General features: G+C 59.0%; 49 protein-coding genes and 1 pseudogene (2 of these 50 running past the window's edge). 19 read left to right on the top strand and 31 right to left on the bottom strand.

The features are described from left to right. From tssK to tssA, 19 genes and pseudogenes are all read right to left on the bottom strand, one after another. Positions 1–1201: the 5' portion of a type VI secretion system baseplate subunit TssK gene (gene tssK, locus AC2FD8_RS11975; protein ID WP_170378397.1), read on the bottom strand. It extends 140 nt beyond the left edge of the window; the window shows 1201 of its 1341 coding nt (coding positions 1–1201); the start codon lies at positions 1199–1201; its stop codon lies off the left edge, out of view. Positions 1202–1240: 39 nt separating this feature from the next. Beyond that, a complete protein-coding gene (tagH, locus tag AC2FD8_RS11970) occupies positions 1241–2668 on the bottom strand; it encodes a type VI secretion system-associated FHA domain protein TagH (protein ID WP_496856383.1) in 1428 nt (475 codons plus the stop codon). Between the two features lie 10 nt (positions 2669–2678). Beyond that, complete coding sequence (locus AC2FD8_RS11965) at positions 2679–2984, bottom strand: PAAR domain-containing protein (protein ID WP_496856381.1); 306 nt, start codon at positions 2982–2984, stop codon at positions 2679–2681. Between the two features lie 2 nt (positions 2985–2986). Then, entirely contained in the window at positions 2987–3598 is a 612-nt protein-coding gene (locus AC2FD8_RS11960) for a DUF6931 family protein (protein ID WP_496856379.1), read from the bottom strand. A 12-nt stretch (positions 3599–3610) separates the two neighbouring features. Further along, positions 3611–5740 (bottom strand): type VI secretion system Vgr family protein, encoded by a 2130-nt coding sequence (locus AC2FD8_RS11955; RefSeq protein WP_496856378.1) that lies wholly within the window; start codon positions 5738–5740, stop codon positions 3611–3613. A 34-nt stretch (positions 5741–5774) separates the two neighbouring features. Next, positions 5775–9533 (bottom strand): type VI secretion system contractile sheath domain-containing protein, encoded by a 3759-nt coding sequence (locus tag AC2FD8_RS11950; RefSeq protein WP_496856538.1) that lies wholly within the window; start codon positions 9531–9533, stop codon positions 5775–5777. 33 nt (positions 9534–9566) lie between these two features. Beyond that, positions 9567–10064, bottom strand: a pseudogene (gene tssB / locus AC2FD8_RS11945) (type VI secretion system contractile sheath small subunit); the annotation flags it as partial. After that, positions 10057–10914, bottom strand: a complete 858-nt coding sequence (locus AC2FD8_RS11940; protein WP_496856537.1) for an ion transporter — start codon at positions 10912–10914, stop codon at positions 10057–10059. The gene AC2FD8_RS11940 and the pseudogene tssB (AC2FD8_RS11945), both read right to left, overlap by 8 nt. Before the next feature lie 56 nt (positions 10915–10970). Next, positions 10971–12188, bottom strand: coding sequence for a hypothetical protein (locus tag AC2FD8_RS11935; RefSeq protein ID WP_496856376.1), 1218 nt, complete (start codon positions 12186–12188; stop codon positions 10971–10973). An 84-nt stretch (positions 12189–12272) separates the two neighbouring features. Then, entirely contained in the window at positions 12273–13817 is a 1545-nt protein-coding gene (locus tag AC2FD8_RS11930) for a hypothetical protein (protein ID WP_496856374.1), read from the bottom strand. Positions 13818–13870: 53 nt separating this feature from the next. Further along, positions 13871–16588 (bottom strand): type VI secretion system ATPase TssH, encoded by a 2718-nt coding sequence (gene tssH / locus AC2FD8_RS11925; protein ID WP_496856373.1) that lies wholly within the window; start codon positions 16586–16588, stop codon positions 13871–13873. Positions 16589–16590: 2 nt separating this feature from the next. Then, on the bottom strand, positions 16591–17661 hold the full coding sequence (gene tssG / locus AC2FD8_RS11920) for a type VI secretion system baseplate subunit TssG (RefSeq protein ID WP_496856371.1): 1071 nt from the start codon (positions 17659–17661) through the stop codon (positions 16591–16593). Then, positions 17625–19502, bottom strand: a complete 1878-nt coding sequence (gene tssF / locus AC2FD8_RS11915) for a type VI secretion system baseplate subunit TssF (protein WP_496856369.1) — start codon at positions 19500–19502, stop codon at positions 17625–17627. The genes tssG and tssF overlap by 37 nt, the downstream gene beginning before the upstream one ends. 5 nt (positions 19503–19507) lie before the next feature. Beyond that, positions 19508–20002, bottom strand: coding sequence for a type VI secretion system baseplate subunit TssE (gene tssE, locus AC2FD8_RS11910; RefSeq protein ID WP_496856367.1), 495 nt, complete (start codon positions 20000–20002; stop codon positions 19508–19510). Next, positions 19995–20816 (bottom strand): type VI secretion system accessory protein TagJ, encoded by an 822-nt coding sequence (locus AC2FD8_RS11905; protein ID WP_496856365.1) that lies wholly within the window; start codon positions 20814–20816, stop codon positions 19995–19997. Before AC2FD8_RS11905 ends, tssE begins: the two co-directional genes overlap by 8 nt. A gap of 81 nt (positions 20817–20897) precedes the next feature. Next, a complete protein-coding gene (locus tag AC2FD8_RS11900) occupies positions 20898–21392 on the bottom strand; it encodes an Hcp family type VI secretion system effector (protein ID WP_496856363.1) in 495 nt (164 codons plus the stop codon). Positions 21393–21488: 96 nt separating this feature from the next. Continuing rightward, the gene (gene tssC, locus AC2FD8_RS11895) at positions 21489–22985 is read right to left on the bottom strand and encodes a type VI secretion system contractile sheath large subunit (RefSeq protein WP_496856361.1); all 1497 of its coding nucleotides are present in this window, start codon (positions 22983–22985) and stop codon (positions 21489–21491) included. Between the two features lie 3 nt (positions 22986–22988). Continuing rightward, positions 22989–23504 carry a type VI secretion system contractile sheath small subunit gene (gene tssB, locus AC2FD8_RS11890; protein ID WP_496856359.1) on the bottom strand — a complete coding sequence of 172 codons (516 nt, stop codon included), beginning with the start codon at positions 23502–23504 and terminating at the stop codon, positions 22989–22991. A 67-nt stretch (positions 23505–23571) separates the two neighbouring features. Then, positions 23572–24618: a type VI secretion system protein TssA gene (gene tssA / locus AC2FD8_RS11885; RefSeq protein WP_496856357.1), complete on the bottom strand. Its 1047-nt coding sequence runs from the start codon at positions 24616–24618 to the stop codon at positions 23572–23574. A 367-nt stretch (positions 24619–24985) separates the two neighbouring features. Between tssA and AC2FD8_RS11880 the strand changes: the two genes are divergently transcribed. From AC2FD8_RS11880 to AC2FD8_RS11860, 5 genes are all read left to right on the top strand, one after another. Further along, entirely contained in the window at positions 24986–25402 is a 417-nt protein-coding gene (locus tag AC2FD8_RS11880) for a hypothetical protein (RefSeq protein WP_496856355.1), read from the top strand. A gap of 3 nt (positions 25403–25405) precedes the next feature. Then, positions 25406–26026, top strand: a complete 621-nt coding sequence (locus AC2FD8_RS11875) for a MotA/TolQ/ExbB proton channel family protein (protein WP_496856354.1) — start codon at positions 25406–25408, stop codon at positions 26024–26026. A 10-nt stretch (positions 26027–26036) separates the two neighbouring features. Further along, positions 26037–26465 (top strand): ExbD/TolR family protein, encoded by a 429-nt coding sequence (locus AC2FD8_RS11870; RefSeq protein WP_496856352.1) that lies wholly within the window; start codon positions 26037–26039, stop codon positions 26463–26465. Next, positions 26462–26872, top strand: coding sequence for an ExbD/TolR family protein (locus tag AC2FD8_RS11865; RefSeq protein ID WP_496856350.1), 411 nt, complete (start codon positions 26462–26464; stop codon positions 26870–26872). The genes AC2FD8_RS11870 and AC2FD8_RS11865 overlap by 4 nt, the downstream gene beginning before the upstream one ends. Before the next feature lie 128 nt (positions 26873–27000). Continuing rightward, positions 27001–28221, top strand: coding sequence for a DUF4384 domain-containing protein (locus AC2FD8_RS11860; protein ID WP_496856348.1), 1221 nt, complete (start codon positions 27001–27003; stop codon positions 28219–28221). Positions 28222–28233: 12 nt separating this feature from the next. Here AC2FD8_RS11860 and AC2FD8_RS11855 read toward each other — a convergent pair whose 3' ends face one another. Then, positions 28234–31785, bottom strand: coding sequence for a PA14 domain-containing protein (locus tag AC2FD8_RS11855; protein ID WP_496856346.1), 3552 nt, complete (start codon positions 31783–31785; stop codon positions 28234–28236). A 222-nt stretch (positions 31786–32007) separates the two neighbouring features. On the opposite strand from AC2FD8_RS11855, the gene AC2FD8_RS11850 reads away from it, so the two are divergent. The 3 genes from AC2FD8_RS11850 to AC2FD8_RS11840 are packed head-to-tail and all read left to right on the top strand — an operon-like array spanning position 32008 to position 37090. Continuing rightward, complete coding sequence (locus AC2FD8_RS11850; protein ID WP_496856344.1) at positions 32008–33672, top strand: ABC transporter transmembrane domain-containing protein; 1665 nt, start codon at positions 32008–32010, stop codon at positions 33670–33672. Continuing rightward, positions 33669–35759: an ABC transporter transmembrane domain-containing protein gene (locus tag AC2FD8_RS11845; RefSeq protein WP_496856343.1), complete on the top strand. Its 2091-nt coding sequence runs from the start codon at positions 33669–33671 to the stop codon at positions 35757–35759. Before AC2FD8_RS11850 ends, AC2FD8_RS11845 begins: the two co-directional genes overlap by 4 nt. A 2-nt stretch (positions 35760–35761) precedes the next feature. Then, positions 35762–37090: an HlyD family type I secretion periplasmic adaptor subunit gene (locus AC2FD8_RS11840; protein WP_496856341.1), complete on the top strand. Its 1329-nt coding sequence runs from the start codon at positions 35762–35764 to the stop codon at positions 37088–37090. A gap of 6 nt (positions 37091–37096) precedes the next feature. Here the strand turns inward: AC2FD8_RS11840 and AC2FD8_RS11835 are convergent, their stop codons facing one another. From AC2FD8_RS11835 to AC2FD8_RS11825, 3 genes are read right to left on the bottom strand one after another with little or no spacing between them, the layout of a single operon-like run. Continuing rightward, positions 37097–37891, bottom strand: coding sequence for an iron chelate uptake ABC transporter family permease subunit (locus AC2FD8_RS11835; protein WP_496856339.1), 795 nt, complete (start codon positions 37889–37891; stop codon positions 37097–37099). Beyond that, positions 37891–38631, bottom strand: coding sequence for a metal ABC transporter ATP-binding protein (locus tag AC2FD8_RS11830; protein WP_496856337.1), 741 nt, complete (start codon positions 38629–38631; stop codon positions 37891–37893). The genes AC2FD8_RS11835 and AC2FD8_RS11830 overlap by 1 nt, the downstream gene beginning before the upstream one ends. A gap of 2 nt (positions 38632–38633) precedes the next feature. Further along, complete coding sequence (locus AC2FD8_RS11825) at positions 38634–39146, bottom strand: transcriptional repressor (RefSeq protein WP_496856335.1); 513 nt, start codon at positions 39144–39146, stop codon at positions 38634–38636. Positions 39147–39203: 57 nt separating this feature from the next. On the opposite strand from AC2FD8_RS11825, the gene AC2FD8_RS11820 reads away from it, so the two are divergent. Both AC2FD8_RS11820 and AC2FD8_RS11815 read left to right on the top strand, forming a co-directional pair. After that, positions 39204–40298, top strand: coding sequence for a zinc ABC transporter substrate-binding protein (locus AC2FD8_RS11820; protein ID WP_496856334.1), 1095 nt, complete (start codon positions 39204–39206; stop codon positions 40296–40298). A 155-nt stretch (positions 40299–40453) separates the two neighbouring features. Further along, the gene (locus AC2FD8_RS11815; RefSeq protein ID WP_496856333.1) at positions 40454–42637 is read left to right on the top strand and encodes a Tex family protein; all 2184 of its coding nucleotides are present in this window, start codon (positions 40454–40456) and stop codon (positions 42635–42637) included. Between the two features lie 2 nt (positions 42638–42639). On the opposite strand, the gene AC2FD8_RS11810 is transcribed toward AC2FD8_RS11815, so the two are convergent. The 5 genes from AC2FD8_RS11810 to AC2FD8_RS11790 are packed head-to-tail and all read right to left on the bottom strand — an operon-like array spanning position 42640 to position 45576. After that, positions 42640–43743, bottom strand: coding sequence for an energy transducer TonB family protein (locus tag AC2FD8_RS11810; protein WP_496856332.1), 1104 nt, complete (start codon positions 43741–43743; stop codon positions 42640–42642). Then, positions 43740–44117: an ExbD/TolR family protein gene (locus tag AC2FD8_RS11805; RefSeq protein ID WP_496856331.1), complete on the bottom strand. Its 378-nt coding sequence runs from the start codon at positions 44115–44117 to the stop codon at positions 43740–43742. The genes AC2FD8_RS11810 and AC2FD8_RS11805 overlap by 4 nt, the downstream gene beginning before the upstream one ends. Before the next feature lie 4 nt (positions 44118–44121). Continuing rightward, positions 44122–44448: an ExbD/TolR family protein gene (locus AC2FD8_RS11800; RefSeq protein ID WP_496856330.1), complete on the bottom strand. Its 327-nt coding sequence runs from the start codon at positions 44446–44448 to the stop codon at positions 44122–44124. Positions 44449–44479: 31 nt separating this feature from the next. Next, positions 44480–45145, bottom strand: coding sequence for a MotA/TolQ/ExbB proton channel family protein (locus tag AC2FD8_RS11795; RefSeq protein WP_496856328.1), 666 nt, complete (start codon positions 45143–45145; stop codon positions 44480–44482). After that, the gene (locus AC2FD8_RS11790) at positions 45142–45576 is read right to left on the bottom strand and encodes a hypothetical protein (RefSeq protein WP_496856326.1); all 435 of its coding nucleotides are present in this window, start codon (positions 45574–45576) and stop codon (positions 45142–45144) included. Before AC2FD8_RS11790 ends, AC2FD8_RS11795 begins: the two co-directional genes overlap by 4 nt. A gap of 231 nt (positions 45577–45807) precedes the next feature. On the opposite strand from AC2FD8_RS11790, the gene AC2FD8_RS11785 reads away from it, so the two are divergent. The 9 genes from AC2FD8_RS11785 to AC2FD8_RS11745 all read left to right on the top strand — a co-directional run bounded on the left by AC2FD8_RS11785 (position 45808) and on the right by AC2FD8_RS11745 (position 55113). Next, entirely contained in the window at positions 45808–46158 is a 351-nt protein-coding gene (locus tag AC2FD8_RS11785) for an MbcA/ParS/Xre antitoxin family protein (protein ID WP_480566690.1), read from the top strand. Then, a complete protein-coding gene (locus tag AC2FD8_RS11780) occupies positions 46158–46670 on the top strand; it encodes an RES family NAD+ phosphorylase (RefSeq protein ID WP_496856324.1) in 513 nt (170 codons plus the stop codon). The genes AC2FD8_RS11785 and AC2FD8_RS11780 overlap by 1 nt, the downstream gene beginning before the upstream one ends. A gap of 49 nt (positions 46671–46719) precedes the next feature. Further along, a complete protein-coding gene (locus AC2FD8_RS11775) occupies positions 46720–48273 on the top strand; it encodes a caspase family protein (protein ID WP_496856322.1) in 1554 nt (517 codons plus the stop codon). Continuing rightward, positions 48243–48944: a hypothetical protein gene (locus AC2FD8_RS11770; protein ID WP_496856320.1), complete on the top strand. Its 702-nt coding sequence runs from the start codon at positions 48243–48245 to the stop codon at positions 48942–48944. Before AC2FD8_RS11775 ends, AC2FD8_RS11770 begins: the two co-directional genes overlap by 31 nt. An 11-nt stretch (positions 48945–48955) precedes the next feature. Continuing rightward, positions 48956–49360 (top strand): hypothetical protein, encoded by a 405-nt coding sequence (locus AC2FD8_RS11765; RefSeq protein ID WP_170378488.1) that lies wholly within the window; start codon positions 48956–48958, stop codon positions 49358–49360. 221 nt (positions 49361–49581) lie between these two features. Continuing rightward, a complete protein-coding gene (locus tag AC2FD8_RS11760; protein ID WP_496856318.1) occupies positions 49582–51678 on the top strand; it encodes a hydantoinase/oxoprolinase family protein in 2097 nt (698 codons plus the stop codon). Next, positions 51675–53315 (top strand): hydantoinase B/oxoprolinase family protein, encoded by a 1641-nt coding sequence (locus AC2FD8_RS11755; protein ID WP_496856316.1) that lies wholly within the window; start codon positions 51675–51677, stop codon positions 53313–53315. The genes AC2FD8_RS11760 and AC2FD8_RS11755 overlap by 4 nt, the downstream gene beginning before the upstream one ends. Next, a complete protein-coding gene (locus AC2FD8_RS11750; protein WP_496856314.1) occupies positions 53312–54379 on the top strand; it encodes a pyridoxal phosphate-dependent aminotransferase in 1068 nt (355 codons plus the stop codon). Before AC2FD8_RS11755 ends, AC2FD8_RS11750 begins: the two co-directional genes overlap by 4 nt. Further along, complete coding sequence (locus AC2FD8_RS11745; RefSeq protein ID WP_496856312.1) at positions 54376–55113, top strand: maleate cis-trans isomerase family protein; 738 nt, start codon at positions 54376–54378, stop codon at positions 55111–55113. Before AC2FD8_RS11750 ends, AC2FD8_RS11745 begins: the two co-directional genes overlap by 4 nt. Positions 55114–55117: 4 nt before the next feature. Here the strand turns inward: AC2FD8_RS11745 and AC2FD8_RS11740 are convergent, their stop codons facing one another. The 3 genes from AC2FD8_RS11740 to choW all read right to left on the bottom strand — a co-directional run. After that, entirely contained in the window at positions 55118–56473 is a 1356-nt protein-coding gene (locus tag AC2FD8_RS11740) for an MmgE/PrpD family protein (RefSeq protein ID WP_496856310.1), read from the bottom strand. Positions 56474–56600: 127 nt separating this feature from the next. Beyond that, the gene (gene choV, locus AC2FD8_RS11735; protein WP_496856308.1) at positions 56601–57626 is read right to left on the bottom strand and encodes a choline ABC transporter ATP-binding protein; all 1026 of its coding nucleotides are present in this window, start codon (positions 57624–57626) and stop codon (positions 56601–56603) included. Between the two features lie 3 nt (positions 57627–57629). Further along, on the bottom strand, positions 57630–57671 hold the final stretch of the coding sequence (choW, locus tag AC2FD8_RS11730; protein WP_496856306.1) for a choline ABC transporter permease subunit. It continues 789 nt past the right edge of the window; the window shows 42 of its 831 coding nt (coding positions 790–831); its start codon lies beyond the right edge, outside the window; the stop codon is at positions 57630–57632.

Genomic DNA, 57671 nt, shown 5'->3' with positions numbered 1-57671 from the left:
GATACGGGATCTGCCGCGGAGCGACGGGCAACGGGCGCAGCGTGATACCAGGAAGGGCCGAGTTCACAAGTTGACGGATTTCTTCAACCGGTCCGGTTTTGGCCTGCCCTGCGAAATGACGGCGTACGTCTTCAGCCGGGATATCTGCATTCACGGCCAGCACGAATCCGGCATTTCCGATCAGCTTGCGGTCAGCAATCACGCCCACACTGATGCCATATTTCCGCGCCTCCAGCGGGATTGAGACCGCTGTCTGCTCCAGAACCGAGCTGAGATACTGCCGCAAGGTGCGGATCACAGGCGCAAAAGAAGCGGTCAGGTCGTCATGCTGGTAGGCCGGGAATTGCACGGCCTCTTTCTCGGTGCTCATGAAGGTTGCCAACTCACCGGCGAGCGCGGCGCAGACACGGTAGACATGTTCGGGATGCACGTTCTCGATATTGGCGAAATGGCGCACCAAGGGCAGGTTGCGGTTGATGGTCATCAGCAGCAGGAAATCCGAGATCTCGGCAGCCCCCTTTGCCGGTCCGCCATCCGAAAGACGCCCTGCTAAGGCCTGCATGCGGTGCGACAGCATCCCCTCAAGCTCATTCATGAACCCAGCCAGCGCGGCGGCGGCACGCACATCCAGCACCGATGGAATGAAGCCGCGATCCAGAATGATCTCTTTGTCTGGCCGCACTTCGATGATCTTTGCAATCGGGATCGCCAATTTGTCAGCCAAATCATCCACTTCCAGCGCGAACTGCAAGCGGAGCTTGCCGACACCAAGGGTGACGGGCTTTTTCTGCTGGCTCATCACATCCGTGATTTCCTGCTCGGCCGGACGCAGCCGGCTGACGGATTGTTCGGCCCCGCTCAGATCCACCTCGGATGCACCCTGCCGCCGTTGAGGAACCGTCAGGTAAACAACGCAATCCTTGATCGTCTCGGGCACTTCCAGCGCGGGTGGGTGATCTTCGGCCTGCGGCACACGAAACACCTGCCCGTCTGGCGTCAGCCCCGAGCAGGATTTCAGCGCGAACTGCCCGACCTTAAGCACTTCATCATCGATCTCTAACGCACTGACACCCCACGCATAAGGCGTAACACGCCGCGCGAGGCCCGCCACCAGCGCCTCGGTATACCGATCCGCCTGCTGGAAGTGATGGGGTTGCAGAAACAACCCTTCGGTCCAAAGCACCTTGCTGTCCCAGGACAATGGCTGCCCTCCCTTGTTCTTGTCGCCCGTGTTGGGGCGTTACTTCAGCTTTTCCAGCTGTTCTTTATACGCGCGCGCAAATTCCCGGCTGAAGAGATCGTGAAAGTCGTTCTCTGCCTGATCCGAGATATCGGCATACATCTTCTCGTACACTTCCCAGTATTGGGTTTTTTTACCTTTAAAAAGTGACCCAAGTTTGCTGGAACCTTCAATTTTTCCAGCCAGAACCTCGGGGTCCAGCCGGGCCAGAACGCCTTTGAGGGCGGCCTCCATACCGGTGACCATTGCGACCTCATGCGCCTTGATGTCGTTCAGCGCCTGTTCGGTCGCCTCTTCCGAGGCAAGGTAGCCTTTGACACGGGGTTTGACCAAGGCCTCAATCGCCTGTTCAGGGCTGATCGAAAACTTCAGCGGGTTGTTCCCGCCCGCATTGATCATGGTCTGTTCGATACGAAACTCGGACTTGATCGAGGTGCGGGTCATCAGGATTTCCCGCAAGCCGGTGATCATCACCCGCAACACACGTCCCATGCGGCCCATCGTGGCAGGGAGATCGGCGTCGTCAATCTGCAGATCATCGACCTCCAACGCCTCCAGCAAAGCGCGTGCGGCGGATTGATCGCACGCGCCGGTCGGAACGGGATTTTCCACCTCAACCGGTTCGCGCGACGGAGCCGCATCAGCCTGCCTGCCCGGCTTTGGCATAACCGGAGGCGGCGCAGTGGGTTCAGGACGGGCCGGTTCGGGCGCGGCAAACGGGTCCGAGGCTGAGCTGCCCGAGGGTGACAGCAGATCATCGTCCCAGTCATCGGGGATCAGGTTCGCGCCCCCGGAAGAGGGCGCGGTAAACGCATCATTGGCCGACGGGTTATGCATCGCATCGCTTGCGCCCATATCCGCATGCACGTCCTTGGGCTTGGCAAAGAACGGATCGTCATCATCCAGGGGCGGCAGCAATTCATCCATCGGGTCGGGCGTGGAAATCTGCCCGGGCCCTTTGGCTTCACCGCCCAAGAGGTCATCCAGAAAATCCCCGCCGGGGCCCGCATCCTCCAGCAACGCCATCGGATCCGGCGCGTTCCGGGACACACCCGGAGACACCCCGGCCTGTTGCATCGGCTGCGGGATCGATTCTTCGAAACTGGGCAGGTCTGCCCCGATTTCGACAACCATCTCATACCCGCCCGCAGCAAGCACGTCACCATTGTTCAGCGGCGTCGGCGTTCGACCCAGAGGGATTTTCGAGTAGTTCAGAAAAGTTCCATTCGTCGAAAGATCAACGATCACAACGTTTCCATTGTGATCCTCGATCACGAAGTGGCTTTTGCTCAGCGTCTTTTCAGGGTCAGGCAGGACCAAGTCATTGGCCGGCCCACGCCCCACGGTCAAAGAGCCCCCCTGCATCGAGACCGGGCGCCCGTCGCCCGGCACCACGCCGGTGGATTGGAATTTCAAAGTGACCGTCATTCGTTTGTCTTCATCCTCCAACCAGTACGGTAAACTCGCCCTTGATGATCGGACCACCACAGGCGCAGGTATCTGTCACGCGGGCGGCAGGCAGCTTGCTGATCAGAACGGTGGCCGATCCTTTGATGATCGGGTGCGGGAATGCCGGTGTCGCCAAATCTGTCAAACGTGCGGCTGGTAGCTTTCCCACCAGAACCGTCGGACAGCATGGCGGCATGATCGGCATCGGCACCGGAGCTGGCGGTGGCGGGGCTGGCGGAGGAGCAGGCAGCGTACACGCATGCAAATCCAAGATTCGTGCTTGCGGGAATCCCATGCTTACTCCTCTGTCTCAGCGCTGGCCTTCTCGCGGTCCAGCTTACCATTTCCACCCCGAGCAATATCGACCCCACGGTCAATCAGCAACTGCACGTAGGTGTCAAAATCCTCTTCATGTTTGTCCATTGCAACAACATTCATCGCAAAGGCCAAAACTTCGGCCGCGCCCGGCGGGGCCGGAACATTGGCCAGATCACCCGAACCCAGGGTTCCGTCCGAGTATAACACGCCCATGGCGCAATTTACCGTTTCATCATCTGGCTCGGCGAGTTCGATCGTCGCGCCCGCCTTATCGCGATTCTCGGGTGTAGGGCGAAACACCCAATCCTCGGACGCCGCCAGCGCGGGCGTGTTATTGTCCGGAGCCTCGCCGATATAGTCGCGCGCGGCCAGACAGGACCACCACACGCGCTCGCGGGCAGGCAAGGCCACCCCCAGAAGGCGCAGGATGTCGATCACTGCGCCTTTCTGTTCCAACTCGTTCAATACCACATCCAAAGGCGCACTGGCCGGGGCCGCAAGCTTGACGCTCAGGCGGGCATTGGCATCGGCCAGCATGCGCGCAGCGGGCATCTGGGGCGTTTTGGTCATTCCGGAAAAACGGTCTGTCATTGCGTTACCCCCCTAGTTGATCATGGTCACGCCGCCCTTGAGGGTCAGCATGCCATCGCCATTTACCGTTGTCAGCGGGCTTTTCGCATCAAGCTTAGCGTTTGCCTGAACCTTGATCATCGTGCTCTTGATCGTGATGCTTGTCGGGTCCAGTTTGATCGATGAGCCACCAACCTTCAATTCGATCGACTTCATTGCGGTCATTGTGATCTTGCCCATTTTGGCATCGACCTGAATATCACCCATCTTGACCGTGGTGGACTTATCGCCCTGACTGACCTCGGTCGTCAGATTACCTTCCTTGATCGTCTCGGCGTGATTGCCCGTGACGGTGCGGGTGGATTTACCTTCGATGGTCTCGGTCTGGTCAGTCTTGATGCTAACCGTCTGGTTACCCTTCTCGATGGTGAAGGTATGGTCGCCTTCCTTGATCGTCTCATCCACGTTCTTCTTGACCACCTGGCTGAGGCAGCCGTCGCCACCATTGCCACCCTTGTCCAGCTTGTCATAGCCGATCGTGATCGTGGACATATTCTTGACCAGCTTCTCATGATCCTTCTGCGCCTGAAAGCGCACCAGTTCGGCGTCTTTCTTGTCCTCGAACATCAGCTCGTTGAATGTCTCGGCGCTGCCTTGTTTCGAGGACCGCGTCTTGATCCCGGTTTGCGTCTGGTTTGCAGGCAAGGCATAGGGCGGCATGGTGTCGGCATTATAGAGCATACCCGTGCAGATCGGCCGATCCGGATCACCCTCTTCGAACTGGATGACAACCTCCTGACCAATCCGAGGGATGCTGACCATACCCCAGTTTTTACCCGACCAAGGGGTGACAACCCGCACCCAGCAGGTAGTCTTTTCGTCCTTCTTGCCTTCGCGGTCCCAATGGAACTGAACCTTGATGCGACCGTATTTGTCAGTCCAGATTTCCTCACCGCTCTTGCCGGTCACAATGGCTGTATGCAGACCCGAGATCTCAGGCCACGGAATCGTGCGCAGCGATTTGAATTCGGTTTTGCCGGGCTGGGCTTCAAACTCGACCATGAACATCTCATTGCTGTCCTCCGGAAACTCCAGCGCTCCGGTGTCCAGATCTTTGTCGTTCTTGGCAAATCCATAACCTTCCGTGGTCTGAAGATAATACCGTGCCTTGGTGATCAGGTATTCCGCGTTTTCGGCCTTGTCGGGATGATCCTTCAGCGTGAACTTGCGGCCGGTTTCCAGCGCCCGGACCGAGGCCCGCCCGCGCCGCCGGTCGAACAGAGCATCCTCGGCCGTCATCCGCACCTTGGCCAGCGTATTGCCCGGCCCGGTTTCCTTGTAGTGACCAGGGATATCGTAAAGCTCCAGCTTGTCCTTGAACCCGTGCTTTGCCCCGGTCGGCGTTTTGGCCCGCGCATCCAGCGACGCTTTTGGCTTTTCGAAATCAAAATCGCCCAGCGAGACAACTCCGGGCCGGATCGTCTCGGACGCGGCCCATTCGGTGACCGAGTCACCAAGACGTTGGCTGTAATCATCCCCGCCCCGGAATTCGACCTTTGCGTCCCCGGCAATCGGTGTATGCGCGGACGGTCCATCGCACATGACCAGCGTCTCATTCTTGTCTTCGGCATTCGTGTAATCGAAATAGTAGTAAATGCCCTCTTCCTGCATCAGGCGCGAGATAAAGTCGAAATCCGTTTCGCGATATTGCACACAATATTCGCGCTGCTGGTAAGTGGCGCGCAGGCTTTTTCTGAAATCCGTGAGCCCGTATTCACCGAAAATCTTTTCGATAATCTGCACGGCCGTCATCTCCTGAAAGATGCGACTGTCGGTGGTCTGCGTCAGTAGCCAGAACCAGGGGCGCAATTCAGCCAGAAACTGCACATAGCCATCGCGCAACGCCAGCCGCTCCACCCTTACGATCGTGCCGGTGAATTTACGCTCGGCCCCGTCCGCGGCCAGATGGATGGTCATTACCTTGCCCAGCAGCTTGTCCAACGCAATCGTGGTCTTTTCCGACAGGAATTCGACCTGAATTTCGGTGAGTTTCCCAAGCTCTTCCGAGACGACGGCCCGCCTGATGACAAGATCATCCTCACCATAGCTATACGACCCCGTAATCCGAAGCGGCCACTCTTTACTTTGCAGACTCTCAGCCATTTACCGTTCCTTCCAATTCTGGTTCACCGCGCCGTCACAGATCGTTCAGCAGCGCAGCAAGTTCGGGGTCCATATCTTCGTCATCACTATCGTCATCGTCATCATCGTCGCCAAATGACGCCAGCAGGTCGTCCAGATCGCCGCTGTCGTCATCCCCAAGGTCCAGATCAAGGTCGAAATCATCGTCTTCGCTTGTGTCGAGGTCCAGATCCAAATCCAGATCGTCATTTTCATCAGCCTCGGGTGCCGCAGGCACATCCGGCGACGGCGCAGGCGCGGGCATACCGGACCATGGGCCCAGAATCTCCTGCCCCGCGACCGAGTTGAACGAGCCCAGCCGGATTTCATCGCGGCCTTTGACCGACAGCACCGGCATATAACCGCGCTGAACCGAGTGTTCGTGCTTGGGCAGCGTGATATTGCGTTCCGTACAAGGCAGCGCCACCTGATCGCCGTAGCGGTCATTGACGAAATGGAAAGGTATGCCACCCAAACTCATGACCGAGCCCAAATTCATCGCCTTGCCATTCTTCTTGAAGGACCGCGCCAACAGGATCGTCACCAGAACCGCCGGATTGGCCCAAAGCATACCGCGCAGGCCCTCGGACTCGGTGAATTCCTCAAAATCGAACTCATAGATTGGCTCGGACTTGGCGCCGTAAGGCCGCCGCAGCAGGAACCGGGGAGAGGCCAGGCCAACATGTCCGGCTTCGGGCATCGCGCGCAGAGTATCCCAGGCTTCGACCACCAGCGGGTGGCGATCCTCGGGCTTCACATCCAGATAGGCCGGGGTGATTGCACTGATGAACGGCGCATCCACATGGGCGGCGACGCGGCCAATACGGCCCAATAGTTCCGCATGAGGCGGCGTTTCCTCAAAGGTATAAAGCCCGATCAGTGCTGAATACCCGCCGCGCCCGTTTTCTTCATCCAGCGGCTCTTCGGTCAGCAATCGTACCAGACCGGTTTTTGCCAGATCTTCCTCGGCGGCCAGATCTGCTGCGATCTCTTCCGCCGAGACGTCATACAAAACCACGTCGAGCGTATCGTCATCCTCAACATTGCGTGCGATCAGGTCGAGGCTGCGCCATTGTGCTTCGACGGATTGGAACTCCGGGTGATGCAGAACCATGCGCATGGCTGCGCTCAGCGCCTCATCCACAGCCTTTTGCATCGCCTGCACATCAGGGCTGGGCAGTTTGCGGATATGAGGGCCAACCACGCGTTTGAGCAGATCATCAACGGGTGAGGCCTGCGCCAGTTCACCCGATGTATCGCCGATCAGCTTCTGAAAATCGCTGAGCTTCAGGTCAGCTCGCACCGTGTTACCGCCCGAGGTCTTGCGCGGCGGCACCACCGCCTGCCCGAACTCTTCCCCCCAACCAATCAGCTGATTGGCGGCGTGATCCGCAGTCCCGCCCGCGCTCAGCTGGCTTTTCAGACCCGAGAGTCCGTCAAACAGTTCAACCTTTTCATAAAGCTCGTCGGGATGCAGATCGTCCAGTTCTTTCAGCTTCACTTCGATCCCCGCCCCGTCCTTGCCAATCGGCAGCACAAGATCGGTTGCGAAGCCCTCGATCACTTCTTCGACCGTATCGGGGTCCAGAATGATCGGCTTGCGTGCGGCCAAGGCGTCTCCGGTCTCGATCTGCCCGCGCGCCGCGCGGCCTGAAAAATCGCCAAAGATCGCGATCCGGAACCGGGTACGTTTCAGCCGCTCGGGGTCAGGTCGGTCCGCGCTCATGCGACCAAAGGCCAATTGCGGCTCGTCGTCCAAATCCGCCGTTTCGCCTGACGCGTCATCGGCATCGAGATCACTCAGCAGATCGTCCAGATCGTCAGATCCGCCCTCGTCGTCCAGTTCGAGATCGCCCAGCAATGCATCCAAGTCATCTGTCGCTTCGTCCGAGGAGGCATCGCCATCCTCATCCGCACTCAAATCGTTCAACAGATCGTCAAGATCGTCCGAGCTGGTATCATCACCGCCAAGATCCGCCAACAGATCGTCCAGATCATCCGCTGACCCCTCCTCAGGTGGGCTGTCCTCGTCCGCCCCAAGGTCGTTCAGCAAGGCGTCGAGATCGTCCCCGCCAGCATCTTCATCCTCAACATCGTCGCCGAGGTCAGCCAGTAGCGCATCCAGATCATCTGTATCCGCGTCGTCGGTCTCATCATCACCTTCAAGATCACCAAGCAAGGCGTCCAAATCGTCTGAGGCCGCGTCGCTATCCGGCTCAGATTCCAAATCATCCAGAAGCGCATCCAGATCATCCGACGCATCTTCCGACGTCTCTTCAAGATCACCCAGCAGATCGTCCAGATCATCGGCCGCTTCATCGGTCGGTGTAGATGTATCCTCATCCGCTCCGAGGTCATTCAAAAGATCATCCAGATCGCCGTCAGGCTTTTCGGCCAAATCTGCAGGAACATTTTCTACGTCGGCTTCATCTACCTCATCAGCTTCGGGTTCCACCAAATCCCCGAGGATGTCGTCCAAAACATCCTCGTCAGGCTGTGCCTCGTCAGCAGAATCCGCCAGATCGGCAAGCAAATCATCCAGGTCGGACTCGTCCGTCTCTTGATCCGGCTGATCGTCACTGGCCAGATCACCGAGGATATCCTCCAACGGATCAGTCTCATCTGTGCTGTCCAGTTCGGGTACTGTTGCGAGGATGTCATCCGCGGCAGGTTCACCAGCTTCATCCGGAGCCTTCTCCGCCAGATCATCCAGCAAACCGTTCAGATCCACGTCCTCGGCCACTTCTTCAGGGGCAGCATCGGCAAGATCGGACAATATGTCAGAGTGGTCTTCCTTGGCCTCTTCATCGGCATCCGGCAGCGATGAAAGCGCTGCATCCAACGCACCGTCCTCTTCCGTCTCCTCCAGTTCCAGATCGGCCAGTTCAGAGAGGATATCATCGCTTTGATCCAGCTCAGACGCAGCCTCGGCCTCGGGTACAGAGGCCAAAACATCGCTTAGCGTATCATCTTCGATTTCAATATCCAGCGCGGCATCTGCAAGCTCTGACAGGATATCACCAGACCCGTCCACCTCATCCGCGACATCAGTTTCGGGCAGAGACGCGAGGGCATCGGACACAGTGCTGTCTTCAACTTCCTCCGTGACCGTGTCGCTGAGGTCAGACAGAATATCCGAGGTCACATCCTGAACCTCAGCCGCCTCGGGCGCTGTTTCGGCCAGATTGGAAAGAACATCCGCCGAGGCATCCGACACGTCGGGCAGTTCCACTTCTGGAACAGACGACAGGGCATCCGTGACCGAGGTATCCTCTGGCTCGTCATCAGGTTCGGCGCTGGCCAGATCGGACAAGATATCGTCCGACACGTCCTCTTCCGCCGTCAAGTCAGCTTCTGGCAGGCTGGACAGGATGTCATCTGCGGCTGTGTCTTCAACTTCATCCGCTGGCGCGGCATCGGCCAATTCCGCCAGAATATCGCCTGACGTGTCGGCTTCTTCGACAACCTCAGTTTCAGGCAGCGAAGACAAAGCGTCCGAGAGAGAGGTGTCCTGAGCTGTTTCCTCGGGCGCGGTAGCCGCCAGATTGGACAAAACATCCGCGCTGTCATCTACAGGCGCCTCGGGTTCAACCAAGTCAGGCAGAGAGGCCAAGGCATCTGCGACGGTTGTATCTTCCGGCGTGTCACCCGGATCGTCAGCCGCCAGATCGGACAAGATGTCAGCCGATTGATCCTGTTCCTCAGCGGCCTCAACCTCGGGCAAAGACGCAAGCGCATCCTCCACCGAATTGTCAGCAGGGGCGTCTTCGGGCATCATTTCCCGCAAGGCATCCAACGTGGCTGCATTGTCCTGATCGGGGAGCGTACTGCCCGCAAGCGCGCCCAGAAGGGCCGGATCGGCCAGCACTTTTTCGATAAGCGCCTCGGCCCCGGTCTTCCCATCCATATAGGCCATCAAGGTCGACAATTGCGTGCGGGCCTCAAGCAATTTGCGCAGGGGCTCGATTTTTGACGCGATCTGAGCCGGGGTGAAATCGGCCATCTTCTCGAATGTCAGATCAATCGCCAGATTGCCCTCACCCGTCAGCGTATTGGGCACGGCAAATTCGACACGCGGGGCCATGGCCTTCATACGGTCGTCGAAATTGTCGACATCAATCTCAAGAAACTTGCGATCCGAGACCGAGGGTGTTTCGACCGTGGATTTCCCAGACAGATCGCTCATCACGCCCATGACAAAGGGCAGTTGAACCTTTTTCTCGGCCCCGTAAAGTTCGACATCATATTCGATCTGAACGCGCGGAGCCCGATTGCGGGCGATGAATTTCTGAGAGCTGTCAGCCATCGGCCTGACCTTTCAACTCGGCCACTTCGCGCCGCAGGGCGCGAACCTCGACCAACAGTTCCTTGACGTGATCGTCCACGATATCGGTCTCGCTGCGCACCAACTCGCGCAAGTGCGAGAATTCTTCGACCGACTCGTCCTCCACCGCCGACTGCATGGTGTTGACCAGCAGACCGATGAACAGGTTCAGAACCGAGAAGGCAGTGATGACGATGAAGGGCACAAAGAAGATCCAAGCGGTTGGATGAACCTCCATCACTGGACGGACGATGCCCATGGACCAGCTTTCCAGCGTCATGATCTGGAACAGGGAATAAAGCGATTTACCCAAGGATCCGAACCACTCCGGGAAATCCGGGCCGTACATCAAAGTCGCCATGACAGCGAAAACGTAGAACACGATCGAGATCATGATGATCACCGCGCCCATCCCAGGCAGCGCATCCAGCAAGGCCTGAACCACCGCCCGCATCTGCGGAATGACAGACAGCAGACGCATCGCCCGGATAACGCGCAACCCACGCAACGCGGACAACCCATCGCGGTTGGGCAGCAAACCCAGCGTAACCACAACAAGGTCAAAGATGTTCCAGGCGTTATTGAAGAAGCTCAACCGGTAGGCATAGAATTTCATCAGCAGTTCGGCCACGAAAATGCCCAGCACGATCTTGTCGATCACAACCAGGGTCGGGCCGATACTCGACTGAACCGAAGGAGAGGTTGATAGCCCCAGCGTGATCGCGTTGAAAATGATCACACCAAGAATGGTGTTGGTCACAGCCTTACGCTCGACAAACTCGCGCACGGTGTCGCGGAGCGTTTCGCTCTTCTCGATACCGGTTTCCACCAACACCTCCTGTCTCTTTGGGTGTCGGGCGCGGTGAACCGCACCCGGAATTTTGTTGTTTAACCAACGACGTCGCTGATTTCATTCACCAGAGTATAAACCCCTTTGACCGAGGTCAGCATCGTCTTGGTTTCCTTCAGAACCGTCATTTTATCCAGCTTCTTCAGCTTGTCGACAATGGCCGTGTCATCCACCTTCAGGCCATTGCCAATCATCAGCTCTTCCATCTCGGCCAGGAACTTCTGACGTTCCTCGAGCTTGGCGGCCATGGCGCTGGCCTCGCGCTTGACGGTCATGCACTCGGCCCCCAGCCTGATACCCTCTTTCAGGGTTTTCTGCGACTTCGCAGCCTTCATCAGCTTGTCGGCGGCCTTGCCCAGATCATCGACCTTGTGACGCGTCTTTGTCGTATGCTCGCGATACAGCGCGCGCTTCTTGTTCGAGTCCTTCTGGTTTGCCTGATAACCCTTGATCGCAAAATCCGCGATTTCTTTGGCGATCTTCTTGGCGTCTCGGCCCTTGGTCACTTCTTCGCCCATTGCGACCGCTTTGGCGGTCAGCTTCTGGATGGCTTCCATCGGTTTCTTGACCGAAATACCAGAGGTATCAGTAATCCCCTGCCGTTCCGCCGCCTGCATGATCGAAGTGCCACGCAGCGTGATGTATTTCTGAATTGCGCCGTACAATTCCTTGCGCAGCTTCTCTTCGCCCTTCAACTGCTGCTGCACCTCTTTGCCCAGATCATAGACCTGCTTGACGATAGTCTTGTAGGCCATGACATCCGCGCCCGAGGTCGCCACCAACCGCGTGACAGCTGTCCCGATCTTGATAACACCGGCGGTTACCTTCAGCGTGGTTTTGACCCGCGCCTCTTTCAGCAGCTTGTCCTTGTTCGCCTCAACCTTGATCTGCTTCTCGATCGCCACCTGAGCGGCGCCTTCCGCGGATCGCAGGGCGTTCTTGATCATCTGGTTGGTGGCCTGGATCATCTTCTCGGCTTCTGCCTGAGATTTCGGACCCGGCGTCTTCATCAGCTCGGCGACTTTCTTGTCGAGCTTGACGGCCTCCTGGCTGATTACTGTCTCATAGCGCTCCAGCTCTTTCATGCCGGCCGCTTCGAGACGTTTCAGCGTGGTCGATGGCACCGGACCCTTGGCCGTGACTTCGAAATTAACGTCAACGCGGTAGCTGGGGATCTCGATATACTGAAGCTTGGGCTTCGACCGGATCAGATCGACCACGTAGAATTTATGAGATGTAACTGTTTTCTTAGCCATGTTTTTCGCGCCTATATTCCGTTTCGTTCCTGCCGGATGAGGTCGGCGCCGCGTGTCATTGGGCCACGAGCGCCGACCCTTCGCTTAGCCGATCGCTTCTTCCAGTTGATCCTTGCCTTCCGAGGCAATGTCGTTGAACAAACCAAGTGCCGTGTTCACCGTATCCAACGTGTTGGCGGCCTCTTTGAACCCAACTCCGGCATTCGCGCCTGCCAACGTCAAGTTGACGACCACAGGGAAGACCTTGTCGAAAATCTGAGCATATTTCGGATTGCTCGAATTCAGCGCGTCCAGCATTTTCTTGAGGTTCGGCGCGTTTTTATCAGCGTCTGAGACACGCTTCATCATATCCGAACACCCATCCAGACCCTTCTGCAATGAGGCGCGGGCTTTCTTGAGCTTGTCCAGATACTTGCCAGCCTTCTTCGCATCAGCCTGCTTCATGGCTTTCTCAAGCTTGTCGCATTCCTGCAGACCTTTCATGATCGCCTGAGACAGTTTGCGCCCGCCAACCTCAAGCCCGGCAACCTTGTTCTGCCACAGGCCATAGTTCTTGTCGCATTTCGGCAGAGTGGCCAGAAACGGCGTATCTGTGCCCAAAATACCCTTGAGGACTGACGCACCAACCTCGGCCCCCCCCTGAACGCCTTTCTTGGCTTCGCCTTCGGCATTGCGATACCGCGCGAGCAGCGTATCGAGATCACCTTTGAGATTTTTCTCAACCTTCTCGGCCTCTTGCGCGGCGTCTTTGATCTTGTCTGCCAGTTGCGCAACGCCACGCACCAGTGAGACAATCCCCAAGGCCAGCGACGCACCGCCTGTTGCCGCGGCTCCGGCCACACCAACGGCCCCGCCAGCAACGCCCAAAACGCCAAGCGTAATGTCAAAGCCTGTTTTGACCTTGTAATCCTTGTATTGCTGCTTGCGCTTCACAAAGGCCAGCCAGCGTTTGGCCGGGATCGACTCATAGTGCTTTTTGGCGCCGTTCATGATGGTCGCCAGCTTGTCGTCGAATCCCTTGATCAACGCCGCGCGTTTCTTTGCGTCGCCCGCCTTCTTGATCGCCGCATCCGTCGCCTTCAGCTCTTTGACTATCAAATCAACCAGCTTGTCGGTCACCGCATTGGCGTCATCCACCATCTGCTGCGGCGTGACATAATCGCCTTCATCTTCCAGAACATCCAGAAGATCATCGTTCAGCTTCAACTGGAACGCATAGCCCTTCAGCTCTTTCAGCCAGTCGGGCTTGTATTTCTTGGTAATCTCGGTGCCCAGATCCTTTTTCCAGATGACAACCGACTTACCCAGTTTCTGCTTGGGCGCATCGGTCGAACCCGACTTGGCCCGAGCCGCAGCGTCCTTTTTCTTCTCTTCCAGTTCCTTTTCTTTCTTGTCGATGATCTTGGGGTACTTTTTCAGGACCGTAACAGTATCGGAATGCTTGCTGCCCGCGAGCTTCACAGCCTCGGCCACCTTGCGCTTGACGTTGGACAAGGCTTTCAGAGCTTTATCCCAATCCATCTGATCTTCGGCAACCTGGTATGCTTTCAAAGCATCGCCCAGGCCGGTTTTCTTCATCAGCTTCGGTTTGTTCTTGGACCACCATTTCTGATCCAGTTCCGGTGTCATAGTCGCCTTCATAAAGTGTCCCCTTTCTCGGTCAGACGCATCATGCGTTGGGCTCAATCAAACCTGTAAGTGAAGCCCCCGTCTGTGACGTCGATCACGACTTTGGAAACTTCTTCGCCCTCCATCATTCTTTTTAGGAATTCCGCCGAGATATCCGGCAGCATTGTATTGGTCACGATCGCGTCGATCATACGACCACCGCTGTCCAGCTCCTGACAACGATTGACGATTTCGTCCACCACGGCGTCGGTGTATTCGAATGGTACACCATGCGCAGATTCGACGCGCTTTTTGATTCGGCCAAGTTGTAGCTTTGTGATCTCGCCCAGCATCTCGGGGCTGAGCGGATAATAGGGAATCGTCACCAAACGTCCCAACAGCGCTGGCGGGAACACCTTGAGCAGCGGATCACGCAGCGCCTTGGCCATGCCTTCGGGATCGGGCATCAGGTCGGGATCGGCGCACATATCCATGATCATTTCGGTGCCGACATTCGAAGTCAGCAAGATCAGCGTGTTCTTGAAGTCGATCACGCGGCCCTCGCCGTCTTCCATGACGCCCTTGTCGAAGACCTGGAAAAAGATCTCATGCACGTCCGGGTGGGCCTTTTCGACCTCATCCAGCAGCACGACCGAATATGGCTTGCGCCGCACCGCCTCGGTCAGCACACCGCCCTCGCCATAGCCGACATAGCCCGGAGGGGCGCCTTTCAGGCTGCTGACTGTATGCGCCTCTTGGTATTCGGACATGTTGATGGTGATGACGTTCTGTTCGCCGCCATAGAGCACCTCGGCCAGCGCCAAAGCGGTTTCGGTTTTACCGACGCCGCTGGTCCCTGCCAGCATGAATACCCCGATGGGCTTGTTCGGATTGTCCAGCCCCGCCCGGCTGGTCTGCACCCGCTTGGCGATCATCTTCATCGCGTGGTCCTGACCGATCACACGTTGCGCCAGACGGTTTTCAAGGTTCAGGATGGTCTCGATCTCGTCCTTGACCATGCGACCCACGGGGATGCCGGTCCAGTCGCCAACAACGCTGGCCACGGCCTGATGATCGACGATGGGCAGGATCAGCGGGATGTCGCCCTGTACCTCTATCAGTTCGGCGTTCTTGGCCTTCAACTCGGCCAGCAGCGCGTCGCGGTCGACGGTCTGCGCGCCTGAGGCCTCTTCGGTCGCGGCTTCACCCTCGGCGGTACCGGTGCCTTCAACCTCTTGCCCGCCTGCGCGCAGCTTGGCCCGCAGGTCGAGGATTTCTTCGACCACCTTCTTTTCGGCTTCCCACCGGCCGGTGAGTTCGGCCAACCGCGCCTCTTCCGCCTCTTTCGCGGCGTTCACCGCTTCGCGGCGGTCGGCAACGTCATAGCCTGCGGTCTCATCGCGTTCGATGATCTCCAGTTCGGTTGTCAGCGCCTCAATCCGGCGTTGGCTGTCATCGACCTCGGCCGGAACCGCGTGCTGAGATACAGCGACCCGCGCGCAGGCCGTATCCAGCAAGCTGACCGATTTGTCCGGCAACTGGCGTGCAGGGATGTAGCGCGCCGACAGCGTCACCGCCGCTTCGATCCCCTCGTCCAGAACCTGAACGCGGTGGTGTTTTTCCAGCATCGAGGCGATGCCGCGCATCATCAGAACCGCTTTTGGGATATCGGGTTCTTCGACATGCACGACCTGGAAACGACGGGTCAGAGCCGGATCTTTTTCGATGTATTTCTTGTACTCGGCCCATGTGGTCGCGCCGATGGTGCGCAATGTGCCGCGCGCCAGCGCCGGTTTCAGCAGGTTGGCCGCATCACCGGTTCCGGCAGCACCGCCGGCACCGACCAGAGTGTGCGTTTCATCCACAAACATCACAATCGGCGTCGGGCTGGCCTGAACCTCATCAATGACCTGACGCAGGCGGTTCTCGAACTCGCCCTTCATCGACGCCCCCGCTTGCAGCAGGCCCACATCCAGCACCAGCAGACGTACATCTTTCAGCGCTGGCGGCACGTCGCCGCGCGCAATCCGCAAGGCAAACCCTTCGACCACGGCGGTTTTGCCAACGCCCGCCTCACCGGTCAGGATCGGGTTGTTCTGACGACGGCGCATCAGTACGTCGACGATCTGGCGGATTTCTTCGTCGCGACCAACGATTGGATCAATCTCACCGTTGCGAGCCTGTTCGGTAAGGTCGGTGCAGAACTGCTCCAGCGCTTCGCCCTTGCCCATCGCACCGGGGGCCATTGCGCCGCTGGCCTCGCCGGGTTCCGCACCGCCGCCCACGTTCGAGCCGTCCTGCGCGCCCAGCGTATCCTCGGGCGAGCCATCCGTGGCCTGCGCAAAGCTATCCGCCAGATCATCCGCGCCGATCTTGGCCATTTCCGGCGACATGCTGGCCAGAATGTTGCGCAACGCGGGTGTCTTGAGCATCCCTAAAATCAGATACCCTGTCCGCACCTTGCTGTCGGAATACAGCAGCGAACCCCAGACCCAGCCCCGCTCCATCGCGTCCATCAAATGATCGGAAAGGTCCGAGATCGAGGACGCCCCGCGTGGCAGCATATCCAAACTGCGCGTCAGTTCCGAGGCAATCTTGCCCGGATCCAGATCGTAATGCTGGATGATGCGGTGAATGTCGCTGTCCTGACCGTTCAGGATCTGATGCAGCCAATGCTGAATTTCGACATACGGATTGCCCCGCATCTTGCAGAACACGGTGGCCCCTTCGATGGCCTGATAGCCCAGCTTGTTCAACTTGCCGAACAGCGATACGCGGCTGATTTCCGTCATCTTCAATACCTCTCGTTATGGGCCAGTTCTTCGGCCTCGAATTCTTGTGATTCATATCCGGGATACAGGATCAGATCGTCCGCATCCGGGCGGTCTTTGTCGGGGTCATCGCGGGAACGAATCCAGCTGGTATGGCCCAGCTGCGTCGTTCCACCCAGCGAGGCACGCGGCACCTCGTCACCGGCCAGCACCAGATTGACCTCCCAATCCAGCGTATCACCAGCATAGGTGCGGATGATCGCTTCCATCCGTTGCTGAGACACGCCGCCAGGCAGCAGGCGTTTGTAGTCTTCAAGCGAAAGTGGCCCGATACGGATGCGGAACTTGGCCGAACGTGACCAGACGCGGTTGCCGATGCTGGTCGATTGCCCCAACCGCGCGGGCGCACCAAGCTGCCACGTGTCGTCCGGCTCCAGCTCCAACCAAGCGCCGACGAATTGCTGTACATGCGCTTCGACCCCGAAGTAATCCGACAGGATGGCGATCAAGCCTTCGACCGTTTTCGTCCCTGACCCGAGATGCCCCGCAAAGAAGCGGCGCAGCATATCCGGCATCGCGTCGCGGGCGCTATAGTCCGCGCCCTTGAACCCGGCCAGCGCCGCCACCCGTTGTTCAAATGGATCATCGCCCCGGTCAAAGCTTGGCGCGGGCTCTGCCGCTGCCCAAGCGCGATACAGCAGACTCATCATCCGATGGGTCAGCATATCGGCAAAAGCGACAAAAGTCGGGTCGCGGTGGTTGCGCTGCCGGTCGCGGGCGAACTCGGTCAGGTGCAGCGGCAACGGGCCTTGCGGTCCGAAAAAACCAAAGAACAGGTTATTGAGCTTGCCCGGCGCGCCGTCGGTCGCCGGTTCAAACCGCGTCAGCGTGTTGGGCGGGAAAGCCAGTGAGACATCCTGCCCCAAACGCACGCGATCCTCGCGCGGGCGGCGCGATTCACCCAGGCGCGGCGCATCTGCATAATGCGCTTCAATCACCCGCAACGCCTGAAAGACATGATGCCTTTCAGGGTCGGCCGCCAGAGCGGCAAGCAGGCTCAGATGATCCTGCCCAGTCCGGCCGCCGGTCGCCATCTGGCAATCTCTCCTCGTCGTTCGGTTTTCAGCACGGTTTCCGTGAAGCTGTTGATTGTGGTGTATTTGCGGAAAAACCGCTCCAGCACCGCGCCCAGTACGTACACGCTGGTGCCTTCATAGAAGCTTTCGTCAAAGCCCAGCGTGATCTCTAGCCCGCGCACCGCCGTGCTGAGAACCTCGTCGCTCATCCGGCGCACGATGGGGCGGCTCGAGACTGAGACGACGCCCTCAAGCTGTTTCTCGGTTACACGATCGCCGAGCGGGGCGTAGATACCCAGCAATTCGCGCAAAGCACCCGCCCCACCTTCTTTCCCGTCGCCCGCAATGGACAGGTAGTTGAGGCTGAGATGGCTGATCAGCTTCCACGCTGCATCACCCTGAGCCAAGGTCGCATGCGGTCGCGTGGGTGTCACCGGCGTCCGGATTGTCTTGACCGGACCCCCGTCCGGCAGGTGAAAGACGTCATCGCCGCCTGCGGCCAGCAAGAGGGGCAAATCGCGGTTAGAGCAAAGCGCTTCGACTGCCAATTGCTCCAACGATCCGGGATAGGGCGCCTGCGCCCGGTCAACCAAAGTCAAGTATACCTCGGATCCCAGATACGAGGTCCGCACACCCCGCAACCGTTCCTTTTCGTTTCGCTGCCGCATCCGGCGTTTGACCGTGTAATAGGCCGAGTGATTGTCGCCTGCCGCCGTCAAATCTGTGTCGCTATAGAAGGGGCGGAAGGGGATGTCGCCCTCTTCATCCGATTGAATTCCGGTCACGCGTTCAATCGCGAATATCTCATGGTCAAGACCCGCAGTGCGGTTCGGCACGACATGATGTTGGGTGTCCATCTGAGTGATATGCACCCGGTCGCAACGGCGGTGGAACAGGTTCACCGCAGGCACCGCATTCAGGGCAAAGGCCGCAGGGGTCACGGCGGGCGCAACATCGCGCATTCCGTCCTGCAACAGGATGTAGATATCCACATCCGTACCCGCCGATTTCTCAAGCGCGGGGCGCAAGCCGGTCAGTTCCACAAACAGGAACCGTTCCGGCATCGCAAAATATTCCTGCAGCAGGCGATAGCCGTCGAAGGACTGGCGCGGGGTTGGCAACAGGGCCTCATCCGCCTCGAACCCTTTGGGAACCGCATCTGCGTTCGTCAACTGTGTGGTCCAATCGGCGCGGCGGTCCGTCGAGCGGCCCGTCAGCCCAACACATTGGGTGGCCAGCAACTCATGCAGCGCCCAGGCCTTGCCGCTTTGGGCATCCAGATGCATCACGAGACTGTCCATACCCAGCTCGGCCATCGGCTCGCCATCAGTGCGGTTCAAACGCAGTCGAATTCCGGAGCGCGCGTCGGTGTCGCGGGCCACTCCGGCGGCCACCAGCTCTCCGCGACCATCGATATATTCGGCTTCGGTGATCTCAATAGGCCAGAGGGTGAGGTCCGAGGATGTGGTGAACTCACACGCGGTCTGCTCGCCCTCAGCCAAGCGCGCGCGCAAGGTGGTGCCGCGCGGGATCGGGTAGCCTTCTTTCAGCGCGGCATTGCCGATGTCTGGCTCCATCTGCGCCACCATCATCGACGGTGTCGGGGCCAGGTAATGCGGATAGACGATCTCGAGCAGGTTCGAGGTGAAGGTCGGGAACTGCATATCCAGTTCCAGTTGAACCCGTGCGGCCAGAAACGCGCTGCCTTCCAGCAGGCGCTCGACATAGGGGTCGACAACCTCGATCCCTTCCATCCCCAGACGCGAAGCGATCTTGGGATAGGCATTTGCAAACTCGGCCCCCATTTCGCGCAGGAAGGCCAGTTCGGTTTCGTAGTGTTTGAGCAGTCGTGTGTCCATCGCGCCTAGCTCCGCTCGATCGCAACTTCGCCGGTGGTCACATCGACCCGGCTGCGCAGATACAATTCCAAAGGCATGGGCTGCGCCCACATCACCGCGCGGATGTCATAATCTACATGCATCTCGCCCGATTGCTTTTCCGAGCGCAATTCGACCGCGACCGATCCTTTCACGATCCGAGGTTCAAACACCTCGATAGAATCGGCAATGGATTTCTGGATCCGCTGGGCCTGACGCAGGGTCGAGAACGAGCCGGACGTCTGCCGGATGCCGTAGTTCAGGACAGATTTGGAGGCATAAGGATAGACGTCCTCATCAATCAGATCGGATTGATCAGTGGTGTTCAGCAGCATGGACAGATCGCGTTGAATGATCTCGCGCAGGCGCCCAACATCAATCACGCGGGAATCCCGCCCCTCTTTCCTTTGATCCGGTGAGTCATCCGTCAACCGATCCAAAAGCGAGGGCTGAAGGCGTTCGGCAAGGGTCTTTTCAGCCATCTCCTGCCGTTTCTCCGGCCCCGGCAGCCACGTCCAGAACCAGTTCGCGAATGTCCAGCAACGCGATGTCGGATTTATCTGTTGTCAGCAAACGCTGGCCCAACCCCACAAAGGTTTCGCCACCGGCATCAACCCAAGTGGTCGCCCGCGCCAGACGGGCGGCGTCATCGCCTTGCCCGGTTGACCCGGCATAGCGTGTCGGAATCAGGGCGGCGAGTTCCCCTCCGCTGGCGACTGTCAGCGTGCAGGCTGTCCAGACCGCGTCGCGCAGGTCGCTGGGCGGTTCGATGTCGACCCGAACGATCTGGGAAAAAGGCAGCCAGAAATAGCGACCATTCACGATCACCTCAAGGACCGGTCCCAGCCGCATATCGGCATCGGCGATCCATTCGAACGCTTCACCGTTTACCGTACCGGATGTCGCAGGCGCAGCGTCGAACGCTTTTGCGCGCATCTCGGCGGCCTGATCGAAATGACCGCCAGCCGTTAGTTTCTGCGCTTCGATCAGATGGGCCAGCCACTCTTCCGGCTCACCAAAAATCATCGGGGTCTTTTCACCCGCGAAAACCTTTTCGCGGTAGACCTCACAAATGATGGCTTCGCGGTAGGTTTTGGCCATCATCGTGGCCGCTTCATCCATTTCCGCGCTCAGTTTCAACTGGGTGATCGCGCGTTTCCAGTCGCCCATCACACAGAGCAACTGAAACAGAAAAATCCGCAGCTTGGCGTCTGCGGGATTGGCACGGACTTTATCTTGCAGAGAGGCCAATGTGGCCGCCAGATCGCCTGATTTAAGATGCTCTTCCGGCGTCATGTAACCCTCGCGCAGTCAGGATGAAATAAGTGCAAAAGCCCCGGCGGCACATACCACCGGGACCAGTCGTCGTTTGAAACCTTAGCTGACGTCGCCGGTTTCCAGGTTCCACAGGAACTCATTGCAGTCGCTGAGCTTACCCGTACTGAAGTCGGCGATCTTGTATTTGACCGAGATGCCACGATACGCGACGGTCCAGGTTTCCGACGGGATCGAGTCTTCGCCACCGTCAACCGAGTAGCTGTCCACGACTGCGTCACGCAGCTTGATAATCAGATAAGGCTCCATGCCTTTCTTCTGGTCATCCCCCGACCGGCACATGTGAATGACCATCTCTTTGTTCGATGCACCCGACGCGACATAGGTCATGATCTTGGCCGACGCTTTGCTGAGCTCGGTGTTCAGGGTCACTTTGCCGAAATTCGCGTTGGCATAGCCGCGCTGTGTGGTGCCCATGTCGGACATGTCCAGCGTCCGCTCAACCTCCCACGAGATCGACTTAACCGCGATCCAGTCTTTGTGCTGCTTTTCCCGTGCTTCGCCCGGGAAGTCCATTTTTACAAATACGTTTTCCATTTTAGCCTTCCTCTTTTCTAGTTCCTAAACCCGGTTTACCGGAGGGTCCTGAAGGCGGCAGTGAAACACATCACATGCCGCCATTTTTTTTGACCTTTATCCGGCTTTTTCGGACGGAAGTTTCGATACAAGACGCAGAGAGACCGACAGGCCTTCCAGCTGATAGTGCGGGCGCAGGAAGAACTTGGAGGTATAGTAGCCCGGGTTCCCTTCAACGTCTTCCACAACCACCTCGGCCGAGGCCAAAGGCTTACGTGCTTTTTCCGCTTCGGCCGAGATATCCGCGTTGAAGTCCACGTATTGGTTGATCCAGCCTTGAAGCCAAGATTCCATGTCCTGGCGGCTTTTGAACGAGCCGACTTTGTCACGCACCATGCATTTCAGGTAATGCGCGAATCGGCAGGTCGCGAATAGGTACGGCAGACGCGCAGCCAGATTGGCATTCGCGGTTGCATCCGCATCATCATATTCCGCCGGCTTGTGCAGAGATTGCGCGCCAATGAAGGTCGCCGAGTCGCTGTTCTTGCGGTGGATCAGAGGCATCATGCCATTCTTCGCCAGTTCCGCTTCGCGACGGTCCGAAATCGCGATCTCGGTCGGGCACTTCATGTCCACGCCGCCATCGTCGGTCGGGAATGTATGTGCGGGCAGGCCTTCGACCGTGCCGCCGCTTTCCACGCCACGAATGCGCGAGCACCAACCGTATTCCTTGAAGGACCGGTTAATGTTCACAGCCATTCCATAGGCCGCGTTCACCCAGCTGTAGCTGTCGCTGTTGGCACCGGTGGTGTCTTCTTCGAACGCGAATTCCTCGACCGGTTCGGTTTTCGACCCATAGGGCAGACGACCCAGGAACCGGGGCATCGCAAGACCGACATATTTGGAATCCTCGCTTTCGCGAAGGCTGCGCCATGCGGCATATTCCGGTGTCTGGAATATCTTGGTCAGATCGCGCGGGTTGGCCAGTTCCGACCAGCTGTCCATCTGGAACAGGCTGGGCTTGGCCCCGGTAATCAGAGGCGCATGCGCGGCGGCTGCGATCTTCGACATCTCGCCCAGCAGCTCGATATCCTGCGGGCTGTGGTCAAAGTGATAGTCCGCCACCAGCGAGCCATAGGGCTCACCACCAAACTGGCCGAATTCTTCTTCATAGAGCTTCTTGAAGATCGGCGACTGATCCCATGCAGTCCCTTTGAACTTGCGCAGGGTCTTGTGCATGTCCTTCTTCGAGATGTTCATCACGCGGATTTTCAACATCTCGTCGGTTTCGGTGTTGTTCACCAGATAATGCAGACCGCGCCACGCGCCTTCCATCTGCTGGAAGTCTTCGTGATGCAGGATCAGGTTGACCTGTTCGGTCAGCTTCTTGTCGATCTCGGCAATGATCCCTTCGATCGACCGCAAAGCGTCGTCCGAAATCAGGCCGGTATTGGCCAGCGCCTGTTCGGCCAGCGTCTTGACCGCGCTTTCAACAGCGGTTTTCGCCTGGTCCGACTTGGGGCGGAATTCCTTGGTCAGCAGCGCCTCGAATTCCGAGGACCCAAACGCGGTTGCGCCCTCAGTGGCTTCTACCTTGGCTTCTTCTTCGGCCATCTTTTACTCCTCCTCGGCGGCGTCAGCGCCCGGCTTTGGCTGGGCTGCCAGTGTCTTCAGCAGCGACGGGTCCTGCATGATCTTCGAAATCAGATCCTCAGCCCCGGTTTTACCATCCATATATGTCATCAGGTTGGACAGTTGGGTGCGCGCATCCAGCAATTCTTTCAGCGGCGCAACCTTCGCGGCAATCGCAGCGGGGCTGAAATCATCCATGCTTTCGAAGGTAATATCGACGGCCAGATTACCCTCACCCGTCAGGGTGTTCGGCACGGTAAAGGCCGCGCGCGGTGCCATCGATTTCATCCGGTCGTCGAAATTGTCGACGTCGATCTCCAGGAACTTCCGGTCAGCCACGGCGGGCTGCTCGACCTCGGATTTTCCCGCAAGGTCGCTCATGACGCCCATGACAAAGGGCAGCTGTACCTTCTTTTCGGCACCATAGAGTTCAACATCATATTCGATCTGAACCCTCGGAGCCCTGTTCCGGGCTATAAATTTTTGTGAACTGTCAGCCATCTGATGCTCCTCGATTCATCCATCAGTGTTTCTTTTCAATCCGGTGTTCGGCTTACGCCAAAACGGATCAATAATCGTCATCGTCGTCTTCTTTAATGCCGCCGATCTGGCGCACCTCGTCCAGACCTTCTTTTGCCATGTCTTCGATAATCGTCAGAAAATCAGCATTCACAAGGCGCTTGGCGCGCTCAAGCAAAATTGGCAGAGGGCTTGAGGGCTCACACCGGGCATAATAATCCATGATGCGTTCCAGCATCCGCGTGACATCTTCGGGCGTGTTGATCGCCCCACCGCCACCACCGCCCGACGCCATCGGCGCAGCCGGGGCGCCCGATGGGCTGCTTGGGCCGTCATCGTCACCGGAATCGTCTTCTTCGGCCTCACCTACATCGGCATAACTGGCCAACGCCTGCTTGATGCTTTTGAGCGCATCAGAAAGAGGCGTCAGATCCGGGCCTTCGCCGGGTGTTTTATCACTGAATACAGCGTCGATTGCCTCAACATCATCCAGCGCCGCAGAGGCCGCTTCGGCATTGGCCTCCAACACCTCGTCATCAGTGTCCTTGAATGCCGCCGCGACCCCGGTTGCATCCGGCGCATCGTCCAGGTCTGCGGGCATGTTGATGCGGCCTTCGGCAACATCCAGATGGCGCAGGGTCATTTGACCGAACATGCGGCTGTCTGTCAGACCCGTCCGACGCAACGCGCGCACCATCCGATCGGACGAGGCCAGACCGCGCACCGCATTGATGCGCATGGTGGCATCGCCATCGTCTTCATCCAGCTCGGGGTGGCAGGTGTCCCAATTTTCTTCCAGCAGGGCTTTCACATAGCCCACGGCCGAGGCAAAGGCAGGCAGGCCCTTGGCATGCAAAACAGCCTCGGCCAGATAGATGGCAGCGCGAATGTCATGGCTTTTGTCCATGACGGCCAAGGCTTTTTCCTCGACATCGCGCCAGTCCTGTTCTTCGGCCGCAACGACCTCATCGCCCATCTGACGCTCTTCACCCGGCTGGGCTGCGATCTCAAGGTCCGTAAACGCCGGATCGTATTCCAGATTTTCTCCGCTGGGGGGTTCGTCGTCTCTGGGCTCCAGATAAGATGAAAGGTCCATTTTATTCCCAATACCGTCCTGTTCGATCGCAGCTTGTTGTTCTTGTTGAATCGCTTACAGCAGCGCCTGTGATCTTGTGTATGAATTAGTTCACATGAACGTGAAACTCGCAAACACTTCCCGTTTCCTCTGCCGTTTGTGTGGTTAATCGGTCGCAATGCACAGACCAATTCTCGATCAATATACACATATTCCCGAACGGTCGTACCGTTTGTTTACGCTGGGGCAGGTTCAGTATTGCAATGCAATTGCCCCCTTTTAAAGAATTATCTTTCCGCATGCCGCCTGCTGTTGCAATGTTCTTGGCAAAGACCCACGGGCTGAGACATTGCATCTGGGTTCAACGACCGGCAACAGAGGTAGGAAGATGAGAAATTCCCTTTTCGGCGCAGTTGCATTGACACTGATGGCCGCAACCGCGCAGGCCGATGGGGGCCGCCTTGGTATTGAGCTGAACAAATTCGAACCCGCCGATGGCGGAGGATGCCGCGCGTTCTTTCTGTTTCGCAATCAGACCGACAACAGTTTCGAAGAATTCGAGATGTCGCTGGCGATCCTCGACAGCAATGGCGTGATCGACCGACTGCTGTCCATCGACGCGGCCCCGCTACCCGTTCAACGCACCGTACTGAAACTGTTCGAAATCCCCCAGATCGAATGCTCAAACATCTCAGAGGTGCTGCTGCATGATCTGCCGGCCTGCAAGCCCCAGAATGCCGAACCTCTGGATTGCTTCCCGTTGCTGGCGCTGGACAGCAAGACCTCAGCCAATCTGGCGCAATAGATCATGTTCGGGCTTGAGACACTGGGCGCAGGAGGCCCAATCATCGCAATCCTTGGCGCGTTGTCGCTGCTTTCGGTCACTTTGATCGTCATCAAAGCGATGCAACTCGCCCCCGTTCGGTCGGGCGGAGCCGCGAGGGACACAGCGCTGGTGCAGTGGTCCAAGGGCGACAAGCAGGCGGCACAGGCCGCCGTCGCTGCTGGGAAATCTCCGGCCGATCGCGTCTGCGCCTACGCCATGCAGGCGCTGAACGATGGGTTCAAGGGGCCTGCCTTGATGGCTGAACTTACACGTCGCGGCAATCAGGAATTCGCGGCCATGAACACATGGATTCGCGTGCTGGAGCTGATCGCGATGATTTCGCCCCTGCTTGGCCTGTTGGGGACCGTGACCGGCATGATCCAGTCGTTTCAGGAGCTGGAGCTGGCGCAAGGCGCGGCCAATGCCTCGGTCCTTGCGGGCGGGATTTGGCAGGCCTTGCTGACAACAGCCGCCGGTCTACTGGTCGCCATCCCCGCCGCTGTCGGAGCATCGCTGCTATCGGGCCGCGCAGAAGCGGGCGCTCAGGCGATCGAGAACGCCGTCGGGCAGTTGATGGTGATCGAGGAACGCGGCACGCAGTAAGGGTTCACATATGTCCGCCGAGCTTAGCCTGAACAGACGTAAACCGACACGGCCCCTGATCTCTCTGGTGCCGATGATCGACGTGATGTTGATCCTGCTGGTGTTCTTCATGGTGACCTCGACCTACCTGAACCTCGACATGATCCCGGCCCTGGCTCAATCGGATCAACCTGCGCCGTCGGCCCCATCAGAAGAACCAGCCAGCGCCGTGGTCATCCGTATCGGAAACGACGGAGCGCCCTATTTCCGAGGGCAGGCGCTGACCGCTGAGGAGCTTGAGGGGCTGTTGTCCGCCAGAATAGCCCAAGCCCAGGCAACTCCGGTGATCGTGCTGCCAACCGGCAGCGCCCGAATGCAGGCGCTGGTCACTGTCATGGACGTCGTCACCCGCGCAGGCGTGACCAACATGCGCGTCGTCCGGCTGGAGGCGCGCCCGTGAAGATCACCCGCCCTGCCCCGCGCCATCACCCGGAAACTATCATTGCCCTGATAGATGTCGTCTTTTTCCTGCTGGTCTTCTTCATGCTCATCGGACGCATGGACGCCACCGCTCCATTCGACGTGACCCCGCCGGTGTCGCAAACCGGAGCGGACATGCCAGCGGGAGGATTGACCCTGTCGGTCAGCGCCGATGGCCAATTGGCCCTGGACGGCGCAGAGCTTTCGGCAGATCAGATCGCGCAATCGGTTGAGGCGGCACTGTCCGAACAGCCCGACCTGCTGCTCCGCATCAACGCCCATCAGGATGCCGCCCTGCGGGAAGTATTGCCCTTGATCGCCACGTTCGAGGCGATGGGCGCGCGGGAGGTGGTGCTGGTCGTTACACCTCCGGGTCCGGTCCGGTGACGCGCACTCCGCTGATATGGGGCGTCGCGCTGTTCTGTTCGCTCGCAATTCACGCTATGGCTGCGGTCGCTCTTTTTTGGTCTACGGAACCTGAACCCGTAGTCGAGCAACCCGTGCCGGAAACGCGAATGCAACTTTCGGCCCATCAGGTGAAACAAAGCACTGCAGCGCAGGCGCAACCGGATGCCGAGGCGACCTCAGCCGAAGAAACAAGCGGCGCGCGATTGGCGCAGGGCGCTATTCCTCAATCCTCGGCCCCGGCCATTGCAGCAAACGCCCTGAGCGTTGCGGCCAGAGATCAGGTTGCCACCCAAGCGCAACCTCTTGCGGCGGTTCAGAACAAGCCGCAACCTGTCGTTGCCGAACAGGCTGTTCCGGTGGCTCTGGCCTCGGCCGAATTGTCGACGACCACGCTGACATCCAACAGGGTGCAGACGGAATCAGTGGCGTTGACACAGCCTGCCTTCGATTCCACTCAGGCCGTGCAGGCACAGCCCGTCGCTTTGACCCAAACCCAACCTGACGTCCCAAAGGCCAAGGCGGCTGATGTGTTTTCGGCAAATGACGATTCCCCGATTGATCCCGTAAGCCTCGCCGCCTTTCAAAGTTTCACACGCCCCGAAGATGCGGGCCAAGCGGCTGAGGACTTGCGTGATGGCATAGACGGTTTGCTGGCCCAGGTGCCCTGCGCGCGCCTTCAGGTGCAGTTCCGTCCAGAGACAAATACCCTTGAACTGATCGGTCATATCCCGGAAAACGGTCTGCGCGCGCCCGTCCTTTCAGCACTACAGGCGCAGATGGGGGCCAATATTCAGGTCGCCGACAATCTGCTGATCCTTCCCCGACCCCAATGCGGCGCGCTTGGCGGGATCGTAGATGTTGGGCTGCCACAATCCACTGACCAGATCACCAACCCCCTGCTGGTGGGCGACGACATACACACGCGAGAGTTTCGATACACCTCGGGCCAGCAACTGGTTCTTGATCTGACTGGAGCTGACTACGACGCCTATATATATATCGACTATTTCGACGCCGACGGTCAGGTCATACACCTCAGCCCAAACGCATCGGTCCCTCTTGCCAGAACACCAGCCAAATCTGCATTCAAAATTGGCGCTGAGAAGCAGGACGACCCTGGCCTTTTCATCACCATCGGCCCTCCATACGGACAAGAAATCGCGGTGGCCTTTGCGGCGTCGACCCCCCTCTTTGATGAGGAAAGACCCCTGATCGAACCAGCGGGACCCTACCTTGAATTCCTCAAAGATCGTGTCGCCGACGCCCGCGCCAAAGACCCGGAATTCAAAGGCGAATGGGTCTATTTTTTCATATCCACATCCGAATAACCCAGCCGCAGGCTACCAATCGACCCTTTCATAGGCCTCCGTCTCGATACTCGTGATCTCAGCGTGTGAGGGCGAGATTACCTCCTCATTCAGAACATCATCTGTGTCGTCTTGCGCAGCGTCGGATGAATCAACATCCCAAGTTGCTACATCCCCGTTGCCCGAGGCATTCGCAAAAAACGCGAATTCATCTGGCGCATCGAGTTTCGTAAGCGCATCAACATCACCAACCTCCATCGAAAACGCGGTTGTCGATGTCACCGGCGCGCCGTTAAAGCCGGTATCCGAGATCACGATCTGGCCATCAATTGTACCCTCAAACCCGGGTGGCGGTGAGATTTCAAGATAGTCGATATCCCAGCCGGTCACATCAACCGGCCCCCCATCCGACATTACCGCCGCCTCGGCACCGACGATCAGGCTGTTCGCTGGCAACCCATCAATCGCTACATCCGCCTGATCACTGGCACCCGCCAGATCAATGCCAAGCGCCAAGGTCCCGTTCTCCTCAACCGCCAGTCCCGGCTCCGCCTGCACCAATGCGCGGCCTTCTGTATCGGGGCCATCCCATTCCAGCTTCAAGCCGGCATGACCGTAGTTCTCAAAATACCTGACCTCGATATCGTGGATGCCGGGGTCGAGTTCGATCTGACCGGCTCGGGTCCTATAGGCGTGCAGACCATCATTCTCGATCACCTCGACACCATTGACAAACAATACGACGCCATCATCCCCTCCTGCAAAGAAAGTGTATTTGCCGCCTTCTTCGACCGAAATGCGCCCCTCCAAGCGGGCGCCGAATGTGTCTTTTGATCCGCCTTCCCAGAACGAGTCTGCGCTGTTTTTGTAGTGAATTTCAGACACAATTTCCTGATGTGTCGGGTCGGCGCCCCAATCAATGTCGTCCAATTTCGACAACCTACTTTCCACGTCGAAGTAACTGGCCTGAAATCCTCCATTCACTTGCGCGGTTGGTGCGAAAACCTGCGCCGGATGAGCCTCGAATGAAATTGTCTGGACAGTGTCTTGGCTACCGCCGAATTCGGTTGGTGTGGAGGACCGTACCCCTACATCAATGGGGCCCGAGAAATCGAATGGAGGCTGTATGATCAGCAAATCCCCCTTCCATCCATCCATTTCCACGGTGCCGTCTGACCCGGCCAAATGGGTCTGGCCGTCCACTTCGACCTGCGTTCCTGGCGGCAATCCATCCAGGGAAAACAGGGTATCGTGGCCAATTTCCAAAGCCGTTGTGTCGATATCGAAGGCTAAAGGCGTCCCGGCTACGACCTGCGTCTCAGCGGCATCCGGGGCCGAAACAAGCTGCCGACCGTCAAGACCGGGGCCATCCCATTCCAGTTTCAAGCCCGCGTGACCAAAATTCTCAAAGTAGCGAACTTCTATTGAATGCGCTCCGGGCTCTAGGTCAATCTGACCGGAACGGGTTCGATAGCCATGCAGACCATCATTGTCGATGACTGGAACGCCATCAACTAACAGCATCGCGCCATCGTCCGCACCGAGATGGAAGGTAAACGTCCCGCCCTCCGAAACCTGCACCGTCCCAGTGACCTCGACGCCGAATGTGTCTCGCGATCCATCCTCCCAAAAGGATCCACGGCTGACTTCATAGTTAATCTCGGTCGCAACCTCCTGATGCGTGGCGGGGGCATCCCAATTCACATCTTCAAGTCGCTTGAGACGTTGATCGACGTCGAAATACTTGGCGTGAAACCCGGTGTTGATCGACATATCCGGCCTGTCAGCAACCGAGATCGAAAGTGTCTCGGTCGTGCTTAACCCGCCCTCGTCGACGACAGTGACATCAACCGCCAGGGCCTCAGCCTCGCTTCGATCAAGGGCAACGCCCGGTTTCAGGCGCAACTGCCCCCCGATCACTTCGAACCTGTCGTCCGAGACCTCGAACCGGTGCGTATCGCCAAGATCGGCATCATCAAACCGGACTTGACCGACAACGGCACCAGCCACGTGTTCGGCCACGGTCAGCTGCGCCTCGGTCAGTGTGATATTGTCGACCAAAGCGCCGTAGGAATCGTTCTGTCCTTCGACCTCACGCAGTTCCAGCTTGTCCTGACCTGTTCCGACAACCTGCAGCTGGAACGTTTCCCAATCGGACGATTTGGGGTCCAGTTCAGCAACCAGAGTGTCGTTCCAAAATACCTCAACCGTATCGGTACCATTCGCAAGGCGCTCGCGAAGGTCGAGACCCAGATCATAGAGCTGCCCGTCTTGTGTCTGCACGACCTGAGAGATGCTATCCACGCCCCAACCGTGGTCCATCTCCATCACGTGATCACCATCCGAGGCCTGCACCCCTCCTAAGCGGTCCCAGATCTCGATTCCGTTGGCATCTGTCCAGGCGCCGGTTTGATCGTTTTCAAACCCCCTCCACCGCCCCTGTTCGAGGTCGAACTCCTCAAAACTGCCATTCCGGATCAGGTTTTCCGTTCCGTTCCAAATGGTCAGATCAATCGGGGCTTCGTTGATATCCTGAACGGAGATCGAGAACGCCTTGCTTACGCTCAACCCACCGGCATCTGTTGTCTTGATGTTGATTTCAATTTGATCTTCAACCTCGTGATTCAACGAAATACCGGGCCGCAAGCGCAATTGCCCATCCGCGATTTCAAAGCGTTGGTCCGAAATCTCATAGCTGTGGGTGTCATGCTGATCGGGGTCCACGGTTGATATATCGCCAATCGCCACGCCCGTCGCGTTTTCGGCCACAATCGTGTTGTCCAACAGCACCGTTTCCGGACCTTCGTTTACATCCGTGACGTCGATCACAAAACGCTCGGTCAAACTCAGCCCGCCCTCATCCGTGACGGTGACATCCACCTCAAGGCGGCCCGCGTCTTCATGATCCAGCGCGATACCGGGTTTCAGTCGCAACTGACCGTCGAGGATTTCGAACCGAGGGTCAGACACCTCGAACTGATGAGGGCCACCCGAATCCGGATCAAACACCGCAATGGTACCAACCACCGCCCCTTCAACATTCTCAGCCAGACTTGAACCGTCGAGCATTATGTCCTTTGGGGCTTGGTTTTGCTCTTCCTGTGGCTGAGGGGACAAGGCCACAGGAGTTGCCGGTGGGGTGGGCGCGTCAGGCCCTCCCGCAGGTGCAACATCAGGCAATTCAACGGACTCGATGGCAGCGTAAATCGGGCCATCAGCAATTTCTGTGGCGGGCACCATTCCCTGATAGTCCGATTGCTCATTTTCGCTGGCAGGACTAATGGTCCAAGATGACTCGGCCCGTGCAACCACGCTTTCCGGCGCACCTGCACTGTCTGAACCGACACCTTCGTCCCCAACCGCGTTTCCAGTGAAACTGCCACCGGTTGAGGGCGACCCGTCACTGGTCTGGAAGTCATCCAGCGTCCCTTGCGCCTGTTCGCCGGTATGCAATGTACTTCTGGTCGGATCATCAGCCGAACTCGCGGGTGCCCGTGACAGATGTTCGGCAAAATCCAGCTTTTCGCTTTGTTCAGCCTTTGCGGAATTCGCATGAAAATTCAGATTGCTGTTCGGCTTTTTCATCGCAAAACCCCGATTTACCTACTGACGATTCCCAAGAACCACTAGCATGCGAGGCTTTCTCAAAAGTTACTCAAATACATGCAATTTTTGCCAAATTCAGCACGTCTCGCGATCTGGCATTTACGCGTTCTTAAGGGCCTCGACCCCAGACCTAGGTGGCAATTGAATGGGCGTGAACACATGAAAGCGAACAGGGCGGCTAGGCGCAAAACAAGGCTGCGGATGGGTATTCCGCTTCTGGCTGCGTCGTTTTCCCTGAACATCCTGTCTCTTCTGATGCCGCTCACCATTCTGCTGATCTTCGACCGCATCATCCCCTTTCAATCGACCGAGACATTGCGCATCCTGACCTGGGTGCTTGTGATCGGGGCGGGGCTTGAATTTGCGCTGCGTTGGGCGCGATCCGTGCTGTTGACGACTGCGGCCGAACAGAATGCCGTCACCCGCCAGCGCCAGTTTCTTGAACAGGTCTTGTACGCAAATCCGATCCGTTTCGGCCAAGACACCGCCAGCACCTATTTCGACCGTTACATGGCGATCAACCACCTGCGAGAGCATCAATCCGGCCAGAGCCAGACGCTCGCAATTGATCTGCCCTTTACGATCCTCTTCGCCCTCATGATCGGCTTGATCGGAGGGTGGTTGGTTCTGGTTCCCGTTGCTGCGTTCTGCATCGTTTTGGGGTTTGCAGGTGTGATGAAGCGTCTGCAATGGTCCTTGTTCGAGCATCGCAGGGCGCTGGACACCCGTCGCTATGCATTCCTCTCGGCCCTCCTGTCCAGCCTGTCGACAGTCAAAGCCAACCGAATGGAGCCTCAGATGGCCCGAAGATTCGAGATGTTGGAGGATCAGACCGTAGAAGTAAGCCGCAAGCTGATCCTGTTCTCGGGTTTTGCGCAGAATTTTGGCGCTGTTTTTGGGCAGATCATGGTTGCCGCAATGGGGTTGCTGGGGGCTTTTCTGGTCATTCAGAACATGATTGGCATAGCCGAGTTGGCGGCCTGCATGCTTTTGAACGGTCGTATCATTCAGCCGTTGACCAAGATCATGGCAATATGGGTTCAATCAGAAAGCGTCGCTTTATCCCGGCGGAAACTGCGTGAAATGGACAGCGTCATTCAGCACCCGCCGGGCGCGACTGGGCGCAAAACACTAAAAGGCGATCTGCGCGCCCAAGGCCTTTGCATGGCGCACCCGCAGAACAGCGAGACCATCAGTAAGCCTGTGCATTTTCACGTTCCTGCAGGCACGGGCATACTGGTTGAAGCGGAAGAAAGCTGGATGGTCGACACCCTCTTTGCGACCATCCTGGGGAACCAACAGCCCAATTCTGGCCTTTGCCTGATAGATGAGATTGCAACAACAGAAGGGCCCGCCCTAATCGGTCGCGGAGGCGTCGTCGCGCTAGAGCCAGATCCGGCGATCCTGTCAGCGACGTTGCTGGACAATCTAACCGCGTTTAGCGGTGCCGAAACGGTTGAGCATGCAAAACAAATAGCTGCCGCACTTGGATTGGAGCAGCGTATTCACCGGCTGCCTGAGGGCTACAACACACAACTGGGCAAGAGATCAAGTTTTGAAAGTGATCCGGTCAACCGACAGCTGATCGCTCTGATCCGGGCCCTGGCCTTGCGCCCCCGAATATTGCTGATGAATGAACCCTCGGCTGTTCTGGACACGCCTGAACGTCAGGCTTTGGCCACTTACCTGAAAACCCTTTCGCCGCGCCCCTCGCTGGTGATCGCAAGCCCCGACCCCCGGATGGGCCATCTGACCGATCAATCTGCCCAGCTACGCATTGCCCGGACCTCCGATCTGCTTCAATGGCAAGAGGATGCCCGGCAAGACAAAGAGGACGCGTGCCGCATGACGACAGGTGTCGCATGACCGCCATAACCGTTGAAAACACCGCGCAACTTTTTCAAACGCTGCTACAGGCCAGTGGCTGGAAACATGACCAAGACGGCCTGATCGAAGCATTTCCACATTTTTCCCAACGTTTGCGAACAGAGGATATCGCACAGACTCTGGTCAACCTCGGAATACCGTTTGCTCAGGTCAGGTGTCGGATGCACGAAATCGCCGCCTCGGACTGTCCGGCCCTGGTGCTACCTGATCAGGGGGCGGCCTTCCTGGTGTTGGACTGCAAAGGCGCGCATGCCCTGGTTGATGATGTGACGGCAGAGCATCCACGGTTTCAGAAGCTACCGCGCCGTCAATGCACCCTGTTTCGGATCGACCGTTTCGCCCATGATCGCACGGTAAAAACGCAGATCACTGTGACACAAGCTTTTCGCGACCTCCGCCCAATCCTGCCGGCTCTATTGTTTGTATCCATGCTCAGCAACATTCTGGGTCTGTTCGCCCCGTTACTTATCATGGCCGTATACGACCGGATCATTCCCTCGGGATCGGTTGAAATGCTGCTGTCACTGGCGGTTGGCGTCGTTGTTGTCGCGGCGACGGACATGGGTTTTCGCCACATGCGCACGCGCGCGCTAACCTATGTCGGCTGGCGCGGCGAGCAGAAGCTGATGACCAGCTTATTCCGGAAACTGATGTCTCTGCCGATAAGCCAAATGCAAAGCTCGGACGTGAACCAACACCTGTCCCGGTTCCGCCAATTCGAAGCCCTGCGAGAGATGTTTACTGGACAGATGATCACCACACTGCTGGATCTGCCTTTTGCGTTCCTCTTCGTTGCTGTTCTGCTCTATCTCGCGCCACCGGTCGGGCTTTGGACACTTGGGTTGGCGGTGACTTTGGCCGTTTTTGGACTGATCACAATTCCACGGCAGAAACACCTTGAAAAGAAAGCCGCACAGGACGCCGCAGACTGCCAACTTGCAGTACAAGACGCGGTCATCCATCAAGGCGCTTTCGCAAGCCTCGGCATGCAATCGCATTGGCTTCAGCGCTGTACGCCCATGTTCGAATCCAGTGAAGAAAGCACGAGGCGCGCGCGGCAATTCCAGGCACTTACACAGTCCTTGGGGCAAACAATTGGGGCCTTGGCGACAACCGGTACGATCGTCCTTTGCGCACATGCAGCGATGGCCGGCGCGCTGAGTCTTGGTGCTCTGATCGCCTCGATCGCGTTGGTGTCAAAGGTCTTTGGACCGCTCCAGGCGCTCTATGCAGGATTTCCGCAGCTCTTGTCCTTCCAAGCCAGCCGCAAACAGGCGGACCGCGTGCTGTCCCTACCGCAAGAGATGGAGCTTGGCCTCGGCTGGCCCCACCAAAAGGCGCTGAGCGGCGCCATCACCTTTTCGTCGGTGACGCATCGCCCCGATCCGCTGCGTTCTCCGGTCCTGTCGCAAGTCAATCTGGCAGTCAAACCGGGTGAAGTTGTGGTCATACTTAGCAATGATGCCGCCGCAAGGACCGCCGTTCTAGACCTCATCACCGGCCTGGCCTCCCCGATTGGGGGAACCATCGAACATGACGGGATCGACATCCGCCAAATCGCGCGGGACGAGCTGCGCAAATCGGTTACCTATGCCACTTATGAGAAATCACTGTTCTACGGCACAGTTGCACAGAATTTCCGTTTGGCCGCGCCATCCCTTTCTGACACGGACATTCAAACTTCGCTGGATCGGGTAGGCTTGGGACAAGGGCACAGCATTCTGCCAGACGGCGTACGAACACGCCTTTCTGATGAGGCCCTTTCGCAAATGCCCGACGAGATATTGAAATCTCTCACCCTTGCACGCAGCATGGCAAGACCAGCCTCGGTCTACCTGTTCTCGGAACCGACAAACGGACTGAACGACACCCGCCGTAGTGCGTTCAAAACATGGGTCACGGATCAGGCCGGGGGCCACACTGTGATCATCGCGACAGCAGATCGTTCGTTTCTGAACATTGCCGATCGCTTCATCTATTTCAACGCAGGTCAGGTTGCTGTGAACGATACAGGTGATGTCGGGCGCAAAAAGCTGTTGGCCGCCCTGAAAACGCTTGGAGCTTGACGATGGTATTCCGTAGACAGTCCGCAAATCGAGAAGGCCCGCTGGACCGCAGCGCTCGACGAAAGCAGGCCCGCGCGCCTCGGTTCGCCACATTCCTCGCGCTTGCAATCACCGGCTTTGTCGCCAGCCTGATCGCTTTGTCATGGCGGACCGAGGTCCCACAGATCACACGCGCGCCGGGTAACATCGTGCCCGTGGGCCACTATGTTCAAATCGAAACCATGGAAGGCGGGATTGTCCGGTCGGTCCACGTTCGGAACGGACAAACTGTAGAGGTCGGCGATGTTCTGGTCGAATTGCACCACCCGGAGCTGACACAAGAGATCGAGGTTTTGTCTGCGCAAGCCTCATCAGTCGCGCGGGATCTGGACAATGCACAGGCTGTGCTTGCTCTGCTTGAAGGCGACACACCGCAGAGCCTTGCCCAGATACAATCACTCAGAAAGGCGGGTCTGACGACGGCTGCGGCACGTATTGAGTTATTCCTGGAAAGCCAGAAGGTTCAGCGTGTTTCGATTGAGCAGCAAACCAAGACGTTGAAAATCCTTGAAGACGCCGCAGAGTTCGCACGCCAAAGGGTCACAAAGAAAGAGCAGGTACTGGATCGCTACGCGAAGCTGCAGACGCAGGGCTTGAAATCTCTCAGTGATTTTCTGGAGGAAGAAGACGAAGTTGACGCCATGCGCGCCGCAGCAGAAGACGCCCGTGTCCGCGTCGCCGAAGCGCGCAATGCATTGACACTTGCAAAAGCGGCCCTCGCGGAAGAGGCACTAACGCTGAGAGAGGACGTGCTGACCCGTATCAACGCGCTGGAACACGAACACCACCAGTTGCAGACCTCACAGAATCTCACCAGATCCAGGCTTGCCGATCTACGCCTAGTCGCTCCGGTGCGCGGCGTGATCCAGTCGGTGGCCTCGCCCAATCCCGGTGAGGTTATTGCCCCCGGCGAAACGCTTTACGAACTGCTTCCGACCCGGCAGAACCTGATGGTCGAGGCCCGTATTCCCAATTCCGAGGTGGGTCATGTGGCCTTGGAACACCCAGTGGCGATCAGCGTCGATACGTTCGATGCCCGCCGCTTTGGCAAGGTCGAGGCGCGGTTGCAGTCGGTGCATCCCTTGCCCATGACCGATGAGCAAACGGGCGAGACCTATTTCCAGGCCTCCTTCGTTCTGGCCCGATCAACAATCGGTACCGGTGCGTTCAACCGTCCGTTGCAGGCGGGTATGACCGTAGTGGCCGAAATGACAACGGGCGAGCAGACGCTTCTGAGCTATCTGTTGAAACCGGTCCAACTGACGTTGGAGCGCGCCTTTAATGAAAGGTAGGGCGTTCTATCGCTTGTGACCTTTCCATCCCAACAGGCTGAAACAGGCAAACAGGATTGCAGCGACGCACACAATGGACGGTCCGGCGGGCGTGTCAAACATATAAGCGGCCCGCAACCCGGCTACGGCGGATACCGCTCCGATGGCGGCGGCGATCAAGGCCATTGACTCAGGGGATCGAGCAAGACTGCGCGCAGCCGCAGCCGGAATAATCAGCAAGGCTGCGATCAGAAGAACGCCCACAACCTTGATAGCCACCGCAACGGTCACTGCCAGAGACAGGGTCAGAATCAGCTGCTCGCGCTTAGGATCGTAGCCGCTGGCATAGGCCAGTTCTTCGTTCAGGGTCGCGGTCAATAGCTGCGACCAGCGCCACCCGATCAGGGCCACGACCAGTGCCGCTCCGCCCCAGATCACTGCAAGGTCCGTGCGCGATACGGCCAGAATATCTCCGAAAAGATAGGCCATCAGGTCGATGCGGACACCTGACAGAAACGACACGGCAACCAGACCAAAGGCCAGAGCGGAATGAGCGAGAACGCCCAAAAGCGTGTCCATCGCGTATCCCCGGCCAGACAGAACAGTAACCGTCAACGCCATCGCGAGGGCCACAGCCAATGCGCCCGTAAAGACAGACATCTGAAATGTGAGCGACAGGGCAACGCCCAGAATGGCCGCATGCGCAGTTGCGTCACCGAAATAGGCCATTCGGCGCCAGACCACGAAACATCCCAGCGGAGCCGCCGCAAAAGCCACACCAATCCCGGCCAAAGTCGCGCGGGTCATAAAATCATCCAGCATTATTCTGCAGCGTCCTGAGAGATATGATCGTGGTCGTGATGATGATCGTGGTCATGCCGGTACAACGCCAATGCCCCTCCGGTCCCTGTCCCGAACAGGGCGCGATATTCAGGGGCCGAAGCCACAACAGCTGGCGAGCCTTCGCAACAGACATGACCATTCAGGCAGATCACCCGGTCCGAGGCGCTCATGACCACGTGAAGCTCGTGACTGATCATCAGAATGGCGCAGCCGGTCTCGCGGCGCACGGTTTCAATCTGCTGGTAAAATGCCGCTGAACCCGGTTGATCCAAACCTTGCGTCGCTTCGTCCAGCAACAGGATTTCCGGGTGATTGATCAACGCCCGCGCCAGCAGAACACGCTGAAACTGCCCGCCGGACAATTCTGTCATCTGCCGTTTCAACAGATCGGGCACGCCAGCTTCCTCAAGCGCCTCGGCGCAGCGGGCGCGGCTGACGTGACTGGTCAGGCGCATGAAGCGCTCGACCGAAATGGGCAGGGTCGGATCGATATGCAGCTTCTGCGGCACGTATCCGATCCGCAGGCCCTGTTTGCGTATGATGCGCCCTTTGGCAGGTTTGGTGGCCCCGATAATTGCGCGCAGAAGGCTTGTTTTGCCGGACCCGTTCGGGCCGACAATTGTCACGATCTCACCGGGTTCGATGGTCATATGGACATGACGCAACACGGTATTGGCCCCATAGCTAACGCTCAGGTCTTCAACGGTGACAAGGGACATTGCTAGGCCTTTTCGGTGCAGTCAGAGCAGAGACCTTCGGCTTCTACTACAGTACGTTCGATTTCAAAACCCACGGCACGTGCGGCATCGCCGAGGGCCCCACTATCGACGGCCGAGGAGGCTTCGGCTACCGCGTCGCAACCCCGGCAGATCATGAAAACAGGCGAATGGGTTGCCCCCGGATGGGCGCAGGCCACAAAAGCGTTCAGGCGTTCGATCTTGTGGACAAACCCGTTCTCGACCAGAAAATCCAAGGCGCGATAGGCCACAGGCGGCTGCGAGCCGAACCCTTCGTCCCGTAGGCGATCGAGGATGGCATAGGCACCAAGCGCCCTGTGTTCCTGCAACAGCATTTCCAGCACCTTGTGGCGCACGGGTGTCAGGCGCAGCCCCTCGGCGTTGCACTTTGCCTCGGCCATGGCAAGGCCGGTTTCCACGCAGGACACGTGGTCATGATCATGGAACCCCACCGGCGCAGCGTCGCTGGTCGAGTTCTGTTGCCTCTGACTTGTCATGTTATCTTATATCATATATGCCGCGATTGAATGTTATAAAATCACACAGAGGGTCCAATGTCCAGAAACCTCCTTTCCATTTCGATCACCGCTACATTGCTGGGCGGAACCGCCATGGCCGAAGCCCCAAATGTGGCCGTTGATATTGCCCCGGTGCATTCGCTTGTGGCCCGTGTGATGGACGGCGTGGGCGAACCCAGCCTGATCGTTCAGCCGGGCGCCTCGCCTCATGAATACAACCTGCGCCCGTCCGAGGCGGCAGCTCTGCAAGAGGCTGATCTGGTCTTCTGGATCGGCGAAGATCTGACGCCATGGATGGAAAACGCTGTCGAAACGCTCGCTGGCGGCGCGGCTGTTACTGCGTTGCTGGAGGCGGACGGAACCACTCTGCTGGACTTCCGCGAGGGCGCGCTGTTTGAAGCGCATGATCACGGCGATGACGAGGATCATGACGATCACGAAGATCATGGCGATGATCACAAAGACGAACACGCGCATGATGATCACGACGATCACAAGGATGAGCATGGTCACGATGATCACGACCATGACAAGGAAGATGAACATGCGCATGACGACCATGGCCATGAAGAGCATGCAGACCATGATGATCATGACGACCACGAAGGTCACGCGCATGGCGACCAAGATCCGCACGCCTGGTTGTCGCCTGCAAACGCCAGCACATGGCTGAACGTCATCGCCGCCCAGCTCTCGGCCGCTGACCCTGAAAACGCTGGTAAATACTTTGAAAACGCAACCGCTGCGCGCGCCGAGATGGAGGCGCTGTCAGCCGAAATCAAAGAAACGCTGGCACCTGTCAAAGATAGCAACTTCATTGTGTTCCACGACGCCTATCAGTATTTTGAAAATGACTTCGACTTCCCGGCGTCAGGCGCGATCTCCATCGGCGATGCATCCGATCCAAGCCCTGCACGCATTGCGGAAATTCAGGGACGCATCAAAGAGGAAGGGATTGATTGCGTTCTGTCCGAGCCGCAGTTCAACCCCGGCCTGATCGCAACCGTGATGGAAGGGTCCGAGGCCAACACCGCCGTGATCGATCCGCTTGGCGCCGAAATTGAACCCGGCGCGGCGCTCTATCCCCAACTTCTGCGCGATATGGCAAAAACACTGGCTGAGTGCCTCTAAGGCACGCCAACGCCCGGCCGGATCAGCGGCCGGGCATCGTATGCAGGCAAAGGGGCAGACCGTTTCAGGAAATCTTGCCCCAATGCGCCGACCCTCTTCCCCTCTGCCAAAACGCTGTCTAAGAAGTCCTTCCGACCCAGTATCAGGAGGCCCCCTTGGACCGTATCGCCCGCACAATCGCCACCGAAATCAACGCGCGCGCGGATCAGGTCTCGGCCGCCGTGCGGTTGCTGGACGAAGGCGCGACCGTGCCCTTCGTGGCCCGCTACCGTAAAGAGGCGACCGGCGGATTGGACGATACGCAACTTCGAACCCTCTCGGACCGGTTGACCTATCTGCGAGAGCTGGAGGCGCGGCGGCAGACGATCCTGAAGTCGATCAAGGATCAGGGCAAGCTGTCGGACGATTTGGCGAAATCCATCGCCGGGGCCGAGACCAAGGCGCAGCTGGAAGATATCTACCTGCCCTACAAACCCAAGCGGCGCACTAAGGCGATGATCGCCCGCGAAAACGGGTTGGAGCCGCTGGCCGACGCTATTCTGGTCGACCGCAATACCGACCCGGAAGCCCTTGCTCAGGGCTATCTTTCGGAAGCTATCCAAACGACCAAGGAAGCCTTGAACGGCGCCCGTGACATCGTGACCGAGCGTCTGACGGAAAACGCCCTTCTGCTGGGTGAGCTGCGCAAATTCATGCAGCAAGAAGCGCTTTTGTCGTCAAAACTCGTTGAGGGCAAAGAAAAAGAGGGCGCGAAGTTCAGCGACTATTTTGACCACTCCGAGCTTTGGGCAACCACCCCCTCGCACCGGGCGCTGGCCATGTTGCGGGCCTCGAAAGAGGGGATCGTCACGCTGGACATCGCCCCTGAGCCCGAGGCGGGCGCGGCGCGCGCCGAAGCGATCGTAGCCGCGCATCTACAGACCCGCAGCGATGGGCCCGGAGACAAATGGTTGCGCAAGGTTGCGGGCTGGACCTGGCGGGTCAAGCTGTCCCTGTCGATGATGGTTGAGTTGATGGCCGACCTGCGCAGCCGCGCGCAGGATGAGGCGATTCAGGTGTTTTCGCGCAACCTCAAGGATGTTCTGTTTGCGGCCCCGGCGGGTGCGCGGCCCACGCTGGGTCTGGATCCGGGCATTCGCACCGGCGTCAAGGCCGCCGTGGTGGATGCCACCGGCAAGGTGGTGGCGACGGATACGCTCTATCCCTTTCAGCCGAAAAACGATCTGCGCGGGGCGCAGGCGGCGATTTTAAATCTGATCTCGGCCCATCAGATTGAACTGATCGCCATCGGCAATGGCACCGCCAGCCGTGAAACCGAACGAATGGTCGCCGACGCCCTCAGCCTGCTGCCCAAATCGGTCAAAGCCCCCACCAAAACCGTCGTGTCCGAGGCCGGGGCCTCGGTCTATTCCGCGTCGGAACTGGCCGCGCGAGAGTTCCCGGATCTGGACGTATCCCTGCGCGGCGCGGTCTCAATCGCGCGCCGTTTGCAAGACCCGCTGGCCGAGTTGGTGAAGATCGAACCGAAATCCATCGGCGTCGGGCAATACCAGCATGACGTAGACCAGCATCGCCTGTCGCAGTCGCTCGCCTCGGTGATCGAGGATGTGGTGAACGCGGTCGGTGTCGACCTGAACACCGCCTCGGCCCCGCTGCTGTCGCATGTGTCGGGCCTTGGTCCCGGTTTGGCCGAGGCCATCGTTCAGCACCGCGATCACAATGGTGCGTTTCAGTCCCGCAAGGACTTGCTGAAAGTCGACCGCCTTGGGCCGCGCGCGTTTGAGCAATGCGCCGGGTTTCTGCGTGTCCGCGATGGGGACGAGCCGCTGGATGCCTCATCGGTTCACCCCGAAGCCTATGACGTCGCCCGCCGCGTGGTCGCTGCCTGCGGTCGGGATATCCGGCAAATCATGGGACATGACGGCGCATTGAAGGGCTTGCGGGCCGAACAATTCGCCAATGAGACCTTCGGCCTGCCCACCGTGCGCGATATCTTCACCGAGCTTGAAAAACCGGGCCGTGATCCGCGCCCCAGCTTCGTCACCGCCTCGTTCCGGGACGGCATCGAGGAGATTACCGATCTCAAACCCGGCATGCTGCTGGAGGGGACGGTAACCAATGTGGCCGCTTTCGGGGCCTTCGTGGATATCGGCGTTCATCAGGACGGGTTGGTCCATGTCAGCCAGTTGGCGGATCGGTTCGTCAAGGACCCGCATGAGGTGGTCAAAACCGGTCAGGTCGTGAAGGTACGCGTTGTCGAGGTTGACGTCCCCCGAAAGCGGATTGGCCTGACCATGCGCAAGGATGGCGGGGCGCAGCAGAGGCGCGGACCCCGCTAAGTTCAGCCGTTCTGGTAGTAGAAGGACAGTTTGCGGCTGACCCCATCGGGCGGCGGCGGGAACGGTGCGGCCCCCCTGACCTGGTCCTTTGCTGCCCGATCCACCTGGTCCGAACCCGAGCTGGTGATGACCTCGACCCAGGCCAATGAACCATCCGGGTTGATCTGAAAGAACACCTGCGCATAGCCACGAACCGACGCGTAAACCTGTGGTGCGCGGTTCAGATGCACCAGAACCTGTCCGGCATAGTTGGTCGTGGTGGAATTGCCCGGCCCTCGCCCGCCGGACTGGTTGCCCCTGTCATTGCGGGTGAAGGCATCTATCCCTTCGCGTTGATAGGCCGCCAGCGGAGATTCGATGGTCTGTTCGGGGAATTTCAGATTGTCGAAATTGCGTGCGCCGGGCAGCGCAGGCCGAACTTCGTCCGAGGGTGTCCGATTGGGCAAACGTGGTCGAAGCGAAGTTGCCACTGCCTGCTCGGTTCCTTCGCTGTCCTCCACAGGTTCTGCTTCGTCCGGCACAGGCTCGACTGCGATTTCCGGCTCAACGGCCTCTTGCTCCAACGGCACAGGTGTGACCTCGATGGGCGGTAGTGCGGCCAGTTGCTCGGCCTCTGGCGTTTCGACCGGCTCTGCGGCGCTGGCTTGCGGGATTTCGACGACATCCGAGGGCTCGGCCAAAGGTGTAGCATCCGCCTCATCACTTGCTGCCGTTTGCGTCTCGGACTGGTCGACGGATTCGGTCACTTCGGGTTCCGGTACCTCGGCCTGACCGCCGTTGGAGGGGCCGGTATCGGGCGCGAAAATCTGCTCTTGCGGGTCGGGTGACGCAACCAGAGCTTCGCTTGTGGGAATCTCCGCCTCTTCAGGCTCGGGCGACGTTTCGACCGGAGGTTCGGGCACCTCCGCTTCTTCTGGCTCGATCGGTTCGGGCACCTGCTCGGCCAGGTCCTCAAAGGCCGTGCCGAGGATCACCGCATCTTCATCATCACCCACAACGCTTGGTGAATGGGTCAGGCGGGCTGTGGTCATGCTCAGCCCCAGAATATGCACCAGCAACGAGACCAGAAGGGCCACAGTGGCGATGATGGCCGAGGTTCGGATCATTCGATCGCCTGCTGCGTGACCAGAAAGACCGATTTCGCCCCAGCCCGCCGCAGCGCGCCCGTCACCTCAATCAGACGTGGCCCCGAGGCAGCGCGATCCGGCACGATGCGGACCTCTTCGCCCTCATGATCGGCCATGTAGGTTTCCGGGTCCGTGTCCTGCCCGCGAAAGCTGAGCGATCCGTCTGCATGCAGGACCAGTGCATCCGGCGGCTCACGCCCCTCCAGTTCTGCGGTGTCAACCAACTCAAGATCAGGATCCAAAGGGGGGGCCACGGTGCCGGCGATCAGGAAGAAGACCAGCATCAGGAACACCACATTGATCAGCGGGATCGTGGAGTCGCGTCTGCGGCGTTGCGGTGTCTGGCGGATCATCGGCCTACTCCAACACCGTCACGGTCAACCCGTCCCGACCACGCAGAGGGACCAATACATCGACAAGACGTTGCGCCGAAGTATCCGCGTCAAGGCTGATCAGAACCTGCCCGGTTTCAACTTGCGTCAGTAGATCATCCAAAGTGATCGAGGCCCCGTTCAGAACCAAACGATCCGGACCAAGCTGCAGAAACACTCTGTCCGCCGGTGCCGTGCCCCCGCTACTGCCAGCAGCGGCCTGCGTCAATTCGATCTCGGCAAATCGCGAGAAGGTGGATGAAAGCATGAAGAACAGCAGCAACAGAAAGATGACGTCGATTAACGGCGTCATCGACAAGGGGCGTCTGACAAAGGGCGCCGTGTTACGCATGTTCTGGGGCGGCGCTCGGGGTTTGTGCTCCGGCGGTTGCCTGCACTGAATGACCCGGCACCAAAATGGTCCGCAGCGCCTTGTCCGCAAAGACCCGTTCGCGTGATGTGCGGCTTTCCAACCAGGACAGAACCATCGAAGTCGGCATCGCCACCGCCAAACCTACAGCCGTTGTCACGAGGGCGACCCAGATGCCACCCGCCAGCAGCGACGGATCGACCGACGATCCGGCGGTCTGCAGGCTCTGGAACGCGTTGATCATGCCAAGCACCGTTCCGAACAATCCAAGCAGCGGGGCAAGCTGCGCCACTGTATCCAACAGGCGAAAGCCGCGCTCCAACCCGGCCAGGGCCAGACCGGCCTCGGCGTCCAGACGGTCATCCACGCCGGGCACGTCGACCCCCTCCATCGCGGCCCCAACGATCGGAGCCAGATAGCTGCTGCTGTCGTTCAGCCGCGCGCGCGCCGCTGCGCGATCGCCTGCATCCCATGCGGCCAGCGCCTCAGACAGGACCTTGTGACGACCAACCCCACAAGCCGCGAACTGCCACAGTTTATACAGCGTGACCGACAGCGTCAGAACCGACATGACGATCAAAATACCAACGACCGGCCCGCCAAGCGCCAGAATTTCGCGCAATGTGCCCAAGATGTTCATCCCAAAAGCTCCACTTTGACCCGGCTGCTGAGGCTGAGCGTATCGCGACAAATAGTGCTATCTGCACCGTCGACCACGCAGGTATTTGCGCCGTTGATCAAGGCGCGGCCCACCTGAGCGCAATCCCTACCCGGCAAATCAAACTGCCGCACGCGCGGGCGATCTGCCGGAAGGTCCCGGAAATCGAATAGCGACAGGCTGACCACGCCGCCTTCGGTGTCGAAAATCACGGTCTCGAACACGGCCTTGTCGATTGAGACCCCGGTTCCGTTCTGTACCAGGAACGTCAGGCGGCACGCGTTGCCCACATTCTGCGCTGTGTTCAATTCTATGGAAAGCCCCTCGGACGGTGCGCTTTCGGATTGCGCCCAAGTGACGCCTGGCAACACGGCCGCAAGCAATGCCGCAAAAACGATGCGATGAAACGACATGGGTGGGCTCCTGTTGTTTTCTTGCCATTCAAGGCCTCATACCCGAGGCTGCGAACAGGTAAAAGGGCCGCTCGGGCTGTCGTCAATCAACGCGCGGTCCCAAGTTGGTGAGGATCATATCGTTTGCCACGGGGTTTGATGAGGCTTGAGACGCAGCGACACAGCATGCATCCTTGAAAATCAGCAATATTGACGCTATATACTGTCAATATAACAGGATTGGAGGATGATATGCAGATTGCTCAATTCGCCGAAGGGGGGCTGTTCGAGCCTCGGAAAATCGCGGCAGCCCTGCGTACATCCGCCGAAGAGGTCGCCTTGACCGTGGGGTTGGGCAAGGACGCCCTGCAACGCCGCACGCGCATTCAATCCGACAAGACACAACGCCGCCTGCGCGAATTGATCGAGGTTCTCAACAAGGTGCAACCGCGCTTTGGCTCGGATCTGATTGCTTATGCCTGGTATCGCTCGGAACCCCTGCCCGGTTTTGACGGACGCACGGCCATGCAGCTGGTGCAGGAGGGCAAGGCGCAGCAGGTCTTGGAGTACATTGATGCCGTCGATGCCGGTGTCTATGCCTGATGCCGCTTGACGAAGGCCGGTATCGCGGGCCGCTTTTTCGTGCGTTGAATCCGATTTACGCGCGTGAACCTCTCTCGGGTCGTGGGGCCGAGCGATATGGCGGTCGGTTCAATGCAAAAGGCACAGCAGCTCTTTATACGGCGCTGGACCCGGCCACAGCCCTGCGTGAGGCCAATCAGGTCGGAGATTTGCAGCCGACGATACTGGTGTCCTACCACGCTGATCTGGGCCCGATCTTCGACACCCGAGACGATGCCGCCTTGGCCCATTACAGAATGACTGCGCCCACGCTGGCCGATCCCGGCTGGCGGTCGGCCACGCTGGATCGGCGCACCGTCCCGACGCAAGATCTGGCTGCGCAATTGATCAAGGACGGTTTTAACGGTTTGCTGGTGCGCAGCTTCGCGTCGGGGACAACTGCGACTAACCTGAACCTCGTCCTCTGGCGGTGGAGCGGTCCGGATACGCAACTGACCGTTGTAGACGATGAGGACCGGCTGGGCAGGTTGTAGAGCCCCAATCTGTCTGTGCAGTCCAAAATCCTTGCGCTAAGGTGACGACATGACTCGGGTCCGATTTTTACTGGTTTGCATAATGTCCTGTCTGGTTCTGGCGACAGGCTCGGCCCGGGCGGCTGATCGTGTGGCCTTGCTGATCGGCAATTCCGACTACCGCGCCCCGGATATGGCGCTGCGCAACCCGGTCAACGATGTTGAGGCTTTGGGCGCAGCCCTGCGCGAGCTTGGCTTTGCCGTGACCGAAGCCACCGACCAGAACGCAGCCTCGATGGATCGGGCGGTGCACGCCTTTGGGCAGGCGGCGCAGGGCGCTGAAATGGCTGTCTTCTTCTATGCCGGCCACGGGGTACAGATCGGCGGTCAGAACCACCTGATTGGAACAGAATTTTCAGGGAATGACCTGACCGCCCTCAGCCGCAGCTCGATCACAATCGACCGGGTGCGCGATGTTTTGGCCAAGGCGGGGCCGGATGTCGGCATCCTGTTGCTGGATGCTTGCCGCAACAACCCGTTCTCGGATAAAGGGATCGTCGAACAGGGTCTGGTCCGCATCCGGGGCGGTGCAGGGTTGCTGATCGCCTATGCCACTGACCCCGGCAACGTGGCCTATGACGGGCTGGGCGACAACAGCGTCTTCACCTCCAGCCTTTTGGACCACATCGCGACGCCCGATCTGGACGTGCGGCTGATGCTGGGTCGGGTGCGTCAGCAAGTGGTTCTGGACACAGAAGGCCGCCAGATCCCATGGGTCGAAGAATCCGTGCTGAATGAGCATAGTTTCGCACCGGGTTTGTCCCCGGCCAGTCCCAAGGACGCTTTTGAAGCCGATATGGCCCATTGGCGGAACATTTCCGCAAGCAGTGATCAAGCCGACTTCAAAGACTATCTGCAAACCTATCCCGATGGCCTGTTCGCCGCTTTCGCACATGACCGGATTGAGCTGTTGAGGAACACCGCAACCGCCCCAGCCGCGCCGATCAGCGCCACCTTGGCAGCTGCAGAGCCCGACAAGCTGGCCGCCGCCCTATCCACCCTTGGGCTGATGCCGGATGGGCCAAGCCGCAACCTGGAACCTGCCCTCGATCAGTATCGCCGTCGCCTGCCGCTGCAGGAAACCGCAACGCCCGAGCGTCTGTTTGAAGACGCCGCCGAAGTCTCGGTCTTTCTGGCCGCCACGACATTGCAGAGCCTGCGCACCGATATCGTTGCACTGCGCAGTGTCGAACGCACTCTGGCCGTTGCCGAAAACGCATTGGGCCAGATCGAAGAGATCGCGCGCTCGGACCCTGCCGCGCTGCCGGTGCTGCAGCAGGCCCGCAATGATATCTACGACATCTATCGCTCACGCGGTGTTATTCTAAGGCGGCTGGATCAAAGCCGCAGTTACTACGACGAACTTTTAACCCGCGCTGTGGTGTTTTTTCCATCCGAGCCGGGCGCAGATTTCTTTGACGCGGCGGCAACTTCGCGTAACCTCGGGCAAGCTCACGCGCGCTTAAGCGAGGATGCCACATTATTTCTGCGCCATGTGGCGCAAGCAGAAGATAGTAAAAAAGGGAGTTATCAATGGCTGGCAGATCTTATTCCACCCGGCTGATCGCCGCATTGTTAGGGGCATCTTTGGCTTTGTCCGCCTGCGGTAGCAGCAGCGAGCCTGAAACGCTGAGGTCTGTGGGCACCGGCTCAAGCCAGGCGGAGGCCGATCTGGCAAAGCAGGCGGCAGCCCTGCAAAAGACGATCCTGCAAGGGGCGATCGCGGGCGGCGTCACAGGGGGGGCGATTGGCTTTGGGTTGGGCGGTTCTGACGACGTTGGCTCGGGCATCGCCATTGGGCTGGGTGCAGGCGCTCTGGCTGGTACCTATGTGGCCTATGTGCAGCGCAGCTATGCCGGTCGCGAAAGACGGCTGCGTCAGATCAAATCCGATCTGGACCGGAATGCCGCCGAAATGCAGACGACGTTGAACGTGATGAACGAAGTTCTGGTGGCGCAAAAGGCCGAGCTGGACGCACTGAACGCCCGCGCGGCAGCAGGCACCGTGGATCAGGCCGAGCTGCAACGAGAGTTGACCGAGGCCAATGGCAATCTGGCACAGATGGAGCTGGCCATTGACGGGGCAACCAAACGACAGGCCGAATTCGCCGAGGCACGTAGTCTGACGATCAAGCGCCGCCAAACCACCTCTCCCATTGACGGTGATCTTCAGGCGCTATCAAACCAGATTTCGCAGATGCGCGGGATCGCCAGCGATCTGGCGTCGTCGCTGTGACAGGGCAGACCATGATCACACGCATTGCTCTGCCTTGCCTTCTGTTGGCCGCCTGCCAAACCACCACGGACCCGGCGGACGGAGGGTTCTTCGCTGGCGTATCCGGCATTGCGACCGGAGCCTATGATGATCGGATCGAAGCCGCCGAGGGCGATGTGGCGACAGCTCAGGCCCGCAACGACGCATTGGCGGCGCAGATCAGGTCCTCGGAATCGGAACTGGCGCAACTGAAATTGAAAATCCTGCAACAGCGCGATGCCATCGGCGGCGGCGACCCCGCCACAGCCGCCAGAATCGACAGGGTGCTGAACGCAAAGCCCCAAGGCACCACTGCCGAGGCGCAATTGCAGGCCTTGCAGCGCAGTATTTCCGAGGCCCGCGCGCTAAGTGCGGATTTGGCGCGGCTGTCGGGATAAGCCCTGCAGCGAAGTTCAGGTATTTACGTCGCTGGAAAGCCGCGATGTCGCAAATGCGCTAGCAGTGACGTAAAAACCGACCGACAATTCCTTATGACTTGTCAGTGCATCCCAACTCGTATGGATCGCCGGGCCACCGGCTGCAACTTGGTGGCACCGCGTCGGTAACAGGCCGAACGGGCGCTATGCCCAAACTGTTACAGACGACAACGGACCCTTCCATGACACCTGCTCTGCGCCTCGCCATAGATATTGGCGGCACGTTTACCGATACCGTCCTTGTTTCAGGCAATGAAACGATATTGGCCTCGACCAAAACCCTGACCACGCACCAAAACCCGGCCGAAGGCGCGATGGAAGGGGCGTTACGCGTAGTGGAAAGCGCGGGGCGGTCCCTGGCCGAAGTGACCGGCTTCATCCACGGCACCACACTGGCCACCAACGCTCTGATCGAGCGGCGCGGGGCCACCGTGGCAACCGTCGCGACTGAAGGCTTCCGCGATATCCTCGAAATCGCCTACGAACGGCGCTATGCGCAGTATGATATCAATCTGGAAAAACCCGATCTTCTTGTCCCGCGTGAACGCTCTCTGACCGTTCGCGAGCGAATGTCCGCGGCCGGTGAGGTTCTGATCGAACTGGAAGACGGCGCTATTGACGCGCTTGTGGCTGAAATCGACGCCAGCGGGGCGGATGCGATTGCGATCTGCCTTATGCATTCCTACGCGAACCCCACGCATGAACGTCGGCTGCGCGATGCTCTTGCCGAACAACGCCCCGATCTGACCTTGTCGATCTCATCCGATGTCAGCCCCGAGGCGCGCGAGTTTGACCGGCTCTGCACTACGGTTGCCAACGCCTATATCCAACCGTTGATGGAGACATATCTGACCCGCTTCGTCGAAAAGTTCCAAGCCGAAGGGGTCACTTGCCCGATCCTGATGATGACCGCTGGTGGCGGGATGTGTACCCTCCAGACCGCCATGCGTTTCCCGATCCGGTTGGTCGAAAGCGGCCCTGCCGGAGGGGCCATTCTAGCGGCGCGTATCGCCGCTCGGGCCGGGTTGGATCAGGTATTGTCCTTCGACATGGGCGGCACGACCGCCAAGCTCTGCCTGATCGACAATGCCCGGCCCCAAACCTCGCGCCAGTTCGAGATCGCGCGGGCGGCGCGGTTCATTAAGGGCTCAGGCATGCCGGTGCGTATTCCGGTGATCGAGATGATCGAAATCGGCGCAGGCGGAGGTTCCATCGCCGGTGTAGACCGGCTGGGCCGTCTGATCGTAGGGCCAAAATCGGCAGGCTCGGAACCCGGCCCGGTGGCTTTCGGGCGCGGCGGGACCGAGCCGACCGTGACCGACAGCGATATCGCTCTGGGCTACATCGTGCCCGACACTTTTGCCGAAGGGTTCATCCAGATCGACCCCGAGGCGTCAAACAAGGCGTTGCAACGCGTGATCGGCACAGCGCTTGAAACAGACGCGACAGGGGCCGCTGACGGGGTCAGCCGCATTGTGGATGAAAGCATGGCCAGCGCCGGGCGGATGCACGCGGTGGAGTCGGGCAAGGACCTCGGGTCCCGCACCATGATCGCTTTTGGCGGCAACGGCCCCCTCCATGCCAGCCGCGTGGCCCGATCTTCGGGCATTGACCGGATCGTGGTGCCTCCAAATCCCGGTGTTGGCTCAGCCGTGGGCTTTCTGTTCGCGCCCGTGTCATTTGAGATCGTGCGCTCGTACTATTCTCTACTGGGAAGGTTGGATTTCACGGCGATCAACGGCCTTTTTGACGATATGATCGCCGAGGCCAGCGCCGTCGTTGCCCAAGGTGCCGGAGATGCACCGACCGAAATCCGACGCTCGGCCTTTATGCGCTATAGCGGTCAGGGGCATGAGATTGAGATTTCGCTGCCCGACCGCACACTTACCCCCGAAGACCTCGCCCCGCTGACCGAAGCGTTTGAAACCGAGTACCGCAAGCAATTCTCGCGCCCCGTTCCAGGCATGCAGATCGAGATTCTGAACTGGGCTGTGCGGGTTGCGACACCGGACGCTGCTGTTCCTGATCTACCTGCCACCCTGGCGGTGACCACGATGACGCCTTCAGAAACCCGACCCATCATTTGTGATGTAGACGGGCAGATGAAACAGGCTGGTTTTGTGGCCCGCGCCAACCTCAACCCCGGTGACCGCATCTGCGGCCCCGCGTTGATCCATGAACCACAGACGACAACACTCGTCTCAGCCGATTTTTCGGCCCATGTGGACGCCATCGGAAACCTCGTCCTGATCCGCGACCAGAAAGGAGGCACGCAATGACCCCTGCCCGACTACAGGTGATGTGGAACCGGCTGCTGGCGGTTGTCGAGGAACAGGGTCAAACCCTGATCCGCGCTGCCTTCAGCCCGATTGTACGCGAATGCGGCGACATTTCCGCCGGAATTTTCGACGTGAATGGCCGGATGCTGGCGCAGGCCGTGACCGGCACGCCCGGCCATATCAACACCATGGCCGAAGCCGTTCAGCACCTGCGCGCCGCTTTCCCGGTTCAAACGATGAAACCCGGCGACATCTATATGACCAACGATCCTTGGCTCGCTTCGGGTCACCTGAACGACTTCCTGCTGATGATGCCCGCCTTCAAGGACGGCAAAGTCGTGGGCTTTACCTCCTGCACCTCGCATCTGGTCGATCTGGGCGGGCTGGGCATGGGGCCAGAAGGTTCGGATATCTATGACGAGGGTCTGCTGATCCCACCCTGCAAACTGGTCGAGGAAGGCACGCCGAACGCCCTGCTGCTGGACATCATCCGCGCCAACAGCCGTGAACCCGTGGCCAATGAGGGCGACATTTATGCCCTGATCGCCTGCTGCGAGGCTGGGGTGAACCGGTTGGTGTCGATGATGGAGGAATTCGACATCGACGATCTGGACGCACTGGGGGCCTACATCATCGACACCTCGCGCCGGGGCACTCTGGCCGCCATCGCCGAGGTGCCTGAAGGCGTCTACAAGAACGTCCTGAAGATGGACGGGTATGAGAATGAACTGGAACTACACGCCACCCTGACCGTCAGCGCCGACGGGATGCATGTGGATTTCACGGGCACCTCCGGCTGTTCACGCAAGGGCATCAACGTGCCACTGAATTATGCCACTGCCTATACCGTTTTTGCCCTGCGCTGCATTGTCGGCTCGGACATTCCAAACAATGCAGGCTCGCTGGAGCCGTTCACCGTCGACGGCCCCAAGGGCTGTATCCTGAACGCGCAGCGCCCGGTGCCCGTCGCGATGCGTCATACGCTGGGTCAGGTCACCCCCGATCTGGTTCTTGGCTGCCTGCATAAGGCCCTGCCCGATCAGGTCCCGGCAGAGGGCGCATCCTGCATGTTCGACCTGCCCATGCGCCATGCTCCCGAAGTGGCCCGTGACGGAGGCCGCGAATTCGCGGTCGAGCCCGTGCATAACGGCGGCACGGGCGCGCGACCTCATGCGGATGGGTTGTCGGCAACGGCCTACCCTTCGGGCGTGTTCGGCAGCCAGGTCGAGATCACTGAAAGTGCCGCCCCCGTCACGATCTGGCGGCGCGAGCTTCGGCCGGACTCGGGCGGTGCGGGCAAATACCGCGGTGGGTTGGGGCAACGGATCGAGATGACCTCGGCCAACGGCGCGCCCTTCATCGTGTTCCTCTCGGTCGAGCGGCTGAAATTCCCCGCGCTTGGCCGGATGGGCGGCCAACCCGGAGCACCCGGACTTATCAGGTTCCGTGATGGCGAGGAGGATATCCCCGGCAAGGGAGAGCTGCGCGTCGAAGACGACGATTACCTGATTTTTGAAACCCCCGGCGGCGGCGGTTTCGGCGCCCCAACAGACCGGGACCCGGATGCGCTGGCACTGGATCTCAAGCGTGGACTGGTTAGCGCCGAAGGGGCCAAAGCATATCGAGGTGCCTCATGATCCGGCCCGTCCCCCATGTTGGCGCCATGGCCGCCTATGCGCTGGCCGATCTTGGTGGTCCGCAGACGATTTCACTGGCCCAGAACGAAAGCGCTTTTCCCGCCAGCCCTGCTGCCATTGCCGCCGGACAGGCCGCGATGGCCGACATGCCACTCTATCCTGATCCGGAATGGCGCAATCTACGCGCAGCGATAGCCGAGGTGCATGGGCTGGACCCCGCCAATATCTTGTGCGGGGCGGGGTCGATGGAACTGATTGGTTGTCTGATCCGCGCCTATGCCGGGCAAGGCGACCGCGTGCTGGGTACAGATTACGGCTATGCTTTTGTCGCCTCGGGCACCGCGCAAGTGCAGGCGGACTATGCCAAGGCGCGTGAGATCGACCTGACTGTTTCTGTGGATGACATTCTGAGCGCAGTCACTCAAGAAACCCGCATCGTCTTCATCTGCAATCCCGGCAACCCGACCGGAACGGTGATCCCGAATGCCGAGATCGTGCGTCTGCGGACCAACCTGCCCCAAAACATTCTGTTGGTCGTCGATCAGGCCTATGCCGAGTTCTCGGATGCCGAACATGATCCGGCAGAGATATTCGCCTTGGTCCAGCGCGGCGATACGGTCATCACCCGGACGTTTTCCAAAGCCTACGGGCTGGCGGGTGCTCGGGTCGGGTGGGCCTATTCCCCGCCCGAGATCGGAGCAGAGCTGCGCAAGCTGTTGAACCCCAACAATGTCTCGATCCCTTCGCAGGCAGCGGCTGCCGCAGCGATGCAAGATCAGGCCCATATGCGGCAGGTCGTGGCAAAAACCGCCCGTATTCGCGAGGCGTTCACCGAAGATTGCCGCGTTTTGGGGCTAACCGTCCCGCAAAGCTATACGAATTTCACCCTGTTGCGCTTTGCCTCCGTCGAGCAGGCGCAACGGGCCGATACGGCGTTGCGCGCCGAAAACCTGTTGATGCGCGGGATGGGCGGCTATGGCCTGAGCGATTGCCTGCGTGCCACGATCTGCACACAGGATGTCATGAACCGCGCCCGCGACGTGTTGGAAGGAGTGCTGTCATGACCGAGACCCGAACCGCCGCCAAGATCGGCGTTCTGGTGCCCTTCACCAACACAAACCTTGAGCCGGACATGGCGTTGATGCGCCCACCCAACACCACGCTGCATTTCCAGCGCATGGGTGGGTATGACGTGGACGAAATCCCCGGATCGGACCAGATGGCCGGTTTGGGCGCATCGGATATCAGCCATGATCTGCGGATGATCTCAGGCGTGCGGCCCGACATTGTTCTGTACGGCTGCACCTCGGCCACGCTGACCCATGGCCCATCCTTCGACACCGAGCTGGCCGAAAAGATCAAATCCGGCGCCAATGCCAAGTCGATCACAGCCGCGAGCGCTCTGATCGCGGGCATTCATGCGTTGGGGGCCAATAAAGTCGGTTTTTCGTCGCCTTATCTGGGCGAGATCAACACTCAGGCCGTTGCGTTTATGGACCAGAACGGGATCGAAACTGTCAAATGCGCCGATGTGGGCCGCGAACTGGGCAACTACGGTCAGGGAGAATTGACCCCGGACGAAGTTTTCGACCTCGCCTGTCACGCCGACCATCCGCAGGCCGACGCAATTGTTCTAAGCTGCACCGACATGCGGTCCGTCGAGGCCATCGAGCGGGTTGAGGCCGCTTTGGACAAGCCCGTTGTCACGTCCAATCAGGCAATGATGTTCTGCCTGTTGCGCGAACTCGGGCTGCCGCGACATCAGGGGCTACCGGGGCGATTGTTCGACTGTATTTGAGGGGCTAGGAGCCGGGCGGAGCGTCATAGATCAACGCCCCAAGATCCGAGAAAGCCGATACCGGATCTCTCAACCCCAGAACGGCGTCACGTATGGCAGCGGCCCTTGTCTCGCCAAGCGAAGGCGTCGCAAACTTCATGAATTTCGCGACAACTTCACCCTGATCCATAGGAGCCTCGGGGCCGCCGCGTGCGTGGACGTCGCCCGTTTCCAGCACCCGCCCGTCGTGCAAGCGGATCGTGACATCGGCGATGCGGCACTCGGGGAACCGGGCCGAATGGCGCGTGTCTTCGGTAACGGAAATACGTTCCAACAAAGAGGCCACCAAAGGATCAGACAGTCCCGCGCCCGTGATATGCTCGACCCCGATCCGCCCATAGGCCATCATCACCGCCACCGCGAATGGCAGGGAATACTGCGCCTTTGACGTGTCGTCGGGCATGCCCTGGAACAGACAGGCGCTCTCGCGGAAGGTATTGACCTGGACCGAGGCGATGTCTTCATGGCTCAGGTCATGGTCGCGCATAAGCTGCCGGACAGCGTCGATCGCGGCGTGTGCCCAACGGCAGATCGGATAGGGTTTCACATATTGATGCTGCATCTGCCAGAACTGCCCAAGGTTCTGCCAGTGGCTCGTGACCTCCTCGGCCTCAATGGTGATCGCGGGCGCGCCGGTAAAGCCTTTCTCGGCCAAAACGGCCGAAGACACACCAACCAAAGCCCCCCAGCCAGATCCGTCATGCAGCATGGTGGGGTTGGCGATCTCGCGCATCATCTGGCTGCGGGGGCCGTGATATTCGGCAATGCCCATCGCTTGCCGCAATTGGCCCACTCCCAACCCACGCATTCGAGCCGCGACTGCGACGACGCCCAAAGCGTTCCACGCCCCTGATGTGTGATAGTCACTGACCGTATCATGCAGAGAAATCCCGGCGCGCCCGGCGACCTCATATCCGATGGTGACAGCGGTCAGAGCTTCGAGTCCTGAAAAATCCGGAACCGTTTCCGCCAGCGCGCAAAGCGCCGGGACAACAGCGACACCGATATGCCCTTTGGTCGGATTATAGCCGTCATGCCCGTCCAGATTGTCTGTCTGTGTTGCAGCCGCATAGGCGCATCCGGCGGCACTGACCCGGCGGCCATCAAACAACATCCGCGCACCAAAAGCCGGATCACCTGCCCCATAAAGCGCAAAGGCGGTTTCCCGGGCGATGACCCCAGCCGCCATAGGACCCGATGCAATCGTAATGCCCAGCGTGTCCAGCAGCATCAACGCGGCGGCGTTCAGTGTTGCATCAGGGATATCCTCGGGTGTTATACCAAGGGTGAAATCAGCAACTCTCTGGAAGGTATCTGTCACGGCCTGCTCCTAGCTCAACACCTCTCAGGGCAGGTTAGGAGGTTTCGAACGGGATGGCACGAAAACAATTGAGAACGAACGGTCCGACGCCGTGATGCCGAACCGCCCCATGCCAAAAGTCCGGGGATTATTGCCCCATCGGATCAACCAGCTTGTTCAACACGCGGTCTTTTGTAACCTGACCGATGATCGCCCCGTTCTCGGTCACGCCAACCGGCGCGTTGTTCTGGTCGAAGCCCTGAATGACGTCGCGAATATCCGTATCCGCATCAATCGAGCGGTCCGGCGTACCGGTGGCAGGCTCCATCACGTCCCGCGCGCGCAGAACGCCCAGTGGGTTCATATGCGCGACAAAGTCAGCCACATACTCGTCCTCGGGTTTCGAGTAGATCTCGGACGGGGTGCCGCATTGCACGATGCGACCGCCCTCCATGATGGCTATGCGATTGCCGATCTTGAAGGCCTCATCAAGGTCATGAGACACAAAGATGATCGTGCGTTTCAGCTTTTCCTGCAGGCGCAGCAGTTCATCCTGCAGCTTGGTCCGGATCAGCGGATCGAGGGCCGAGAACGGCTCATCCATCAGCAGGATCGGTGCTTGGGTTGAAAAGGCACGGGCCAGACCGACGCGTTGTTGCATACCACCCGACAGCTCTCCGACCTTGCGATCCGCCCAGTCGGATAGGCCGACCAGAGCAAGCTGCTCATCAGTGCGCTGCAGCCTCTCGGTGCGGGACATGCCCGACAGCTCCAGCCCCAGCCAGACGTTTTCGCGCACCGTGCGCCATGGCAGCAGGCCGAATTGCTGGAACACCATCGCGATATGGTTCTGCCGCATCCGGCGCAGGGTACGGGTGTCAGCGTTGGTGACATCCACCATTTCCGACCCGTCCGAGACCCGAACCGCGCCACGGATCACCGGGTTCAACCCGTTCACCGCGCGCAACAACGTGGATTTGCCCGAACCAGACAACCCCATCAGCACCAGCGTTTCGCCCTCATGCACAGTCAGCGAGCAATTGTGGACGCCCAGCACCTGACCACAGGCTTCTTTCACGGTTGCCCGGTCTTTGCCTTCGTCCATGAAGGGCAACGCACTTTTGGGGTCGTTGCCGAAAACGATTGAAACATTGTCAAACTCAACTGCGGTCATGGATCAATGCTCCACTCTGAGGACGCGATCGAGGATGATCGCAAC

This window comes from Ruegeria sp. YTSC192 (genome assembly GCF_059609705.1).
Note: the sequence above shows the minus strand (reverse complement) of the source record. Positions and strands in the feature narration are given on the sequence as shown.

Bases quoted from the DNA above. Each gene is read 5' to 3' on its own strand.
- tssH (WP_496856373.1), bottom strand. From the start codon at position 16,588: ATGACGGAAATCAGCCGCGTATCGCTGTTCGGCAAGTTGAACAAGCTG.
- AC2FD8_RS11855 (WP_496856346.1), bottom strand. From the start codon at position 31,785: ATGAAAAAGCCGAACAGCAATCTGAATTTTCATGCGAATTCCGCAAAG.
- AC2FD8_RS11870 (WP_496856352.1), top strand. From the start codon at position 26,037: ATGTCCGCCGAGCTTAGCCTGAACAGACGTAAACCGACACGGCCCCTG.
- AC2FD8_RS11820 (WP_496856334.1), top strand. From the start codon at position 39,204: ATGTCCAGAAACCTCCTTTCCATTTCGATCACCGCTACATTGCTGGGC.
- tssC (WP_496856361.1), bottom strand. From the start codon at position 22,985: ATGGCCGAAGAAGAAGCCAAGGTAGAAGCCACTGAGGGCGCAACCGCG.
- tssG (WP_496856371.1), bottom strand. From the start codon at position 17,661: ATGGCGACCGGCGGCCGGACTGGGCAGGATCATCTGAGCCTGCTTGCC.
- tssF (WP_496856369.1), bottom strand. From the start codon at position 19,502: ATGGACACACGACTGCTCAAACACTACGAAACCGAACTGGCCTTCCTG.
- AC2FD8_RS11810 (WP_496856332.1), bottom strand. From the start codon at position 43,743: ATGATCCGAACCTCGGCCATCATCGCCACTGTGGCCCTTCTGGTCTCG.
- tagH (WP_496856383.1), bottom strand. From the start codon at position 2,668: ATGACGGTCACTTTGAAATTCCAATCCACCGGCGTGGTGCCGGGCGAC.
- AC2FD8_RS11825 (WP_496856335.1), bottom strand. From the start codon at position 39,146: ATGACAAGTCAGAGGCAACAGAACTCGACCAGCGACGCTGCGCCGGTG.
- tssE (WP_496856367.1), bottom strand. From the start codon at position 20,002: ATGGCTGAAAAGACCCTTGCCGAACGCCTTCAGCCCTCGCTTTTGGAT.
- AC2FD8_RS11950 (WP_496856538.1), bottom strand. From the start codon at position 9,533: ATGCCCGAAGACGCCCCTGCTGACAATTCGGTGGAGGATGCGCTTGCG.
- AC2FD8_RS11955 (WP_496856378.1), bottom strand. From the start codon at position 5,740: ATGGCTGAGAGTCTGCAAAGTAAAGAGTGGCCGCTTCGGATTACGGGG.
- AC2FD8_RS11775 (WP_496856322.1), top strand. From the start codon at position 46,720: ATGACTCGGGTCCGATTTTTACTGGTTTGCATAATGTCCTGTCTGGTT.
- AC2FD8_RS11930 (WP_496856374.1), bottom strand. From the start codon at position 13,817: ATGACACCGGAACTGGATCAGAAATGGTGGTCCAAGAACAAACCGAAG.
- tssB (WP_496856359.1), bottom strand. From the start codon at position 23,504: ATGGCTGACAGTTCACAAAAATTTATAGCCCGGAACAGGGCTCCGAGG.
- AC2FD8_RS11760 (WP_496856318.1), top strand. From the start codon at position 49,582: ATGACACCTGCTCTGCGCCTCGCCATAGATATTGGCGGCACGTTTACC.
- AC2FD8_RS11785 (WP_480566690.1), top strand. From the start codon at position 45,808: ATGCAGATTGCTCAATTCGCCGAAGGGGGGCTGTTCGAGCCTCGGAAA.
- AC2FD8_RS11935 (WP_496856376.1), bottom strand. From the start codon at position 12,188: ATGGCTAAGAAAACAGTTACATCTCATAAATTCTACGTGGTCGATCTG.
- AC2FD8_RS11875 (WP_496856354.1), top strand. From the start codon at position 25,406: ATGTTCGGGCTTGAGACACTGGGCGCAGGAGGCCCAATCATCGCAATC.
- AC2FD8_RS11835 (WP_496856339.1), bottom strand. From the start codon at position 37,891: ATGCTGGATGATTTTATGACCCGCGCGACTTTGGCCGGGATTGGTGTG.
- AC2FD8_RS11765 (WP_170378488.1), top strand. From the start codon at position 48,956: ATGATCACACGCATTGCTCTGCCTTGCCTTCTGTTGGCCGCCTGCCAA.
- AC2FD8_RS11840 (WP_496856341.1), top strand. From the start codon at position 35,762: ATGGTATTCCGTAGACAGTCCGCAAATCGAGAAGGCCCGCTGGACCGC.
- AC2FD8_RS11745 (WP_496856312.1), top strand. From the start codon at position 54,376: ATGACCGAGACCCGAACCGCCGCCAAGATCGGCGTTCTGGTGCCCTTC.
- AC2FD8_RS11905 (WP_496856365.1), bottom strand. From the start codon at position 20,816: ATGACGCCGGAAGAGCATCTTAAATCAGGCGATCTGGCGGCCACATTG.
- AC2FD8_RS11860 (WP_496856348.1), top strand. From the start codon at position 27,001: ATGCAACTTTCGGCCCATCAGGTGAAACAAAGCACTGCAGCGCAGGCG.
- AC2FD8_RS11880 (WP_496856355.1), top strand. From the start codon at position 24,986: ATGAGAAATTCCCTTTTCGGCGCAGTTGCATTGACACTGATGGCCGCA.
- AC2FD8_RS11795 (WP_496856328.1), bottom strand. From the start codon at position 45,145: ATGAACATCTTGGGCACATTGCGCGAAATTCTGGCGCTTGGCGGGCCG.
- AC2FD8_RS11845 (WP_496856343.1), top strand. From the start codon at position 33,669: ATGACCGCCATAACCGTTGAAAACACCGCGCAACTTTTTCAAACGCTG.
- AC2FD8_RS11850 (WP_496856344.1), top strand. From the start codon at position 32,008: ATGGGTATTCCGCTTCTGGCTGCGTCGTTTTCCCTGAACATCCTGTCT.
- AC2FD8_RS11960 (WP_496856379.1), bottom strand. From the start codon at position 3,598: ATGACAGACCGTTTTTCCGGAATGACCAAAACGCCCCAGATGCCCGCT.
- AC2FD8_RS11750 (WP_496856314.1), top strand. From the start codon at position 53,312: ATGATCCGGCCCGTCCCCCATGTTGGCGCCATGGCCGCCTATGCGCTG.
- tssA (WP_496856357.1), bottom strand. From the start codon at position 24,618: ATGGACCTTTCATCTTATCTGGAGCCCAGAGACGACGAACCCCCCAGC.
- AC2FD8_RS11965 (WP_496856381.1), bottom strand. From the start codon at position 2,984: ATGGGATTCCCGCAAGCACGAATCTTGGATTTGCATGCGTGTACGCTG.
- AC2FD8_RS11830 (WP_496856337.1), bottom strand. From the start codon at position 38,631: ATGTCCCTTGTCACCGTTGAAGACCTGAGCGTTAGCTATGGGGCCAAT.
- AC2FD8_RS11770 (WP_496856320.1), top strand. From the start codon at position 48,243: ATGGCTGGCAGATCTTATTCCACCCGGCTGATCGCCGCATTGTTAGGG.
- choV (WP_496856308.1), bottom strand. From the start codon at position 57,626: ATGACCGCAGTTGAGTTTGACAATGTTTCAATCGTTTTCGGCAACGAC.
- AC2FD8_RS11800 (WP_496856330.1), bottom strand. From the start codon at position 44,448: ATGACGCCGTTAATCGACGTCATCTTTCTGTTGCTGCTGTTCTTCATG.
- AC2FD8_RS11780 (WP_496856324.1), top strand. From the start codon at position 46,158: ATGCCGCTTGACGAAGGCCGGTATCGCGGGCCGCTTTTTCGTGCGTTG.
- AC2FD8_RS11790 (WP_496856326.1), bottom strand. From the start codon at position 45,576: ATGTCGTTTCATCGCATCGTTTTTGCGGCATTGCTTGCGGCCGTGTTG.
- AC2FD8_RS11755 (WP_496856316.1), top strand. From the start codon at position 51,675: ATGACCCCTGCCCGACTACAGGTGATGTGGAACCGGCTGCTGGCGGTT.
- AC2FD8_RS11805 (WP_496856331.1), bottom strand. From the start codon at position 44,117: ATGATCCGCCAGACACCGCAACGCCGCAGACGCGACTCCACGATCCCG.
- AC2FD8_RS11900 (WP_496856363.1), bottom strand. From the start codon at position 21,392: ATGGAAAACGTATTTGTAAAAATGGACTTCCCGGGCGAAGCACGGGAA.